The sequence below is a fragment of the Ruegeria sp. CF8 genome (assembly GCF_056537285.1).
In genome coordinates, this window is the sequence record NZ_JBQFRG010000001.1 from 454,172 (window position 1) to 510,036 (window position 55,865).

Sequence of the window (55,865 nt, forward strand, 5' to 3'; positions counted from 1 at the left end):
AAGAGGCGCTGGATCTGCCGCGTCAGAACCTGATGCTGATCGTGACGGGCAGTCAGGGCGAGCGTAGGGCCGCCAGCGCGCAACTCGCGCGCGGCAAGTACCGCGGTCTGGAATTGGCCGAGGGTGACCTGTTCCTGTTTTCCTCGAAAACCATTCCGGGCAATGAACGGGGCGTAATCTTCATCATGAACCAGCTTAGCGAAAAGGGTGTGGATGTCGTCGATGACAGCTCCGGTCTCTATCACGTGTCGGGCCATGCCAACCGGCCTGACCTTGAGAAGGTCCATGCGTTGATTGATCCGCAGGTCGTGATCCCCATGCACGGTGAACACCGCCACCTGCGCGAACACGTCAAACTGGCCGAGAATGGCGGTAGAACCGGTGTGCTGGCAGTGAACGGTACCATGCTGGATCTCAGCGGTAACGCCCCGGCTGTTGTCGACTATGTTGAAACCGGGCGCACATACTTGGACGGGTCGGTCAAGATCGGCGCGTTGGACGGCGTGGTGCGGGATCGTATTCGTATGGCGCTCAACGGGCATGTCACCGTTACCGTGGTTCTGGACGAAGAAGACGAACCGCTGGGCGAACCTTGGTGCGATACGATGGGCTTGCCCGAGATCGGAACTTCACGCGCTGCCTTGGTGGAGGTTTTGGAAGAGGATCTGAACCAGTTTCTGATGCGGGCCGCGGCCAAAACATTGCGCGATGATGACAAGCTGGAAGACGAGATGCGCCGGATCGTAAGGCAGACCGCCAAAGCGGAAATCGGTAAAAAGCCCGAAGTGACGGTGGTTGTCAGCCGGATGCGGTGAAAGCGATATGTCAGTCGTGATCGGGCATCGGATAGCCCCTGAGCCGCAAAAACAGATTGGCTTCTTCGTCATTCTTATAGAATGGCACTGACGCAGGCGGCTCGGGTTTTGTAACCCGGGCTGCTATTTCTGCCAGAACAACCTCGGTGATGAACGGCAGGTCAAGATCGCGCGCGCGGTCCAGTTGCACCCATTGCAGATGCGACAGCTCGTCTGAGGCGCGACTGAAGTCGTCCAGATCACCTTGCAGGGCTTCGGCGTCGACCAAAAAGAACCGTGCGTCAAACCGACGAGGGCGACCGGGCGGAGTTACAGCGCGGAATACGAACTGCAAGGCAGCTGCAGACGGTACGTATCCCATGGCGGAAAAACTCTGCCAGTCGTCGGGCGCGAGACCTGGCCACACGCCCGGTTGGCCCAGAACAAGCCCTGTCTCTTCCCATAGCTCTCGAATGGCAGCGGCAGCCAACGCATGTTGCAATCCGGACTCGGCCTGTTCTGCCAAACGGTCATGGCACAGATCGGGTAACTTAGTTGCCAAAGGAATCCCTGAGTCCGCTGGATCAACGGCCCCGCCCGGAAAAACGAACTTGTTTGGCATGAACGCAGCTTTAGACCCGCGTTGACCCATAAGGATCGACGGGTTGGTCCATCTGTCCCGCAACACGATGACAGTTGCGGCGTCCCGGATGGCGGTCTTGTCTGCTGTCATGTCTGCGCCACGCGGCCCGTCCGGTTCACTTGGATGTCCCGAAACCGTGAATACGGCGGGCCCACTGATACGCGACAACGGCGCCTTTCAAACGGGGGAGAAGGTACAGCGACAGAGCAACGCAACCGATTGAGAAACCGATGGCCATGGTCCAGGGGTCTGGCCGCCAATGGACGTAGGACACGTGCAAAGCAGGTGCCAGCAGGTGACCAACAAGAAGGATGGTCAAATAGGCCGGCCCGTCATCAGCGCGGTGATGAAACAGCTCCTGCCCGCAATTCGAGCAGTTGTCATTGACCTTGAGATAGCTGTGCAACAGCTTGCCTTCACCACAGTTGGGGCATTTACACCGGAACCCTTTAACAAGGGCGGGCCATGTTTCACGCTCTGTTTCGGTCGCGGTGTCGATCGTCTGATCTGTCATAATATAACTCGCGCATTAATCTTTGCGGGATAATGCGCCTGAACGGGCGGATTTGAAAGGGGGGTGCGTCGCTTTGCAACGCTTGGTCCGCAATACGCAGCAATCGTTTCTGAACTCATACTCAAAAAAGTCAACTTGTTGCGACGGAATTCCTGGTTGGCTGCGTTTGAATAGGTATGAGCAGCGGCACTGGGGCCGCGTCAACAAGGAAAAACCGAAATGAAAAACGCGACATTTATCACGGCTATCGTTTTGTCCGCAGTTGCCATCACCGGCACATCTGTTCTGGCTGCCGAAAAAGGAGGACGCGAGCCTGTATCCTTTCAAGAGCTCGACACCGACGGCGACGGTCAGGTGACGCAGCAAGAGATGGAGGCCCACCGCGCCGCACGCTTCACGCAAGCGGATACAGATGGGGATGGCCAACTGAGCCTTGATGAGATGCAAGCGGCTGCGCAGAAAAAGGCAAGTGATCGCGTCGCCAAGATGTTCGAAAAGAATGATGCGAACAAAGACGGGTTTCTAAGCCAGGATGAGTTGCCGAAACCCCGCCGGGCTGACAAGATGTTTGATCGTATGGACGCGGATAACAGTGGCGGAATCTCGGAACAGGAATTTGCCGATGCCAAAGAAAAGATGGGGCGGCACCACAAGAAAAAGCATCACAGCTCGGACGCTGACGATAGCTGATGCAGGATGGAGGATCTGACCTCCCACCCACAAGATGCCCGCGATGCGATGTGCAGCGCGGGCAGTCTCAGCGACGATGCGTTGCTGGGGCGCTTTGCCGATGGTGACGCCGAAGCCGCGCGGGTTCTTACTGACCGTCTTGGGCCTCGGTGTTACTCGGTCGCGATGCGCATGTTGGGCAACCGGGCTGAGGCCGAAGACGTGACCCAAGAGGCGATGATGCGGTTGTGGCAAATGGCACCGGATTGGGTGTCTGGCCAGGCCAAAGTCTCGACCTGGCTGTACCGGGTGACACTGAACCTGTGCGTGGATGTCCGGCGCAAGAAAACACCCGACAGATTGTCGGATATTCCCGAGCCTGAAGATGGTCAAGCCAGTGTGGTTGATCGTATGCAGGACGAGGCGCGTAAGGACGCTTTGCAGATTGCGTTGGCTGAGTTGCCCGAGCGACAGCGACAAGCGGTGGTGCTGCGCCATATTGAAGAATTGCCCAACCCCGAAATTGCCGGGATCATGGGTGTTTCCGTGGAAGCGGTTGAAAGTCTGACAGCGCGTGGCAAACGAAGCCTCGCCGCCATTCTGGCGGGACGGCGTGAAGAACTGGGGTATGACAATGGCGGATAACGATCTGGAACTGGATCATATGTTTGCTCAGGCGCGACAACAACGGCCGGCCTTGCCAGACGATTTGGCCGTGCGCATCCAAACGGATGCCGAGGCAGTGCGCTTGGGCCGCATGAAATCCGCGCCACAACCGGGGCCTGCGCTGTGGGACAGGCTGGTGCGCAATCTGGGTGGCTGGCAGGGATTGAGTGGCCTTGTTGCGGCCAGTGCGGCCGGTGTCTGGATCGGGTTTTCCGCGCCTGCCTTTTTGCCCGACCCTGCCAACCTGCTGACAACGCAAGAGACGACCTTTCTTGTGGCCGACCTTGGCTATGACACGAGTTTTCTGGAGACCACGGAATGAACGCTGATCCCAAACCCAAACGCCGGTGGATGCCCATTGTCCTGGTTGTGTCTCTGGCTCTGAATCTTTTGATCGTTGGCGTCGCTGTCGGAACTGTGTTGCGTCTGAAAGGCGGGGATCACGCCAAGGCACCTCCGGGATTTGGACCGGCCTTGTACCGGGCGTTGCCAAAAGATGACCGCAAAGCGATGCGGGGTGAGCTGTCGGGGCTGCACAAAAAAGGAACCCGAGGCCGCAAACAGGATTTTGAGGCGATGAGCCAGGCGTTGCGCACGGTTCCCTTTGATCCGGACGCCGTTGAAGTGCTGTTGCAACAGCAGGCACAGGCAACGGCTGCATTGCAGCAGGCTTTGCAAACGCAATGGTTGGCGCGGGTTGCCGCCATGGGCGACGAGGAGAGACAGGCGTATGCAGATCGATTGCAAGACATTGTCGAACGCGGCCCGCATAAACACAAGAAAAAGGACTGATCGGGTTTAAGCCGCGTTCTGCCGCACGCTCACCTGATTGCGACCGGCCTTTTTCGCCGCATAAAGTGCTGTGTCAGCGGACTTAATCAAGTTTTCGATATGTGGCGTGGGACAGTCTTGGTCGGGGAATGGGCCCTGGGACATTTTCATTCCGACACTGACTGTCACTTTAACATCTGATCCCTGATCCGAGAGTTGAAACGGCGCACTGCAAATGCTGTCGCAGAGAGATTCAGCGAGTTGCATCGCTTGTTTTGGTGTTACATCCGGCACGCCTATCATGAACTCTTCTCCACCGATGCGGGCGACAAATCCGTTGGGGCCAAGGGCACCAAGCATACGTTCTGCCGCCTGCTTCAGCACGAGATCACCACTCGCGTGACCGTGGTCATCGTTGATAGCTTTGAAATGGTCGAGGTCGGCCAGCATAACAGCAAAACTGCTTCCTGTTCGCGCAGACTCGCGTGCGATCTGGTCCAGCGCTCGCATGGCAAACCGGCGATTGTGCAGCCCGGTCAACGGGTCGATCCACGAGTCCGCAAGTCCCTTTTTCAGAGATATACGCATGTGATCCAGCCGGGCTTTGCGCGCGATCTGATTGTCCAGCCGAAGCAGGATCTCCTGCGCGCAGAATCCATCCAGGCAAATGGCGTCGGCACCCCGATCCAATGCCTCTGATGCTTGAACCGCATTGTCGTCTTTAAGTACACCGATCAACACAGTGTTTCGCGTAACGTTACGCGATCTGAGATCAGCCAGAATATTCAGATCTGACGGATGAGCGCCCAATTCGACAACGATGGCGTCCGGGACAGCGCCAGACAGGACGCTTTGAAGGTTCGATTGCAGGTGCCAGGACAAAGAATACTGACGCTGGTCGCTGAGCGCCTTATGCCACAGGATGCCGGTTTGTGCTGCATGCGTCAGAATATGGACATTCGCGACTTTTGGCGGGCGGATAACGCTTGGTGCCGGTTCCCCGAACCCGATCGGCTGCGAACCGTTGCTGACCTGAAGGTCTTGAGTGGCAGCATGCGCGCGCAACAAGCTTCGGATGCGAGCCAGCAGCAAGGAATCCTTGAAAGGATGCGTCAGCACATCATCCAGCCCATCCCGCAAGGCACGCAGCCGCGCGTTCCTGTCGTTTTGTGCGGCAAGTACAACAACTGGCACGTCTTCAAGCCCGGGAACGGTCTTGGTCACCCTTTTGACATCCGCAGCTGTTGCATCTGGCAAGGTCTGAGCCGTCAGAACAAGATCAGGCTGGGTGCGGCGCACAAGCGACAACAGCCCTTCAACCTTTTCGCCTTGGACTACGTGATACCAGGCCGCTGTCAGCTGAACTTTCAGCATGATGCGATTGGTTGCTACCCCGTCGAGGACAAGGATGGTTCCCTGCACAGACATTGTTGTTCACCGTTGATTGCATGCGTGAACAAAGTGTTTATGAGTCTGGTTAACAAACCCTTTCCAAAAGTGGATCTGAGCACAGTTTATGTCGATATCATCCGAATCCGCGGAAACACTGGCTCTGACAGCTTTGGGTTGGTTGGCCGGAAATGAAGAGCTTTTTCCCGTATTTTTGGGCTCGACGGGCGCGTCGGTGCAAGATGTCCGCGAGCGTGCAGCGGACCCGGAATTTCTAGCGTCGGTGCTGGATTTTCTGGTGCTTGACGACTCGTGGGTCATGGCGTTTTGTGATGCCAACGCGCTGGCCTATGATCTTCCTGCTCAGGCGCGGACGTTATTGTCCGGCGGCGCTGACGTACATTGGACCTGAAATCCTTTTCCGCTGGAGAACGTGATGCCGATAGATGCAATCGTCTTCGATAAAGACGGCACGCTGTTTGATTTTGCAAACACATGGGGTGGCTTTGGCCGCTCTTTGCTGCTGCGACTGACAAATGGTGACAAAACCCGGGCCGCCGAGCTTGGACAGATTATCGGCTATGATCTGGAACAAGAGCGATACACCGCAGACAGTATCGTTATCGCTGCGACAGTTGAGGAAATCGCCGACGTATTGGACGCGCATGTGGACAGCATGACCGTGGAAGAGATCGTGGACCTCATGAATGCCGAAGCAGCCGCGGCTCCTCAGTCGCCTGCTGTTCCTTTGGTCCCGTTTCTGGAAAGTTTGCAGAATGCGGGGATTAAGCTGGGTGTGGCAACCAATGACAGTGAGCATCCGGCCTTGCAGCATCTTGAGTCCGCAGGGATCCGAGAGCATTTCGACTTTATAGCTGGGTATGACAGTGGTCACGGGTTCAAACCAGGCCCTGGACAACTGCTGGCGTTTGCTGCGCATGTTGGGGTTGAACCTTCACGGGTCGCAATGGTCGGTGACAGTCTTCATGATCTCCAAGCCGGGCGCGCTGCCGGGATGACGACGATAGGTGTTTTGACGGGATTGGCCGAAGCAGAGGCGCTTGCGCCCATGGCCGACGTCGTCCTGCCCGATATCGGGCATATCCCAGCATGGTTGGCCAGCAAGTAATCGGTTAAATCCGGCAATCGACGGCCAAAATAGAAAACCGACATATTCTGTCGCAGACAGAGCGGCCATCAACGTGTCTTCCGGGCTTGCTTGATTTAAGCAGGAATGGAGGCGTTGATGGGCGATACAACAACACGCAAGCGTCGCGGCGGTGGCCGCGCTGGGGCTGCAGCGCGCAGAGGAACTGCAGCGATCGATCAGATGCCCTGGGATCCACCCATCAACATCGACCATCCCACGGAACCGTTGGATCAGGCTGGCATCGAAGCGATCCATGATGGTGCCATGCGTATCCTGGAAGAGATCGGGATCGAGTTTTACAACGAAGAGGCCATTGGCATCTTGCGTGAGGCAGGCTGCACCATCGAAGGTGAAAATGTGCGCATGGGGCGCGACTTTGTCATGGAGATGGTCGCAAAAGCCCCCAGTCATTTTTCCATCACACCACGCAATCCGGATCGCAAGATCGAGATCGGTGGAAAGAACATTCTGTTCGGCAATGTCTCGTCACCACCGAACTATTGGGACATGGAAATCGGAAAAAAGGTGCCCGGAAACCGCGAGATGTGCCGGAACCTTCTGAAGCTGACGCAGTACTTTAACTGCATCCATTTCGCGGGTGGATACCCGGTTGAGCCTGTCGATATCCACGCCAGCATACGGCATCTGGACGTGCTTTATGACAAACTTACGCTGACCGACAAAGCCATGCATGCGTATTCTCTGGGCAAGGAGCGTGTCGAGGACGTGATGGAAATGGTGCGTATCGCTGGCGGTCTGAGCCATGAAGAGTTCGAGGCCACCCCGCGTATGTACACCAACATCAACTCTACCTCTCCGCTAAAGCATGACCATCCAATGATCGACGGGTGTCTGCGGCTGGCGCGACGCGGACAAGCGGTTGTGGTGACGCCGTTTACATTGGCCGGGGCCATGGCGCCGGTGACAATGGCAGGGGCGGTGGCCCAGTCACTGGCAGAGGCGCTGTGCGCCATCGCCTTGTTCCAATATGTGCGCCCGGGAACTCCGTGCGTGATCGGCACATTTACGTCGAATGTCGATATGAAAACCGGAGCACCCGCTTTTGGGACGCCGGAATACATGCGCTCGACCCAGATGACCGGCCAGATGGCGCGGTTTTATGGGCTGCCGATGCGATCTTCTGGCGTTTGTGCTGCTAACGTGCCCGATGGTCAGTCTATTTGGGAAACATCGAACTCGCTTTGGGCATCCGTACAATCGGGCACCAACATGGTCTATCACGCGGCTGGATGGCTGGAAGGTGGCCTGATTGCAAGCCCGGAAAAGTTCATTATGGACTGCGAAATCCTTCAACAAATTCAACGTTATATGAACCCGGAATTGACCGCCACCGGTCCTGATGAGATCGCGCTTGATGCGATCCGCGCAGTTGGCAATGACGGTCATTTCTTCGGCATTCAGCACACACAGGACCGTTATACCACCGCGTTCTATCAACCCTTCCTGAGTGACTGGAAGAACTATGAAGGGTGGGAGGTTGCTGGTGGCATTTGGACAGCCGAGCGGGCCCACCACATGTTCAAAGAGATCATTTCGAGCTTTGACGCTCCACCAATGGACGAAGCCATTCGGGAAGAACTGGCAGAGTTTGTGGAACGTCGCAAAGCCGAGGGTGGCGCGCCGACAGATTTCTGACCAATCGAAAAATGTCGAAGTGATACCCGGTAGCATTCGCTGCAACTCAGGGTGGATTTTGGCTATTTGTTAAGATTTGTCAGCACAGAGTGCAGGAGACACCAAGTTGGGGTTTCCGATGCATGGTCTGATCAATCGGGCGATACAATCTTTCGTCTGCGCTACCTATGGGCAGGCCAGTTGGCTGCGTGTGACCGAAGGTGCGCGGTTAGGGTTTTGCGAATTTGAAGCCATGCTCATCTATGACGATGACATGACGACAAGGGTATTGGATGCGCTGAGCGGCGATCTGGACCGATCAAAGGCCGAGATTCTGGAGGATTTGGGGACATATCTTGTGTCCCACCCGAACATGGAAGGGCTGCGTCGTCTGCTCAGGTTTGGTGGCGTAAGCTATGTGGAGTTTCTGCATTCGCTGGACGATATGGCCGACCGGGTGCGGTTGGCAGTGTCAGATTTGACCCTGCCGACCCTCGAGCTGCGAGAGTTATCTGCGACGGAGTATCAGCTATGTTGCTTTCCGGGCTTGCCAGGCTATTCCAGTGTCATGGTTGGTGTTTTGCGCGCCATGGCAGATGACTATGGCGCGTTGGTCATACTGTCACATGAAGGGCAGCAGCAGGACAGTGACGTCATTTCCATCATGTTGGTAGAAAGCGCTTTCGCGGAAGGACGCCACTTTGATTTGGGGGCGCACAGCAGATGACCGATACCCTCGAACTTGCAGGCCTTCTGGAAACGCTTTGTCCAATGTTCCTGTTGGTCGAGCAAGACGGAAGAATACAACAAGTGGGGCCGACACTTCAAAAACTGCGACCCGAATTACCGCTGATCGGGCGTGGTTTTCTGGATGTGTTTGAACTGATCCGTCCCAGAACAGTTACAACCATTCCGGCGTTGTTATCGATGGCCGGGGCGAAACTGCACCTGAAGTTCAAGGATGAACCCCGTACGACCCTCAAGGGCTTGGTCGCCCCTTTGCCGCAGTCTGGTGGTGCGGTCATCAATTTGTCATTCGGGATTTCAATTCTGGATGCGGTGCGGGATTACGCGCTGACAAGCGCGGATTTCTCAGGCACCGACCTTGCCATTGAACTGCTTTATCTGGTCGAGGCCAAATCTGCCGCGATGGAGGCGTCGCGGTCGCTGAACCTGAGGCTTCAAGGCGCGATGTTGGCCGCCGAAGAGCAGGCTTACACCGACACGCTCACCGGACTAAAGAACCGCAGGGCCATGGATCACGTTCTGGCACATCTGATCTCGGGCAATTCGGCCTTTGCCTTGATGCATCTGGATCTGGATTTCTTCAAATCCGTGAATGACAGGCTGGGTCACGCTGCGGGTGATTTCGTCCTGCAACAGGCGGCCCGTATCATGATTGAAGAGACGCGCAGCGAAGATACGGTTGCGCGTGTTGGTGGGGACGAGTTTGTCATTGTTTTCAAAGACCTGACACGAGACGACAGATTGAAGGCAATTGCTGACCGACTCATCCAACGCTTGAACGAACCTATGCTGTTTCAAAACCAGCAATGTACGGTTTCAGCCAGCATCGGCACGGCTTTGTCCACTCAGTTTCAAGTGCCCAAAGCGGCTGATATCTTACATGCTGCAGACTTGGCATTGTATCAGGCCAAACGGGATGGTCGATCGTGCCATCGGCTTTATTCGACACTGAGCAAGGCGCAATCCTGAACATCCACCAAGGGTCACGCAGATGTGAACGCCTCAGTGACTTTTTGTGCGATTTGGTGCTGAATGGGCGAGAGCTCTCCGACTACGGGCATGACAACTCCTTTGAATTGGGCACGCTCCAGCTCTTCGGGTACGTCTTCCAGAACATGCCCTCCGGTACAGGCGAAGAACGGCAGGCAAATCGCTTGATTAGAAGCATCGCGCGCGGCGTCGGCAATCGAGGGCGGTTCTTCGACAAAGCCAACCCGGATCGATTGAAATGCAACCTGCCTGCCTAGCCTGTCTGCAAATTCATTGGTCACCGCCGATGGATTCCGGCTGCGGCCCGACCCGTGCGCAGCGATCACCAAATCCGTCGCATTGGCCGCCCAATGCTTTTCCCGCAACTTCGCTTCCAGCGCGTTCGCCGTCAGTGCGGGCAGATCGGGATCAATGCCCAAAGGATCCAAAATACGTGCAGTGTGATCTCCGACTCGCTTCGGCAGGGCACTTGTTACAAACCACCCCTTCGCCATGAAAAGCGGGTAGATCACAGAATTTTCGGGTAGGCAGTCCAATTTGGCCTCTAGCGCGCCGGGCTTGGCCAGCGTCGCAGAACTCACCGTTACATGTTCGGCCAACGCGTCGACCTTGGCTGCAAATGCAGCCAGCGCGGCCTCAGCGGGATCCGGGTCGGATGGTTGGCCGTGAGCAACGACTATGGCGTGTGGCATGCGGATCTCCTGCTGCGTTCTGCGATAGGTGTTACTGCGAAAACCGAAGTCAACACCTGTGTTAGCCCAGAAGGCTCAACCAAAGCCAGACGGTGATTATAGATGCCGCTGTTCCGATCAAAACGGATGAGGCCGCAACGCGTTTGGCGCGGCCATACATATTCGCAAAGATATAAGCGTTAAAGCCCGGTGCCATGGCGGCATTCAAAACGCCCGAGCGGAACAGATCTTGTGGTAGCCCGGTGGATGTGCCGAAGACCCAAACAAGGCTGGGGTGCAGCATCAGAGAGATGCAACATACAAAACCAATGGTGCGCAAGTCGCCTTCGGGTTTGTATTTGACCAGCACCCCGCCCAAGGCAAACAATGCACCCGGAAGGGCCGCGCGGGTAACAAGCTCAAGCGCTTCGTCCACGACTGCTGGGATGATCAGACCGGTTATGTTGACGACAAAACCAAGCGCGATACCAAGAATCAGTGCGTTTTTAAACATCGCAGAAAGCACAGACCGCGCCATACGCACGCCCCCATGGCCACGATTGCGTACAACTTCCATCACCGTGATCCCAACGCCGTAACAGAACGGAGAGTGGAAGGCGATAATCGCGTAATTGCCCGTCAGGTTCTCGGGGCCATAAGCCCGTTCGGTGATCGGTAGGCCAAGCAGTACGGAATTGGAAAATAGGCAACAGAACCCTATGGCCACGCAGTCTTCCCAATCACGGCCAAAGATGATCCGTGCCCCAAAGAGGCCCGCAGTGAAGCACAACGCGGCGGCGGAATAGAAGCTGGCCAGCAGCCGGGGGTCGAAACTGGCGCTAAGGTCCAGATGCGCGATGGCCAGAAACAGCAGGCAGGGAATCGCAAAACCTTGGGTGAATTTCATCAACCCATCGACATGCTCTTGTTTGAAGTATCCCGTGCGGGTCGCCGTGTATCCGGCGCCGATCACGAGGAAGACGGGAAGAATGACGTCGATCAGGCTTTGCAGCATATGGCCACCGTGCGGCAAGCGCGCTGTGATATCTTGGGCGCGCGGGGCAGGGGCCTATTGCGCCTGATGGATCACCATACCGTCAAAAGCGGGGGTGATATGGTCGGGTGTTTCTGCGTCAACCGTCGCATAATCCAGATCGATATGCATATTGGTTAGAACCGCGCGTTTCGGCTTTAGCTGTTCGATCCATCCCAGCGTCTTTTCCAGATGCGCGTGGGTCGGGTGCGGGGAGCGGCGCAAAGCGTCGATGATCAGGCAGTCCAGCCCTTCCATTTCGGGCCAGGCGTCGTCGTAAATCTCGGCAACGTCCGGCAGATAGGCAAGCTGACCGATGCGGAACCCAAGCGAGTCGATCGAGCCGTGGTTCACTTTGAACGGGCGCAGCAAAATGGGACCACCGGGACCGTCGATTTCGAAAGGGCCACTAATCGACTTGAGATCCAGTATCGGCGGGTAGGGAGAGCCTTCGGGCTGAATGAACGCGTATCCGAAACGGCCCAGCAAGGCGTTCTGCGTGTCACCGTCGGCCCAAACGGGTACGCGCGTTTTCATGTTGAACACGATCATGCGCAGGTCGTCGATCCCGTGGACATGATCCGCGTGGGAATGGGTATAGACCACACCGTCCAATCGCCCGGTGCCGGTGTCCAGCAACTGACTGCGCATATCCGGCGTGGTATCGACCAGAACCGATGTCGTCCCTTCGGGCCCGTCACGCTCAACCAGCAATGAACAGCGGCGGCGCACGTTTTTCGGATTCGTGGGGTCACAGTCCCCCCATTGACCGCCCAGCCTTGGTACGCCGCCCGAGGAACCGCAGCCCAGAATTGTAAAACGCATCCCGGTCATGCAGCGGCCTTGTACAGCGCGGCCTTGGTGAACAGGCGGTCAAAATTTGCCTGTGTCTGAGCTGCAAAGGCGGCGTAATCCATGCCGAAAACCTCAGCCCCTTTGCGGGTGGTGTGGGCGGTATAGGCGGGTTCGTTACGTTTGCCACGATAGGGTGGAGGGGCCAGATACGGCGCATCGGTTTCCACCAGAATGCGGTCCACCGGTGCGGTTGCGAAGATATCCCGCAACTCCTGGCTTTTGGGGAAGGCGGCGATGCCGGACATAGACAGGTAAAAGCCCAGATCCAGCGCGGCCTTGGCCAATTCGGCAGAAGAAGAGAAACAGTGCATGACACAGGAATAGGGCGCGTTGCGATACCCCTCGGCCAGAATTCGGGCCATGTCATCATCCGCCGCACGGGCATGAATAATCAGTGGTAACCCGGTACGCTGCGCGGCTTCGATGTGGACACGAAGCGACTGTTGTTGCACGTCCGCACTGTCGGCTGTGTAGTGATAGTCCAAACCGGATTCGCCGATGCCGACGAATTTAGGGTGCTGCGCCAGCGCGACCAATTCGTCGACCGAGGCCATAGGCTCGTCCGCTGCACTCATCGGGTGCGTGCCGGCGGCATAGAAGACGGGTGTATGGGCCTCGGCAATCGCTCGGACGCTGGGTTCGTTGCGCAGTTTGGTGCAAATCGTGACCATTCGGGTCACGCCAGCCTCGGCAGCGCGCGAGATGATCTCGTCCAACTGGCCGTCGAAATCCGGGAAGTCCAGATGGCAGTGGCTGTCGGTAATCTGGGGGGTGTCGCTCATCTGTTCTGACCGGCGGTTTCCTGTATCTTGAACACCGTATCTAGGACCAGAGCGGCAGGGTCAAGGTTCACCGCCTGACCATGGCGTGCACGTGCTGTGATTGTCGCGGCGACTTCTGCCCAGCGGCGGGCCTGATCGGGGGAAGCTGAAAGACGCATCAGCGTTTCACCTTCGTTTGGGGCCGCTTCGGGAACGGGGGGTGTACCGGTTGCGCCAGTCAAAGCCAGCCGTGACAAGGCGACATCAACAAGCGTTAGCAACAGTTCGAAACGCTCGGCAGCACCGCGCTGGGCTGCGGCTTCGGCCAACGCCAGTGCGCGTTGCCGGTCCATACGGGGCAGGGTGCCCAGAACGGCGATCAGTTCGGCATAAATGTCCAGACCGCCAAGATTGATTAACCGCACTGCATCGCCAACTGATCCTGCCGCTAGTGCGGCCAGGTGTTCGGTCTGGGCGGGAACTTCTGTTCCGGTTTGCGACAGGGCGGCTTGCATGTCCTGCGGGTTCAGCGGGCCAAGGCGCAGCGTGCGACAGCGCGACCGGATGGTCGGTAGCAGGCGTGAAGGTTGGTGCGATACGAGCAAAAGCGTGGTGCGCGCAGGCGGCTCTTCCAGCATTTTCAGAAGCGCGTTGGCGGCGCTTACATTCATTTCATCCGCCGAATCCACAATCACCACCCGGCGTCCGCCATCTGCGGAAGACAGACCAAAGAACTTTCCCAGTTTGCGGATATCGTCAACGACAATTTCGCCGCGCATCCGCCCCTGATCGTTTGGTGATCGGGTGACAACGGCCAATCCTGGTTCGGCTCCGGCCTGCATGCGATGCGCAACCGGATGATCAGGATCTATTTCGAGCGTTTCCGGCGGTGGCGGTGCTCCGAACAAGCCGCCATCATCTGTCGGAGGTGTGGCCAGCAGAAACCGGGCGATGCGCCAAGCCAAAGTCGCCTTGCCGACGCCACGTGGCCCGATCAGCAACCAACCGTGATGCAGCCTGTCGGAATTGTATGCTGTCAGAAAAGCCTGTTCCGCCGCGTCCTGACCAAAAAGCCGCGCGGTTTCGCGCGGATGCGGTGCACCCGGCACCTGATCCGGAGAAGGGGTATCGTCGCTCATCGTTTACCGCAAAGCTGCCTGAACGATGTCTGTCACATCCTGCGCAACGCTGTCCATGTCTCTATTGCCATCCACGACGCGAAACCGGCCCGAGAATTCATCGGCCAGCGCCAGAAAGCCGGCGCGCATTTTCTTTTGCAGATCGGGGCCGAAATCCTCGAACCGCTCTTCGGTGCCCTGCCTGCCTTTGGCGCGAGACAAGCCCGTTTCCGGATCCATATCGATCAACAGTGTCATATCCGGCTCGCGCCCGATCATCAGGTTGTGCAATTGATCTACCAGACTGCGCAGGTTGCCGCGTGACAAGCCCTGATACATACGTGTGCTGTCGGCGAAACGGTCGCAGATCACCACTTTCCCTGCGGCAAGAGCGGGTTCGATGGTGCGCTCAAGGTGGTCGCGGCGGGCTGCGGTGAACAGCAACAACTCTGTCTCGGCCGACCACCGATCCGGGTCGCCTTCCAAAACAAGTCGGCGAATTTCCTCAGCCCCCGGAGAGCCGCCGGGTTCGCGTGTCAACACGACTTCATGGCCTCGCGTGCGCAAGCGGTCCGCCAGCATACGCGCCTGGGTTGACTTGCCTGATCCGTCAATGCCTTCGAAGGTCAGAAATAACCCCGCTTTCGTCACATCGACTCCAGCGGGTTGTTGATCACGTCTTTTAGAACGATGCCGCCAACAGTCAGCATCCGCACGACAAATCCACCAATTGCTACATCTTCGGCAGCCACCAGCGGGCGCCGGATTTCGGGCAGTCCTTCGGGCTTGATCACCAGTTCCGCCAATTGCTGCCCTTTCTGGACCGGCGCGTTGATGGGCCCGTCATAGACCACTTCGGCCTCGACATTCTGGGTGCCCAAAACCGGGAAAAGCACGTTCAGTTCTCCTTCCGGGACAAGTCCTACGGTCTTTTTCTCGCCCATCCACAGTTTGGCTTCGGCTATCGGCGTTTCCGCGTCGGCAACTGTCCTCTCGACAAAATTTCGAAACGACCAGTTAACCACGGCCTCAGCCTCCTCTGCCCGCTGGCCCGTGGTGTCGAGGCCGGTCAGGACGAAGATGACACGCCGATCACCCTGCTTTGCAGACCCGACAAGTCCATAGCCGGCTTCTTGTGTGTGGCCGGTTTTCAACCCATCCGCGCCGATATCCAGCTTCAGTAGCGGGTTGCGGTTACGGGCATTCGACGGCGCGCGGCCATCGAATTCAAACACCTCTTCAGCGAAAAGAGGGTAGTATTCAGGAAAGTCTGTGATCAATCGATCTGCCAATACGGCCAGATCATGCACCGACATCAACTGCCCGGCAGCAGGCCAGCCATTTGAGTTCGAAAAGTTCGAATGGTTCATGCCCATCTGCTTGGCGCGCTGGGTCATGTAACGCGCGAATCCCGCTTCGGTCCCATCGGGGCTGAGCGCTTCGGCAATGACAACGCAGGCGTCATTGCCCGACAAGACGATGATGCCGCGCAGCAAATCCTCGACCGTAACCCGGTCCTGAGTGTTCAGAAACATGGTCGAACCGCCATAGCTCATGGCGTGTTCGGACACAGGCAGGGTTTCGTTCAGCGTCAAGCGCCCGTCCCGTAGGGCTTCGAACGCCACATATAGCGTCATTAGCTTGGACATGGACGCGGGCGGCAAGGGCTGGTCGGCGTCTTTCGACAGAAGAACAGTGCCGGTGGTCTGATCAATCACATAAGCCGCGCGGGCCGCAGTATCAAAAGCGTGTGCGGGTAGTCCCATGAGGGCAATCCCCATGGCCAGAACGGATGTGCGCATTGAAGCTACCATGCTGCGTCTCCCTGTTTCAGTCGGATACGGTGAACGCGTCTCTGAAGCCAAGGTCTTTTACGTCCTTCTGAATGGCTTTGCGTTCGGCTCGGGTTGCGGCGGGGCCAACCAGTACCCGCCAGACGGTGTTATTTGCTGTTTTCAGTTCCCGAACAACTGCGGACATGCCGTTCCTGCGTACCTTCTGAGCGGCAGAGTTGGCGTTATCCTCGACGCTGAAAGTTCCGATCTGAACAAACGGTTTGCTCAGTGGTGATGCCGTAGTCGCAGCAGTGGAAGCGGTTGCCGCAGCGGGCGTCGCCTCGGTTGCATCAATTGCAGCGGCGGCACCTTCGATAGGATCCAGCGGGGTTTCAGTGATCTCTGCCGGATCTTTCTTTTGCCACCATTTCCGCTTAGCGGGCTTCTCGGCCGGGGCTTCGACCGGCGCATCTGACAAAGCGGGAGAGGCTACGGCTGCTGCAGCTTCGGTTGCTACTTCGGCGCTTTCTGTGGCTGCATCTGTTGCAGCCGCCGCGGTTCCAGCGGCAGCAGCAGCGGGTGCTTTCTTCTGCCACCATTTCCGCTTGGCCGGTTTTTCAGCAGGTGCCTCCGCCTGCTCGTCTGCTGTTTCCTGATCAGAATCGCTGACCGTTTCCGTGTCTGTTGTTGCGTCCTCTTCGGATCCCGAGGCACTCGCTACAACTGCGGCTGTACCTGCTGCGGCAGCAACGGGTTCTTTTTTCTGCCACCATTTTCGTTTGGCGGGCTTTGCATCCTCACCTGTGGTCTGATCATCGGATGCTGTATCTGCAGACGCAGTGGCAGTTTCTTCTGCTGCGTCCTCAGCTTGTGGTGATTCCTCAGAGGGGGGTTCTTCGACTTTCTCGCGGCGCAGCGCTACAACGCTAAGCTTTGTAGGTGCCCCTGCCAGCAATCCAAGCTGTTCCGCGGCAGCGGACGAGACTTGAAGCGCCGGACCGGGCAAGTTGCGTTCGCGTCGGAACAGGGCGCCAGTCACGGATTTATTGTTGTCCGTGTTCTTGATCACAACGCGCTCGGGTTGCGTCACGTCTGGATGTGCAACCCAGATGCCACCCAACGAGGGTCGCCCATCCCAAAGCCCGGCTTCGGTTACGCCGAATACGTCCGGCGCCTCTACGTCACGCTGCGAACCACTGGTCACCTGGGGTACAAGTTCGATTTTCCCGTCGTTGTCCTGGGGTTTTTCGGCGGTTTCAGCTGTACCCAAGGCCTCTTCACATCCGGCCAAAATCGTCAAAGTCAACGCCAGATACGCCAGCCTCTTGGGCCCCGGGCGTGTCTCGATCGCTCGCTTCATCTGCTTATCCCTTGCCTGAAGGGGTTTCGTTTCACGAACCCCGCTGCCGGTCTGCTGGTTCTGTATGCCAGCCTATTACGGTCTTTCTACCCGATCATAACGTGGCTGAAGTGTCATGGAAAGACCGCTGAAAAGTCTTCGGCAAGATTTCCCGTTTTCGACTTGCCTCTGATCGAACTTGGCCTTAGACCCGGCTTTCGACGGGGAGGTGGCAGAGTGGTCGAATGCGGCGGTCTTGAAAACCGTTGGGCGTGAGAGCGTCCCCAGGGTTCGAATCCCTGTCTCCCCGCCACCAAAGCCCATAGCGTTTCCGACTGGCAACAAATGCCATCTTGTCCGTAAGGCAGAAACGTCCAGCCTTTGCCTGAACCCCGGCTGCCCCTTCGATGCAAATCAGATCACCGTATCTGGTAATAGAACGACAGTTTTCGACTGACGCCTCCCGGCGGGAGGGGGAATGGCGCGGCAGTTCGGACCTGTTCCTTTGCGGCACGTTCTATGTCGGGTGAACCAGAGCTTTCGACGATATCGACCCAAGCCAGTGAACCATCGGGATCAATCTGAAAGAACACGCGCGCATATCCGCGCGCAGCGACGTAGACGATTGGAGCCCGGTTCAAATGAACCAGAACCTCACCGGCATAGTTTGTTGTGTCCGAGTTTCCGGGGCCTCGTCCCCCAGACCGATTGCTACCTCTGCTTTGTCGGAAGACATCCACACCTTCTCGTATGAAGGCCGTGAGAGGCGATTCAATTGTCTGTTCGGGAAAGCGCAGATTGTCGAAGTTTCTGAAAACCTCCAATGATCTAGGTTGCTCTGTTTGCGCACGACGGTTCGGTGGTCGCGGTCGAAGCGATGATGTAGGGGCCTGATCCGTTTGCTCTGATTCCGCTTCGGGAAGAGGAACATCAGCGTCATCTTCCAGGGGAGTCAGGGCTGTATCCGGTGTCACAGGCTCGATGGTTTCAGCTTCTTCGGTGTCGACCGGGGATAGCTCGGGTGGCAAAGCGGCAATCTGTACGTCATTTACCGGGTCTTTGACAGAAGAGGGTTCAACTGGAGAAAGGATTTGATCGGGCGTTGCTTCCGGAGTTTCGGTCGCGGTATCGGACCCTGCAGCTTCCGCGCTTTCACCATTGTCATCAGCGCCTTGTTCCACAGGTTCGGTGACGGCCTCGTCGGGTGCTCTGGGTTGAATGATCGTCGAGTCGCCGGTATCGGGCGCATAGGTTTGCTTTGGGTCGGGCGACGCGACACGGGCATCGCTTGTGGGGCTCTCGGCCTCGCGCGGCTCAATTGGCGGTTCTTCTGGCGGGGGCGGCGCTTCGGTCAGTTCCGGCTGAACGGGTTCAAGCGTGGTATCGACAAAAGCTTCGAACGTGTTGCCTAGTTCGACAATGTCAGTGCGGCTTTTCTCTGTGGGTTGGTTTGACAAGGTTGGCACCGTTAAGCTTAGGCCGCCCAGATGCACCAGCACGGAAACCGAGATCGCAAGGATTGCGACGAATATAGACCGCCGGATCATTCGAGGGCCTGTTCTGTCACCAGAAAGACGGACGGTGCGCCTAACCGCCGCAGATTGCTGGTTATCTCCATCAACAATGGGGCAGGTGCATTTCTATCCGGCACGATCCGCACAGGTCCGCCATTTTGGCTTTCCATGAATGCTTCGGCGTTTATCGGTCGGCCACGAAAGGTCAACGTCCCATCCTGATGAAGGACAAGCGCATCTGGCGGCTCTCGGCCTTCAAGATCTGCGGTGTTCACCAAGTCCAGATCGGAATCCAAGGGGGGTGCTATCGTGCCCGCGATCAAAAAAAAGATCAGAATGAGGAAGACGACATTGATCAGCGGAATAGTTGAATCTCGGCGTCGGCTGGGTCGGATTTTGCGGATCATCGACTTACTCCAGCACGCTAACCGTCAGACCTTCGCGACCACGCAGCCGAACAAGAAGATCCACAAGACGTTGTGCGGACGTGTCGTTATCAAGGCTGACCAGAACCTGACCGGTCAGGGTTTGCTCGGCCAAGTCGTCAAGCGACATGGGTTGGCCATTCAACACCGCCCGTGTGGCGCCAAGTTGAACAAAAAAGCGCTTGGTTGGTTCCGCGTCGCTTGACCCGCCCGCAGCCGCACTGCTGAGTTCAATCTCGCTGAACCGTGAAAAGGTCGAGGACAGCATGAAAAACAGCAAAAGCAGAAAGATCACATCGATCAGGGGCGTCATCGACATACGCCGCCGGACAAATGGCGCGGTGTTACGCATGTTCCGGTGCAACTGAAACTGCTTCGGTTCCAACTGCGCTTGTTATCGAGGGTCCTGGCACCAGAACCGTGCGAAGAGCCTTGTCCGCAAAAACACGCTCGCGTGCGGTGCGACTTTCCAGCCAGGACAAAACCATCGAAGTCGGCATTGCGACGGCCAGACCTACGGCAGTTGTAATCAAGGCCACCCAAATCCCACCAGCCAGTACCGATGGATCAACTGATGACCCTGCGGCTTGCAGGCTTTGGAATGCGCTGATCATACCCAGAACCGTGCCAAAAAGACCCAACAAGGGTGCAAGCTGGGCCACTGTGTCCAGCAGGCGGAAGCCTCGCTCTAACCCTGCGAGTACAAGGCTCGCCTCGGCATCCAGCCTGTCATCGGCCCCGGGTACGCCAGATGCGTCCATTGCAGCGCCAACGATTGGGGCAAGATAGCTTTTGCTGTCAGCCAGCTTTGCGCGTGCTGCGCTCTGGTCGCCTGCGTCCCACGCTGCGAGTGCTTCGGACAGAACTTTGTGCCGACCGACACCACAGACAGCAAACTGCCAGAGTTTGTAAAGCGTGACGGCCAGTGTCAGAACCGACATCGCGATCAGGATCGCTACCACGGGTCCACCAAGGGCAAATATCTCACGAAGTGCGGTCAATGGACTCATCCCAAAAGCTCCATGTCTACCCGGCTGCTCAGCGACAGGGCATCTTCGCAAATTTTACTTTCGGACCCGTCCACCACGCAGGACTGTGCGCCATTGATCAGGGCTTTCCCAACCGAGGCGCAAGCCAGGTTTGGTAATTCGAATTGGCGAGCGCGCGCTTTGTCCGCCGGCAATTCACCGAACCTGAAAGTAGAAAGTTGCAAAATGCCACCTTCGGCATCAAACAAGACCGTTTCAAATACCGCGTTATCGATCGAATGCCCGGTTTCATTCTTGACCAGAAACGTAAACCTGCAGGATCCCTCGATATCCTCAACCGTGTTCAATTCCATAAGCAACTTGCCCGATTGGTCGGTGTCAGATTGCGCAAGCGCGCTTGACGACAGACCCCCGCACAACACTGCCGCTGCAAAAATGCGAACAAGAAACATAAGGTTACTCCATTTTTGTTGCGCTCAGTTTGCGGGCGATGACCACCGATTGGCCGTTTGTTTGTTGTCCCAGTTGTTCGTCATGTAAAGGATAACGAAGGGTCGAGGAGTAAAAGGATCGTCAGCGTGAATTGATGAGTGCGTCCATATCGTAAGAAATACGAAGCACGGAGAGAATTTCAACAGCGCGTGAGAACATCAAACCCGGCCGTCGCTGCGCCGTAAGCCAAGAGTAAGAGTACTTGTCCCGGGCAGACCTAACAGCTTGATCGCCTAAATGCTCGGTGACACCTAAACAGTGGCTTGGCCATGACTTGCATATAAAACTTGCTAATCCCGCATCAAATAATGCATATTTGTCTATATTTTTTCTTCATTAGAATAACAATAAGTATGCTTTTTAAAGGGTGGATATCGAGCACAGTGCAATTTGCACGTATCAGGACCCAAAGGGGGAAGGGGCTCGATTTTGTCGTGGTTAAAGATTGTGTTGGTTCTTTGCTTTGTTGTGATCATGCCGTTGCAAGCCATTGCCAGCATTGGAAAAGTTATCAGTGCCAAGCAAGGTGCCCAGCTTATTCGTGAGGGAAAAGCTCAGCCTGTGTATTCAGGGATGGATGTCGTGTCAGGGGATGCGATTTCCACGGATCGGACTGGGTTGATCCAAATTGTCTTTGTGGATGACACCAAGATCGCAATCGGACCAAACGCGCGCATGGTGTTGGATGTGACCCTTTTGCGTGGCAATCGCAAGGCTAAAAATTTTGCTGTTCAGGCGCTCGGCGGTAGCTTTCGGTTTATTTCCGGCAAAAGCCGAAAGAGGGTTTATTCGATAAAAACTCCTTCAGCGACGATGGCGGTTCGCGGCACAACCTTCGATATGTGGGTCGTGTCGGAACAGCAAAGCGCGATGCTTGTGCTGGAGGGGACAGTCCGAATGTGTGGCCTGAATGGATCTTGCAGGTCTTCTGGGCGTCAGTGCAGCATGTACGCGACAGGTGGGGGCGGAGCCGTCGGGCGCCCTGCCAGCCAGGCACAATACGAACAAGCGCTGCAAAGCGGGTTTCCCTTTATTCAATCCCAAGAAGGTCTATTGCCACCTCTGCAGGTAAGGGTCGAAGGCTGTGCAGGAGAAGCCGCGCCGATAAGACGTGTCAAACCGAATAGGGCAGAGCCGCGCGCAGCGCCTCCTGAACGGCAAGAGCCAACGACCACTGTGGAAGCGACGCCATCCGCAAGCCCGTCCCCTTCAGGGCAAAGTGAGCCCGAATACGTTGATCCCGATCCGCAAGAACCCGAGTACGAGGATCCTGATCCACAAGAGCCGGATTATGAGGATCCCGATCCGCAAGAACCTGAACGCGAGGAACCTGACCCCGAAGACCCCGACCCGCAGGAGCCTGAAAGGGAATTGTTTGGCGAGCGCTTTTGAGTAACAGCGTGTTTTTCCTCTTTCCCGGAGGATGATGTGAGCGAAAAGATACGTAAACCCAAGAACGGGCGATGGGCCTTTCGTCTGGTGGGGCTGATCCTGATCCTGCTGGGCTGCTCTGTCCGCGCATTGGATCCTTACCCTGTTCGCATGACGCGGCTGATCTATTTCGACGTTCTGCAAAGGTTGTCCCCTCGTGCCTTCAATCCCGATCTTCCCGTACGCGTGGTGGATATCGATGAAGATGCGTTGGCCAATTGGGGGCAGTGGCCCTGGCCACGCACTTTGGTTGCGCAGATGGTGCAGAACCTTGGGGAATACGGTGCGGCGGCCATCGCCTTCGATATGCTGTTTGCCGAGCCAGACAGGTATTCGCCCTCACGCCTTTTGAATGATCCTTCATTGGCTGGCATTCTTACAGTGGAACGCCACGCCAAGCGATTGGACAATGATGTGCTGCTGGGAATGGAAATTGCCTATTGGCCGGTGGTTCTGGGCGCCGCCGCGCGGTTGTCTGAGGAAGGCAAGAACATCGCGGCAAAAGCGGGTATTGTCGAGTTTGGAGAAAACCCGACTGCAGGTTTGATCTCGGTTCCACATTGGACGCCAATCGCGCCACCGCTGGATCGTACAGCCGCCGGTATAGGTGGGGTTAATGTCTCACCCATCGGCGGGACAGGTATCGTGCGCCGTGTGCCAGTGCTTTGGGATGGGCCGGATGGGCCTATGCCTGGTCTGGCGATAGAGTCTTTAAGGGTCGCGTTGGGAGAAACCAATATCTTTGCTGAAGGTGCGGTGGACGAAGAAGGGATCATGCTGGCGGTTGAAGTTGGTGGATACCAGGTTCCCACGACCGAGAATGGCGAGCTTTGGCTGAAGTATCGGCGAGACACACCCGACCTGTATATTTCGGCCAACGACGTTATGAAGGGTTCTTTGGACCCGTCTTTGCGGGCCGAAATCGAAGGGCGCATAATACTCGTTGGAACATCCGCCGCCGGATTATTCGACATTCATCAAACGGCGCTTGGGGAAAGCGTTCCCGGTGTTTCCATTCATGCACAGATGATCGAGCAGGTTCTGACTCACGACATGCTCAGTCGTTCTGACGTGACAGCTGCGCAAGAATTGCTTGCTTTTGTCTTTCTGGGGCTTGTGGTTATTGCCGTCATGTCCAGCTTCGGCGCTGTCGCGTCTTTCGTCGCCGGAGGTATCGCCGCAGCTGCAGTTCTGACGATCAGCTGGATAGTCTTTCAAAACCAATCGGTTTTGTTCGATGCTACGTTTCCTTTGATCGGCGGTATGGCAAACTTCGGTCTTTTGGCGGGTTACCTGTTCATATCGACCGAGCGCGAAAAGCGTGAGATCCGTAAGGTGTTCTCCCACTACGTCGCCCCGGAGATTCTTGATGAAATGGAGCACTCGGGCCACCAACTGCAACTGGGCGGAGAAACTCAGGAAATCACGGTGATGTTCTCAGATATCCGGGGGTTCACCTCTCTGTCCGAGTCTGCATCTGCCACTGAACTTGTTTCAGTGCTGAATGCGCTGTTCTCCAAAATCGGGGACCAGGTGTTGCAAGAGCGTGGAACGATCGACAAGTTCATCGGCGACGCGATAATGGCCTTTTGGAATGCGCCAATACCCGTTGCGGACCATCCGTGTCGAGCGGCATTCGCCGCGCTTAAAATGCGGGGCGCTTTGGCGGACTTCAACGCATCCGGCATTATGAAAAACCGTCAACCCATTGCATTGGCGACAGGAATCGCAACTGGGCAGGCGTGCGTTGGTAACATCGGGTCCGAAAAACGTTTCAATTATACTGTCATCGGCGATGTCGTGAACGTATCAGCACGGCTCGAACAAAGCTGCCGCGCAGTCGACTATGATATTGTTGTTTCAAACGGGGTTGCTCAAGCCGGGCAAGCGGATTTGGCCCTGCTGGAAGCTGGGCATGTTGATCTGAAAGGCAAATCCAACCCGGAACCTGTGTACGTGTTGGTAGGTGACAAACTTGTGCTGGAGACTGCGGCGTTCAAAGACCTCAAAGTTCTGCACAACGAATTGATTTCTGCGATCACTGGTCGATACCCGCAAAGCAGAATTGAAGATTTGTGTCGGTGCTGCGAGGGCTTGGCTGAAAATATCGAACCTGGGCTGCGCCGGTTCTATCGCGCGCTTATCGGGCGAACGGCCGATTTCAGATCAGACATACCTGCAGGTGAGCTTATCTTCACCAGATATAATCAAAGGCTTGGATCTGAGTAGGTGGCGTTCTCGTCTTTGAAAACGACCTGCGTTACGCAGTCTGTATTGAAATGGCCCGTGCCTATGTGCTTGGAAACTCGGCTCCGGGTGAACTTCTGCTTTGATGCGTGTGGCGCGTGGAATCCCGCATAAAAAAGATGTCGCATTCGTTGAATTTGGCGTAATACGTTAGCGCAAACTGTTTTGAAAAAAGCCAGCAGTAACCGGGTAGGGAATTGCGAAGGGCAAAAAAGGGGGGGAGAGCAGGTGTATCTGGGTCTGGATCTGGGGACATCCGGTCTCCGTGGAATTGTTGTGGACGACGGCGGGCGTGTGCTTGCGGATGCCGAAGCGGGTGTTGAAACCTCCACACCACGCTCTGGCTGGTCGGAACAAGCGCCATCGGACTGGATCGAGGCCTGCCAAAAGGTGGTTGTCCAATTGCGCCAGGCGAATTCTGCAGCGTTTTCTGCTGTGCGTGCCATTGGGCTAAGCGGGCACATGCATGGTGCCACGTTACTTGACCACGAAGGCTCGGTGTTGCGGCCATGTATCTTGTGGAATGACACGCGATCCGCGTCCGAAGCTGCCGAGTTAGACGGTTCCACCGGGATGCGCGAGGTTACAGGGAATATCGTTTTTCCAGGATTTACGGCGCCAAAGCTGGAATGGGTGCGCATACATGAACCCGAGATCTTCGAAAAAGTGTCTAAGGTTCTGCTTCCCAAGGATTACCTGCGTTTTTGGCTCACAGGCGAATATATCAGTGACGTGTCGGACAGTGCCGGGACAGCGTGGCTGGATGTTGGTCGCCGCGAATGGTCTGACACGGCGCTTGAGCTGGGGCATATGCGCCGAGATCAGATGCCTCAACTGGTAGAAGGCAGCGCAGTTGGAGGGCAGTTACGGACCGAGATCTTGCAGAGCTGGGGCCTGACCGGGCCTGTACTGATTGCAGGAGGAGCAGGAGATAACGCAGCAGCAGCCTGCGGTATCGGCAGCATCCAAGAAGGCACGGGTTTTCTGTCACTGGGAACTTCGGGGGTGCTGCTGGTGGCGAAAGAAAGCTATGCGCCCGCGCCGGAAACGGCGGTTCATTGCTTTTGCCACGCGGTACCCGACCGTTGGATTCAAATGGGTGTCATCCTGTCCGCCACAAACAGTCTGAACTGGCTTTCACGCAACGTGGGGCAGTCTGTTGCAGCGTTGGCGTCTGTCTTGCCGGACCGGATCGATGGGCCCTCGGATACGACTTTTCTGCCTTACCTGTCGGGGGAGCGGACACCCCATAACGACAGCGCCATCAGGGGGGCATTTCTGGGGTTGGATATAGCGGCGGATCCCAAGGCGCTGACACAGTCTGTAATGGAAGGTGTCGCCTTTGCCATGCGCGATTGTCTTGAGGCACTCAGGGGTACGGGAACAACGCCCCAAAGTCTTCTCGTCGTGGGGGGCGGGGCACGATCGCGGTTTTGGCTGGAAACGCTGGCGACTGCTCTGAACACTCCGATGGCATTGCCCGAGGGAAGTGAGTTTGGCGCAGCGACCGGCGCGGCGCGTCTGGCCGCCTGCGCATCTGAAGGGGCAGATCCAAAGGACATCATGACCCCTCCGGACATTTCTGAGGTCATTTTGCCAAGAACAGAACTGTGCGATGGATATGATGAAGCGTACCAACGCTATCGCCAGTATTACACGGCCCTGTCGCCGCTGTCGGTGCAACGATGACGGAGCGGTCTTCTGCGACCATTGAACGGGTTACGTTGCAAGACGGTGACATGTCTGTTGTCTTGCTGAACTATGGCGCGATCACACAAGGGTGGTGGATGGGGAAAACGCCTTTGATACTGGGCTATGACTCTCCGCAAGATTACCTCACAGATCCGTATTATCTGGGCGCAACTGTCGGACGCGTGGCCAACCGCATCAGCGGAGCCCGGTTCGACCTGCTGGGTGAAACCTGTCGCCTGACCGCGAATGAGGGGCAAAACACCTTGCATGGTGGCAGGAGCGGGTTGTCCAGAAGACACTGGGATTTTCGTGAAGTTTCCAGAAATCAAGCCGTTCTATCCGTGGTTTCACCTGACGGCGACGGCGGCTTCCCCGGCACAGTGCGGTTTGAGTTGGGCGTAGAGCTTAAGTTCCCGCGCCTGACCTACACGATCACCGCGCGTCCGGATCGACCCACGCCGATCAGCATCGCGCAGCATAATTATTACACTCTTGGCTGTTCGCAGGGCATTCTCGATTGTCGACTCAAAATAAATGCCGATCAGTTTCTGGAACTAAACGAAAACGCTGTTCCCACAGGCCGCACTCTGAACACCAAGGACGAAAACCTGGATTTCTCGTGCCGTCGAATTATTGGTCACGAAACAGGCTATCTTGACCATTATTTCGTGTTTGCGGACGGGAGAGATGTGAAAATGCCTGTGGCAGAAGTCGACGCACCAACGGGTTTAAGTATGAAAGTCTATTCCGATCAACCCGGTGCTCAGGTCTATGCGGCGGCGCATTTGTCGGATCCGTTCAGACCTGGGGCCGCGCTTTGTATTGAACCTGCCGGATACACGGACGCGGCCAACCATCCCGCGTTCCCGTCTGTGATCTCCACGCCGGAAAAGCCATATCATCAGAAACTTACGTTAGAGATAGACGGGGTGCGCACATGAGAGGTCAGATTTCGGCGGCCGTTGCCGGCCTGTGGCTATTCGTACCCGCAGTTCAGGCACAAGACCTTGGCCCGGTTCCGACGTTTGTTGAGCCGGATCTGGAACGTGTCGAGTTGGGGCAACTTCTGTTCTACGACCCCATCCTGTCGGGAAATAAAAACATCAGCTGCGCGACCTGCCATCATCCTGAACTGGGCACATCTGACGGGCTCTCGCTTGGAATTGGCGAAGGCGGCGTGGGGCTCGGGTCCGAGCGTAACATCAATCAGGACAACACGCCCGAACAACGGATTCCGCGAAACTCTCCGGGCTTGTGGAATTTAGGCGCGTCGGAGTTCACGATCTTTTTCCATGATGGGCGGTTAGAGGCTGATCCGACACAGCCAAATGGCATCCGAACACCGTTAGGAACGGATATGCGGCCCGGTTTTCAGTCGGCTCTGGCCGCGCAAGCGATGTTCCCGGTGCTTTCGCCCGACGAGATGGCGGGGCATTATTCCGAAAACGAGGTGAGCAAGGCCGTGCGGCTTGGTTTATTGACCCAGGAGGACGGCGCCTGGGACCTGATCGCGGCGAGGGTGGCGGCGATACCGGAGTATTCGCAACGGTTTGAGGACATCGCGCCCGGGGAAGAGATCTCCTTTACCGCGATCGCCAATGTCATCGCGGATTTCATCGCGTTTGAATGGCGAGCAGATAACAGCCTTTTTGACCGTGCGATGCGGGGTGAAGAAACTCTGCCTGCGTCAGCGCAATTAGGCATGACCTTGTTTTACGGCGAGGCCGGGTGCAGCAGCTGCCATTCCGGATGGTTCCAGACGGATCACAGTTTCCATTCCATCGCCATGCCCCAGATCGGCCCCGGAAAAGCGGCCAGGTTCGAAAACCACGTGCGCGATGACGGGCGGTTGCGCGTCACGGGCGATACAGAGGATGCGTTTGCCTTTCGTACACCTTCGCTGCGGAACGTGACACTGACCGCGCCCTATGGGCACAGCGGCGCATATGCGAAGCTAGAGGATGTGGTGCGCCACCATTTGGATCCGGTGGCAGCCTTACGCAGATATTCGATCGAGAAAGCCGAACTGCCCGAGTTTGATGGGGTGGAGGATACCCGAGCCTTGCAGGACCCGGCACATGTCGAAGCGATCGCCGCTTCTAACACACTGGCTCCTGTGAGCCTGAGCGACGATGACATCAGCGCCATCCTGAGTTTCCTAAGCACTCTGGAGGACCCGGCTTTGCGGTTGGGTGTACCCAAGACCGTTCCCAGTGGTTTGCCCATTGACCAATAGTCAGCGGCGAAGGCGTATCACCTGATTGGGGGTGACGGTCTGCCAATCGCTTGCCTTGCCATCGGGCCAGATCACCCTGATCTGCAAGCTGTCCGCATCGCCCAGACCAAAATGGTGAAATCCAGCAATGCCACTGGCATGACCGCCGCCAACTGTGACTTCCCGCGTCTGCACTTCGGCGTCTGTCTTGACCTCGATAAAGCTGCCAACAGCCAAGCGGTTGGGTTGTGCTTGACCCAGATCCACCATCAACCAGTTGCCATCCTGCGGCGTGTTCTGAAAAACCTCCAGCGGCGAGCCGCGATTGACCACCACCATGTCCAGCCAGCCATCCCCGTTCAGATCGGCTAAGGCTCCACCGCGGGACTTTGCCATAGAAGCGACGCCTGCGTCTGATGCTGTTTCGACAAATTGACTATTGTCGTTTTGCATCAGCAGGTTGTTTGGATCAGTTTGCGCAGCGTCGGGCATCTGCTCGACGTTACCTTTGGTGACAAAAATATCGTCCAGCCCGTCATTATTCACGTCACCAAACTGCGCGTGCCAACCGGTTGAAGGGCGACCATCGCCACCTGTATGCGGCCTGTGTGCTGTTGTCCCCCGATCATAGGTCGCGTCACGCCATGTCGGCCCGTCCGATGCGGGATCGAAAATCTGAAATTTCTGATCCCCCATCGAGGTCAGGTAGACGTCCGGAAACCCGTCTCCGGTCAAATCGCGCGACGCGATGCCCATGCCCCAGATCGAATAGGGCAGCCATCCGTCTGCCTGACCATAAAGGCGCGGGGTGTCTTCCATCGCCCACAATTGTTCTTGTCCGTCACGGACGTAGTAGTGTCGGTCGTTACTGACACGCAGGTCCGCGCGCCCCGACCGCGACCAGTCGGAAAACAGAAGCGAGAGGGAACAATGCCCAGGTTCCAGGTGGACAGGGGCCCCATAGGCACTCCCGACCGGTCGGTACAACACGGTTGGTCCGCAAGTCTCAAACGGTCCGTCCGGATCGCTGCGGTCAACATAAGTACCAAACGCAAGCGTAGGCAGCGCTTGCCCGCTTTCCCAAGTGGCCGAGAAACCGGTGGTCCAATGATCTGCGGAATTGTAGTTCAGCGTCGTGAAAGGCGCGAATGTGCAATCCGGCCCGCCACGCAGCAACAGATCGGGACCGACTCGCAGAATTGCGAGATCAAGAAGCCCGTCGCCATCCACATCCAGCGGGTACGCGCCGGTCACTCCCGTCAGGGATAGTGCGCTGGGCGTGTCTGCGCGAAATCGAACATCCGTCTCGGACAGGTTCAAAAACAGCTGGGCGGGGTTGGAACCTCCGGCGGCGTAAAGCTCGGGGCGGTTGTCGCCATTGCAGTCGAAAACCGCAACCCCGCCGCCGACAAAATGCTCCCAGCCGCCGTCGTACACGTGGGGCGGGACGTCAACGCCAATAAACAGCGGGGAAGGTACATCCGCAGAAACGGCTGTCGCCGTGGTCAGCAGGAAAGCCAGACTAGTTCGCATGTGCCGCCAATTCCCGGACTTTCAGGATCGAGACCTGTTCGATTCCATAAGCAGCCGCTCCTTTTGCCCACATTGAATCCCCCCAGTGGTTCACTTTGATTTCGGGTAGAGGTGCGTCAACGCTGACGACACCGCTTTTGACGCGCGCCATGACCTCCTCTGAATGCAGGTACTCAAAACTTCCTCTTGTTCCGGACAGAATAATGCACTCGGGGTCGAACAGGTTGATCAGGTTCGAAAGCCCCATTCCGAACATCTGCCCGGCACGCGCCAAAACCGAGATCGACCTTGCATCCCCGGCTTTTGCGGATGCGAGTATATCGGTAAGTGTTTGCGGGTCTGTGGCTTGGCTTGCGATCGTCGCTTCACGGATCAGGGCGTATTCTCCGACATAAGCCTCAAGGCAGCCGCGCTGCCCGCACTGGCATAGCGCGCCGTCCAGTTGAACCTTCAAGTGCCCGAACTCTGCCCCGCAACCGCGTTCGCCGCGATACAGCTTGCCTTCAAACACAATGCCCAGACCTATCCCGTGTTCAATGGTAACGACCAGAAAGGTCTTCAGCCCTTTGCCCAGCCCAAAAAGCTGCTCGGCTTTGGCCACCAGATTGGCATCGTTTTCAATAAAGGCGGGGCAGGGCAGGGCCTTGGACAAGAGCGGGCTCAGGTCCACATTGCGCTCGGTTAAAGATGAAGACCAATGAACAAAGTTCTGTTCAGCGTCGATCAGCCCTGCGATGCCGATGCACACTCCGGACAGATCAGCCAGCGCACGGTGCGCCACTTCGCAGGCGCGGGACAGGGCCGTGTGGATCATCTGTGTGAAAGCCTTGGGGGCCATGCGCGCCTCATCCAATGGATGGGTATAAGACGCGATTTCCGTACCCTCGAAATCCACCAAAATGACCGAGATATGATGCCGGGCAACTTTCACGCCAGCGATCATATGGCATCCGCCGTGCAGCTTGAGCAGCACACGCGGTCTACCGCGACGCGTGGACTTGGACGGCGACTCCCCTTCAATTTCCTGGATCAGACCGGCGGACAGCAGATCTGCCGTGGCCGAAGTGACTGTAGCCGGACTGGTCTCAAGCGCGGTGGCAATGTCGATTCGGGAAATGGCTTCGGTGGCGCGAATCTGTTCCAAAACCCGTAATCGGGTGATGTTTCTTTGGTCCGTGGCGTTTGAAGAAGCTCTGCTTTTCAGCATCTTGCCCTCGCGAATCTAATCCCTGTTTCAACCTAGGTGGTTTTTTCTGTTACCGATAGCATAAATATTTTACCGACTGAAATAAATATGCTACCCATAATAACGAGAGCCACGAATCATGAAGCGATGGCTCAATGAAACCGGGAGGAAATCATGAAAAGAATTCTCAGCGCTTCCGCTTTGGCGGTGTTGATGGGTACGGCTGCCTTTGCCGAACCTGTTGTGGGCGTTAGCTGGTCGAATTTCCAGGAAGAGCGTTGGAAGACCGATGAGGCCGCGATCAAAGCCGCGCTTGAGGCGGGTGGAGCCGAATACATTTCGTCCGATGCGCAATCGTCGTCGGCCAAGCAGTTGTCGGATATCGAAAGCCTGATTGCCCAGGGCGTTGATGCACTGATCATTCTTGCGCAAGACTCTCAGGCCATTGGCCCGGCGGTTCAAGCTGCTGCTGACGAGGGCATCCCAGTCATTGCCTATGACCGCCTGATCGAAGATGACCGGGCGTTTTATCTGACCTTTGACAACGTTGAAGTCGGTCGGATGCAAGCGCGCGCGGTATTCGACGCAATGCCCAAAGGCAACTACGTGATGATCAAGGGCTCGCCCACCGACCCGAACGCGGATTTCCTGCGTGGTGGTCAGCAAGAGATCATTCAGGGCGCTGTTGACAGTGGTGACATCGTGATTGTGGGCGAGGCTTATACTGACGGTTGGCTGCCTGCGAACGCACAACGCAACATGGAACAGATCCTGACTGCCAACGAAAACAACGTTGATGCCGTGGTCGCCTCGAATGACGGTACTGCTGGTGGCGTTGTTGCTGCACTGACCGCACAAGGCATGGACGGCATTCCGGTCTCGGGCCAGGATGGTGACCACGCGGCGCTGAACCGTGTTGCCAAGGGCACGCAGACCGTCTCGGTCTGGAAAGACGCGCGTGAGCTGGGCAAAGCTGCCGGTGAAATCGCGGTTGCGTTGAGCAGCGGAACCAGCCCTGCAGATGTCGAAGGCGCGATCAGCTGGACTTCGCCCGGCGGCACCGAGATGAACTCGGTTTTCCTGGCGCCTGTGCCGATCACAAAAGACAACCTGACCGTGGTAGTTGATGCGGGCTGGATCCCGCTGGAAGACCTGTGTCAGGGCGTCGAAAACGGCCCTGCGCCCTGTAACTAAACCAAGTTCCAAACCATAATATCTCTGGCCCGCAAGGGTGGGCCAGAGATCATAGCTGAACATGAAAGATCGGATATGACCGAAACTTCGTCTCAGCCGGTACCCCAAAAAGCAAAGGCCAACCTGTTCCAGCAGCTGGAACTGGATATGCGGCTATTGGGCATGATCGGCGCCTTCATCATCCTGTGCATCGGTTTCAATATCGTAACGGACGGCCGTTTTCTGACACCCAGAAACCTGTTCAACCTGTCGATCCAGACCGTTTCGGTCGCGATCATGGCCTGTGGCATGGTGTTCATCATCGTCATGCGCCACATTGACCTTTCGGTCGGCGCTCTTTTGGCGACCACGTCTGCCGTGATGGCGATGACTCAGACCGAGCTGTTGCCCAATGTATTGGGAATGGGTTTGAACCACCCGGCGACCTGGGCGATCACTTTGGTGGTGGGCCTTGTAGTGGGCACATTGATCGGCGCGTTCCACGGTTGGATGGTGGGGTACCTGACCATCCCGGCCTTTATCGTGACGCTTGGCGGTTTTCTGGTCTGGCGCAACGTGGCCTGGTACATGACCGATGGCCAGACGATCGGCCCGCTGGACAGCACCTTCCTGATGTTCGGTGGCACCAACGGCACATTGGGAACAACCGTCAGCCTTCTATTCGGCCTTGCAGCCACGGCTATAGCGATCTGGGCGTTGTGGAGCGGCCGCCGGTCCAAAGCCGCCCACGGCTTCCCTGTGAAACCTGTTTGGGCTGAGACAACTCTGGCTGGCATCATTGGCATCGCCATCATGGGCTATGTCCTGATCGTCAACAGCTATGCGATCCCGACCCGCCGTCTGGAACGGATGTTCGAAGCGCGTGGTGAGACCATGCCCGAGGGGCTGATCGTTGGCTACGGCATTCCGATCTCGGTCCTGATCCTGATCCTTGTGGCCGTGACATTGACCGTTGTGGCCCGCAAAACCCGCTTTGGCCGCTATATCTTTGCCACTGGCGGAAACCCGGACGCGGCAGAGTTGTCGGGTATCAACACCCGCATGATGACTGTCAAAATCTTTGCTCTGATGGGTTTCTTGTGTGCGCTCTCGGCGGTTGTTGCATCGGCCCGTCTGGCCAACCATTCCAACGATATTGGCACGCTGGATGAACTGCGCGTGATTGCTGCCGCCGTGATTGGTGGAACAGCGCTGTCGGGTGGTATCGGCACGATCTATGGCGCAATCCTTGGCGCTTTGATCATGCAGGCGCTGCAATCTGGTATGGCCATGGTCGGCGTGGACGCACCGTTCCAGAACATCGTCGTCGGCTCTGTTCTGGTCTTGGCCGTCTATATCGACATCGTCTATCGCAAACGTCTGGGGGCGAAATGATGCAAGCTCAAGAAACACAGAACCAAGCTTCGGGCCGTGGCTCCGGCCAGCCTCCTCTGGTGGAGATGCGCGATATCTCGATTTCCTTTGGCGGCATCAAGGCGGTAGATCACGTCTCGGTCGATCTGTACCCGGGCGAAGTTGTGGGCCTTCTGGGTCACAACGGGGCCGGTAAGTCCACTCTGATCAAGGTGCTTTCGGGCGCCTATCAGATGGACCATGGCGAAATCCTGATCGATGGCAAGAAGGTTGAGATCAACAACCCGCGTGACGCGCGGGCCAACAATATTGAGACGATCTATCAGACGCTGGCGCTGGCGGACAATCTGGATGCAAGCTCGAACCTTTTCCTGGGTCGGGAAATGGTCACGCCCTTCGGTCTGGTCAATGATGCTGCGATGGAGGCTGAGTGTCGCAAAATCATGGCGCAGCTGAACCCGAACTTTCAGAAGTTCAACGATCCGGTCTCGGCCCTGTCGGGCGGTCAGCGGCAATCGGTGGCCATTGCGCGCGCGGTGTATTTCAACGCACGCATCCTGATCATGGACGAGCCCACAGCCGCGTTGGGTCCGCATGAAACGCAGATGGTGGCGGACCTTATCCAACAGTTAAAGGCGCAAGGTATCGGGATTTTCCTGATCGACCACGATGTGCACGCTGTGATGGAGCTATGCGACCGGGCCTCGGTCATGAAGAACGGGCAATTGGTTGGCACAGTCGACATCCCTGATGTCACTGACGACGACCTGTTGTCGATGATCATTCTGGGCAAGAAACCCGGCGAAAAGACGGAATGAGGTGAGCAAGATGACGAGCGGATTCTTTCAGGGGATTGAGCAGGTCCAATTCGAGGGCGAGGACAGTAAGAACCCGCTCGCGTTCCGTCACTACAACCCGGACGAAATCGTCATGGGCAAGCGCATGGAGGACCACCTGCGTTTTGCCGTGGCGTGGTGGCATTCGTTCGCGTGGGAGGGCGGGGATCCGTTTGGCGGCCCCACTTTCGAACGCCCCTGGCATCCGCAGGATGACATGGGCCGGGCCAAGATGAAGGCCGATGTGGCCTTTGAGATGTTTCAGATACTGGGGCAGCCCTATTTCTGCTGGCACGATGCGGACATTCGCCCCGAACAGGGGAATTTCGCGGACAATCTGCGCACGTTGAACGAGATCACCGACTATATCGGCGAAAAGATGCAGGTGTCGGGCACCAAGCTGCTGTGGGGCACGGCCAATATGTTCAGCCATCGCCGCTGGATGGGCGGCGCCAGCACGAACCCTGACCCGGATGTCTATGCTTTTGCCGCAGCCACGGTGAAATCCTGCCTGGATGCCACCCACAAGCTGGGCGGTGAGAACTATGTGCTGTGGGGCGGGCGTGAAGGCTATGAGACGCTTCTCAACACTGACATGAAGACCGAGCTGGATCATATGGGCCGGTTCCTGAACATGGTGGTCGAGTACAAGCACAAGATCGGGTTCAAAGGTGCGATCCTTGTTGAGCCCAAGCCGCAGGAGCCTTCAAAGCACCAGTATGATTATGACGCGGCCACCTGCATCGGGTTCCTGCGCAAGTATGGTCTGGAGGATGAGGTCAAACTGAACCTCGAACAGGGGCATGCGATCCTTGCCGGCCATAGCTTTGAACATGAGATTGCCGTGGCAGCGGCCGAAGGGATGCTGGGGTCCATCGATATGAACCGGAACGATTATCAATCGGGCTGGGACACGGATCAGTTCCCCAACAACACGCCCGAAGTCGCGCTGGCCTATTACCACATTTTGAAAGCGGGCGGGTTCACCACCGGGGGCACCAACTTCGACGCCAAGCTGCGCAGACAATCCATCGACGCCGAAGATCTGATTGCCGCGCATGTGGGCGGGATGGATATCTGTGCCCGAGGTCTGAAAGCCGCGGCTGCGATGCTTGAAGACGGCGGTTTGGAAAAAGCGCTGGTGGACCGCTATGCGGGCTGGAAGACGCCCGAGGCGCAGGCGATGCTAGCTTCAGGCCTGGACGAGATTGCCGCACGGGTTTTGGCCGAGGGGATCAATCCTCAACCACGATCGGGGCGTCAGGAAATACTGGAAAACTACGTCAACAGGTTTGTCTGAGGAACGGAAGCCGGGGAGAGGGCGGTTGGTTCCGCCCTTTTCGGATCAGTCGTCCTGAACAACCTGCTGGTGGACTTCGATCACGTTGCCTTCGGGGTCGTGAAAAAACACCTGATGCCACTCTTTCGCAAATGTGGTGCCGTAGTCGGAATAAGGAATGCCGCGTTCGTCCAGCAGCTTCAGGAAGGCGGGCAGATCATCGGTGCGAAAGGCGATATGGCCGCGCTCGACAGGGTTGATCACCCGCCCGTTCTTGAAGGCTACATCAAAGGCGCGCTGGGCCAAATGCATCTGCATGTTGCCCTCGGTCGCAAAGCGGATTTTACCGTCATAGCCGCTGTCTTTGTCGGCTTCGGTGCGTGGAAAATTGTCCTGTGGGATATCATCCAGACCCAGCACGTTAGTGTAAAAATCATGCATACGATCAACATCATCAGCCACGAAGTTGATGTGGTGGAATTCCAGTTTCATGCTCTGCCTCGCCTCGGACAATAGGTGTTAGGGCAGTTCTAACACGTCATAATGGGGCTGTGGATGGCAAAACGGGATGGCGGGTTGCGTCGGGTGTTCAACCACGACCACCAAGATCGGAACGAAACCGTTGACGCGTGGCGGTGATCTGTGATTCTGGCTCAGTACGCCTCCGAGCACAACAGGTTAGAATGTCCAACCAATCTCAAACCGAAGCCGTATTCCTGAGCGGCAGTCTGATGCGGCATGTCACCCGAATGTCGTTGACGACAAGCATCGGGCTGATGGCAATTTTCGCCGTCGACTTTGTGGACATGGTCTTCATTTCGATGCTGGGCAACGACGCGCTGGCGGCGGCTGTAGGCTATGCGGGAACGCTGTTGTTTTTCACCAACGCAATCAATATCGGCCTGTCGATTTCTGCCGGGGCACTGGTTGCGCGGGAACTGGGGGCGGGGCGGGCCGAACAGGCAAGGCATTATGCGTCCAGTGTGGCGGTGCTGGGTCTGATCGTCGGTTTGGTCGTTCCGGTGCTGGTCTTGTTGAACCTCAGCCATCTGCTGTCATTGCTTGGCGCAGAAGGTGAGGTTCTGAGGCTGGCCACGCGCTATGTCTCGATCATCCTGCCGACAATGTGCGTCATGTCGATTGCTATGGCGGCCATGGCCGTGCTGCGTGCCCATGGCGATGCGCGGCGGTCAATGATGGCCACAATCTATGGCGGCGTGGTGAATGCGGTTCTGGACCCGATCCTGATCTTTGCTCTGGGACTGGGGCTGGATGGAGCGGCAATAGCCTCGGTTTTGGCGCGGTTGTGCATGCTGGGTGCAGCGCTATGGCCCGCGTTAAAGGTTCATAAGGGGTTTGCGCGCCCGTCTTTGAAACAGGTGGCTCAGGACTTACGCCCTGTCCGTGCCATCGCAATTCCTGCTGTTCTGACAAACGTGGCCACGCCCATCGGGAACGCGATCGTAGTGCGCGAGATTGCGCAATTCGGGACAGATGCGGTAGCGGGCATGGCCGTCATAGGACGGCTGCTGCCAGTAGCCTTTTCGGTCATTTTTGCCCTGTCAGGCGCAATAGGGCCAATCATCGGACAGAATTTTGGGGCCGAGAAGATTGACCGGGTACGCGCCGCTTTTCTGGCCGGGATCAAATTCACCGCACTTTACGTTCTTGGCATGGCTGCGATCTTGTTTTTGCTTCGCGCACCTATTGCAGACTTGTTTGCAGCCCAAGGGGAAACACGAGTTCTGATTTATCTGTTCTGCGGGCCTTTGGCGCTGGCCTCGTTTTTCAATGGTGTGATTTTCGTGTCGAATGCCAGTTTCAACAACCTTGGGCACCCGGTTTATTCCACTTGGATCAATTGGGGACGACACACGATTGGAACGTGGGTTTTCGCAACCATTGGGTCCAATCTTGCTGGGGCATCTGGTGTTCTGCTGGGCCAAGCCTTTGGCGGCGTCATTTTCGCCATCATCAGCTGGGTTATGGTCGAGCGTGTGGTGGCGCGGTTGGGCCGTTCACACGCGCCCGAGCCTTTTGTGGATCAGGGTCGTATCCATTCCCTGTTTGGGCGCCGCGGCTGGTAAGGCAGCGGCATTAGTTGCCCTGATTACGCGCCTGAAGACGTTCCAGATTGACGACCGTCGACAGCATCAGGCGATCATGACTCCAGTCCTGAGTTTGCTGGATCGAAGCCGCACCCAGCGCCAAAAGGATGGCGAAGGTCAGTGACATACCAAGGAACAGCGCGGGTAGGGGGGCTTCGGCGGGCTGTTCATCCGTCAACGCAATCACACGCTGACGCAAGACGCGCTTGGCTTTTCCACCGGTCACAAAGGCAACGTTTAAGACGCGCGGATTTCTTGTCGAAAGAGTACGCGCGCAATAGTCCAGAAGACAGGTAGTGTATTCGCGCGCATCGATCCTTTTGCGGGCGACAACAGATTGGTCACATGCCAGCTCACGCAAGCGGCCGAACTGATACTTGAGCATCAGGTATGCGGGGTTCCAGAACAGCAGAGGGCGCAGAAGTTCAAATCCGAGTTCCCATTCCACATCGCCTGCACGAATGTGCTGAAACTCGTGGGCCAGTGCAAAACGCAGCTCGCGCGGTGTGTCCAGAAGATGGCTGGGCAGTACGACATGACGGCGGCGCAGACCACGAACCGCGAACGGCACGGTGATGCGATCCGACAGGCGGATATCCACCTTTGCCGATTTCCGCCAAAGGAAGCTTGACCTGACCGTTTGTCGGATCATCACGGCGTCCCGAAAAGCTCGAACGGCATATACAATTGCGACGACAGCGAACAGGGCAGCGAGTGAGATGAAAACGGGCTGCTGTCCTGACAAAGCAAGATCAACCCATCTTTCACGTGTATTCAGCAGGGCCTCGAACTGCACGGCAGGCATAGCGATCTCGCCGCGCAGATAAGCGGCAACCGCGATGTCACCAAGGGCGACAGCGCTTCCCGGCCATGCATGAGCGGCCAAAGACGATACGCCCAATGCAAGAAAAGGGCTGATCAGAATACAAATGCACAGAACCTTGAGTGCGCGTAACTGTGCGACATAGCCGTGGCGCAAAGCCGTGCGGGTCAGGGCGGCGCGTGCCATCAACCAGATGGCCGCCGACAATGCCAGCACAATGTTAAGTTCGATATATGCGTCGAGAACCGGTCTAACCGCTGTCATTTTGCAGTCTCCTCTCTACCAGCGCTCGAATATCCTCCAGGTCGGCTTCGCTCAGCCCTGCATCATCGACGAGCCGGGCCACCAGCGTGGCAGGCGTGTCATCGAACAAGGTGCGGGACAGGTTTTGTAGCGAACGGGCCTGATATCTGTCCTTTTCCAGAAGCGGCGTATAGATCAGGGTCTTGCCTGACTTACGGCTTTCTACAAAACCCTTTTCATCCAGAATGCGCAGGATCGTGGCACCAGACGTATAGGCCAGATTGCGGTCTGAGGGCAGGCGGTCTAGGACATCGCGCACCGAGCCTTCCCCGAGGGCCCAGAGTTCGTTCATGAACTCCAGTTCGACCTCGGTCAGCAGATTTGTCGTCTTTTTCTTTCGCATCGATCTCGGTGTCGTCATGGTTCGTATGCCTGACAGACAAGCATCCTTTCGCGATTTCTCAAAGTCTAAACTTTCCAGAACACAAAAACGCCCCAGCCAATCGAGAGGAAAAGTGGTGTCCAGACTGGTTGTCCGACGATCCCAAGCCAGGCGAGAAAGATATAAGCTGAGCCTAGCAAGGTAATGAACAGCCGGTCGCCCAACGTGGTGGTAAGGCCCAGCACGCCACGCCGTTCGATCCCGTCTCGATACTTGAACCCTTCAAGAACCCCGATCAGGGCGATGGCTGAGAAGATTCCAACGAAGAGGGCGAGTGTCGCTGGTGTCCAGGCCATCCAGAATTCGGGCCAAAGGGGATCGGTCCAGGAAAATCCCTTTTCCTCTTGCTGTCCGACATTGCCCCAACCTGCTTGCTGAGCGACAGCCATGGTGGGCAGGAAGGGGAGGGTGATCAGAAGTTTACGCATATTGAACCTCACACACGTCCCATCGCGAAACCGCGCGCGATGTAGTTGCGAACAAACCAGATGACGATGGCACCGGGGATGATGGTCAGCGTCCCGGCGGCAGCCAGAAGACCCAGTTCATATCCCGCGCTTGATGCGGTGCGGGTCATTACGGCGGCGATGGGTTTGGCTTCGACTGCAGTCAGTGTTTTCGCCAGCAGCATTTCTACCCAAGAGAACATGAAGCAGAAGAAGGCTGCGACGCCGACACCCGCTTTGATGTTGGGCAGGAAGATCGTCACGAAAAAGCGCGGGAAGGAATAGCCATCGACATAGGCTGTTTCATCCAGTTCTTTCGGGATGCCACGCATAAAGCCTTCCAAAATCCACACTGCCAAAGGCACGTTGAACAGCGTATGCGCCAGAGCCACGGCCAGATAGGTGTCGAACAGGTGGATCGACGAATAGAGCTGGAAGAAGGGTAGCGCGAACACCGCCGCCGGAGCCATCCGGTTGGTCAGCAGCCAGAAGAACAATTGCTTGTCCCCAAGGAACCGGTAGCGCGAGAACGCATAGGCCGCAGGCAGGGCGACACAGACCGACAGCACCGTGTTGATCGTCACATAGATGATCGAGTTGATGTACCCCCAATACCACGTCGGATCGGTGAAGATGGTAATGTAATTCTCCAGCGTAAAGGTCTGGGGGAACAGGGAAAAGCCCGACAAGATCTCGTTCGTCGTCTTAAAGGACATCGCCACCAGCCAATAGATCGGCAGCATCAGGAACGCGATGTAGAGGATCGGGATAAGGGACCGCTTTTTCATTCCGCATCATCCTTTGTCATCAGTGTGTAGAAGACCCACGAAACCAGCAGCGTGATCGCGAAGTAGATCAGGCTCATCGCAGCTGCAGGGCCGAGGTCGAACTGTCCCAGCGCGATCTTCACAAGGTCGATCGAAAGCAAGGTGGTTGAGTTGCCGGGGCCGCCGCCTGTTAGAACGAAAGGCTCGGTATAGATGTTGAAACTGTCCATGAAACGCAGCAAAACGGCGATGGTCAGGACGGTCTTCATCTTGGGCAACTGGATATAGCGGAACACGGACCATGGGCTGGCACCGTCAATCTTGGCCGCCTGATAATATGCATCCGGGATCGAAACGAGGCCCGCATAGCACAGCAGCACAACCAGCGACGTCCAGTGCCACACATCCATCACGATGATGGTGATCCAGGCCGACAAAGGCTGTTGCGTCATGTCATAGTTTATGCCCAGCACATCATTCAGGAAATATCCCATCAAGCCGATTTTCGGCAGTGTGAAGATGTTCCACATTGAGCCGACTACGTTCCATGGGATCAACATGGGCAGCGCCATCAAGACCAGACAGACCGGTACCCAGAACCCTTTGCGCGGCATCGACAGGGCAACGATAATACCCAGCGGCACCTCGATCAGCAGGATCAGGAAGGTGAACAGGAATTGCCGACCCAAGGCGGCCTGGAACCGGTCAGAGCGCAGGATTTGTTCGAACCAGCCCAGACCTTCCCAGAAGAACTGGTTATTGCCGAAGGTTTCCTGCACCGAGTAGTTGACCACCGTCATCATCGGCACCAGCGCGTTGAACGCGACCAGCGCCAGAACCGGCAGGACAAAGAACCATGCTTTTTGGTTTTCTGTTCTCATTGCGCCCGCTCCTGAGTTGCGATCCAGCCGTCGCGGTAGACGCGGGATTGTTCTGGTTTGAATTGCAGGAAAACATGCGAACCTGGGTTGGGCGCGTTGTGTTCTGCCACCGCCTTTACTGGGGTGTCTCCGACCATGGCGCTGACCACATAGTGTCGACCGATATCCGCAACTTTGGTCACATGCGCGGGGACGCCTGTTTCGCCAAAGCTTATGTATTCCGGGCGAATACCCAGATCGGTGCGGCCACCTTCGCCTAGGGTGGGGCCTTCCAGCATGACCTCGTGTCCTTCGAAGACCGCGCGGTCACCTTTGGCCTCGCAGGGCAAAACATTCATGCCCGGCGATCCGATGAAATGGCCTACGAATGTGTGCTGGGGGCGTTCAAATAGTTCAACAGGCGTGCCAATCTGCACGACCTCGCCCTCTTGCATGACGACCACTTCGTCGGCGAAGGTCAACGCTTCGGTCTGGTCGTGGGTCACGTAAATCATGGTGGCTTTGACACGCTGGTGCAGCTCTTTCAGCTTGGACCGCAGTTTCCATTTCAGATGTGGATCAATCACTGTCAGAGGTTCGTCGAACATGACCGCGTTCACGTCGTCACGGACCAGACCGCGCCCCATCGAGATCTTTTGCTTGTTGTCCGGGCTGAGGCCACTGGCGCGAGTGTTCAGCATGTCCGTGACATCCAGCATCTCAGCAATCTCATCGACGCGACGTTTGATGGTCGCTGCATCGACGCCCCGGTTCTTGAGCGGGAACGCCAGGTTTTCGCCCACAGTCATCGTGTCGTAGATCACTGGGAACTGGAACACCTGTGCGATGTTGCGCTGATCGGGGGGCAGCGCCGTCACGTCCCGGTCATCAAATAGGATCCGACCTTCCGAGGGGGTAAGAAGGCCGGATATGATGTTCAGCAGCGTTGACTTGCCGCAACCCGACGGCCCGAGCAGAGCATATGCCCCACCATCGCGCCAGGTCACATCAATTTCTTTCAGCGCATAGTCCTCGGGGCCTTTCGGCGCGGGCATGTAGCTGTGTCGTAGGTTTGAAAGCTTGATCTGTGCCATGTCAGGCCACCCTTTTGCCGTCTTGGCTGAAATACCGGCAATGGGCCGGGTTCATGTAGAAACTGTGATCCTCGCCGACCTGATACGGATGCACGCCAGCAGCCAGCGAAACCCAGTCATCCGATCCGTGCCGGAAATGCGCGCTGGAGTCAGAGCCTGACAGCTCTGTCACGATCACACGGCCTGTCAGTTCCACATCTGCTTCAGATGTCCGATATGGTGTCACCCGGTGCGGGCGCACGGCGACCATGTATTCGCCATCAGCCATATCGTTAACCGTCCAGCCGCCACCTCCGGCCAGCTGCGCCTGAGCACCTGAGACGGTAATGCTCGCCACGTTGATTGGCGGGTCCGAGAAGACGCGCGCTGCGGCGATGTTTTCAGGGTTGCGGTAGATGTCTGCAGTTGGACCGAATTGGGTAACACGACCATCTTCCATCAAGGCAGTGTAACCGCCCAGCAAAAGGGCCTCTTCGGGTTCCGAGGTGGCGTAAACCACGACTGCACCGCGTCCTGCGAACAGGTCGGGCAGTTGTTCGCGCAGTTCTTCGCGCAGCTTGTAGTCAAGGTTGGCCAGCGGCTCATCCAGGAACACGGCACGGCTTTCTTTTGCGATTGCGCGGGCCAGCGCGGTGCGTTGTTGTTGCCCCCCCGAAAGCTCATGCGGGCGGCGTTGCAGCATGGGGCGCAGTTGCAGCAGGTCAGCGGCTTCTTCCACGCGGCCTTCGATCTCGGATTTCGCCATGCCAGCCACGCGCAGGGGCGAAGCGATGTTGTCGAAAACGGTCATATGCGGGTAGTTCACGAAGAATTGGTGCACCAGGCTGATCTGACGTTTTTGCGTGTTCAGCCGGGTCACGTCTTGCCCATCCATAAAGACCTTGCCCGAGGCGATCGGGTCCAGCCCGGCCATCATCTTGATCAGAGAGGTCTTGCCTGATCCCGTCGCACCGAGCAGCACGTTGAAATGGCCGGTCTGCAGCGTCAGGTTCGTAGGTTTGATATGGATAACATTGCCAACCCGTTTGGTGGCGTCTTGAAGTTCAATCATGTCCGTGAGTTCCGGTCCTTCAGTGCATTGCACTGGCATTGGGGTGGGGGTGCCTGACGCGGCACCCCCGGTTGCTTTTGGCTTACTGAGACTGCCAGCGCTGAACCAGTTCGTCATAGTTGACGGTCTGGCCTTGCGGCTTTTCGTTCTCAAGCTTGGCCTTGGGCGAACCGGCTTTTTCCAACCAGAAGGACGGATCCTGCGGCTCGTTCAGGCGCGGACCACAGCCGCCATAGACACCGGCGCTTTCATCCGCGGCCTGCATACGGGCCATGGTGATGTCCATCTCTTCTGCCAGACGGTCCATCGCCTCTTGCGGGGTGAAGGCGCCCGAGTTCACGTCACCGATCTGCTGCCACCAGATCTGGGCCAGCTTCGGATAGTCCGGCACGTTGATGCCGGTCGGCGACCACGCCACACGGTCAGGCGAGCGATAGAACTCGACCAGACCACCCAGCTTGGGTGCGCGCTCAGTGAACGACTCGTGATTGACCGAGCTGTCGCGGATGAAGGTCAGACCCACATGGGACTTCTTCACGTCAACAGTCTTGGACGTTACGAACTGAGCATAAAGCCACGCGGCCTGAGCACGATCCTCGGGGGTCGATTTCAGGAAAGTCCACGAACCCACGTCCTGGTAACCAACCTTCTGGCCTTCTTCCCAATAGGGGCCATGCGGGCTGGGCGCCATCCGCCAAAGCGGTGTGCCTTCGTCATCCACGGTGTTGTTGCCTTCGGACTTCGGCTTCACCATGTCGGCGGTAAAGGCGGTGTACCAGAAGATCTGCTGCGCCACGTTGCCTTGGCTGAGCGCAGGCAGCGACTGATAGAAGTCATAAGACGCCGCACCCGGAGGTGCATAGGCCCGCAACCACTCATCCCACTTGCGGATCGCATAGACCGCTGCTGGGCCGTTTGCTGCGCCACCGCGCGAAACGGATGCGCCAACAGGGTTACAGGTGCCCGCTTCCATGCGGATGCCCCATTCGTCGACCGGAACACCGTTCGGCTCGCCCACGTCACCGGCACCGGCCATCGACAGCCAGGCGTCGGTCATGCGCCAGCCAAGGTCAGGCGCGCGTTTGCCATAGTCCATGTGGCCGTAGATCGTCACGCCGTCGACTTCTTTCACGTCATTGGTGAAGAATTCGGCGATGTCCTCATAGGCAGACCAGTTGACCGGAACACCCAGGTCATAGCCGTATTTTTCTTTGAATGCGGCCTTGTTGGTCTCATCATCAAACCAGTCCTTGCGGAACCAATAGAGGTTCGCAAACTGCTGGTCGGGTAGCTGATACAGCTTGCCATCCGGGCCGGTTGTGAACTGAATGCCCATGAAGTCATCCAGATCCAAAGTCGGCGAAGTTGTTGCCGCCCAGTCGCCGCCCATCATGTCGGTCAGCGGATAGGCGAGTTGCAGGCGCGAGTGCGTGCCGATCAGGTCACTGTCATTGACATAGCCGTCATACAGGTTCCGACCCGTTTGCATCTGGGTCTGAACAGCCTGAACCACTTCGCCTTCACCAAGGATCTGGTGGTTGACCTTGATGCCGGTGATTTCCTCGAACGCCTTGGTCAGAACCTCGGACTCATAAGAATGGGTCGGGATGCCCTCGGACAGGACATTGATTTCCATGCCAGCATAGGGTTGTGCAGCTTCGATGAACCACTGCATCTCGGCCATCTGTTCGTCTTTCGACAGGGTTGATGGCTGGAATTCGTCGTCGATCCAACGTTGTGCTGCGGCTTCGTCGGCCCAAGCAGAACCGTGCCCCGCAATGACGGCAGCCGCCGCCACTGCGGAAAGTAGATGTCTCCGCATCTGTCTCCTCCCAAAGATTATGGTTTCCGGCGGTAACCGGATGCCAGACAGCATCAGCGATTTGTCGCGCATGTGTCAAACTAAATTTTTAGTAATTGATGCTCGGGCATCCGAGAGCGGGTGGAATCGAACTCATTTGCCAAATTGTGAATTCGTTGTAAGCTGGGATTGTTATTACAAAAATTGCCGGTGAACGATGCGGCGCTGATTGCAAAAAGCAACTTGGACCAGCGAGGATGCGTAATGTCCCGAAGCCTGTTGAAGTACACACGTGTTCTGGAAATTGTGGGGGATACGATCAAGGTTCGGGTGCCGGTCGAGGGCGATCGAAACCCAGCGGTTCGGTTCAACGACCTTGCGGTGATAGAGACCGTAGATGGCCGTAAAACATTGGCGCAGGCGATCTTCATCGACCGGGATGTTGTGACGCTTCAGGTGTTTTCAGGCACTAAAGGAATCTCGACCGAAGCGACGGCGACCTTTCTGGGACACCCGATGCAAACGCCGTATTCGGCGAACATTCTGGGGCGTGTTTTTGATGGCGCGGGTGTGCCGATAGACGGTGGACCAGATCTGTCTTCTGAACCCCGAATCGACATTGGCGGACCGACCGTGAACCCGGCAGAACGTGCGGTTCCCAACAAGATGATCCGCACCGATGTGCCGATGATCGATGTGTTCAACACGCTGGTCGAAAGCCAGAAAATCCCGATCTTCTCGGTCTCAGGTGAGCCATTCAACGCCTTCCTCAGCCGAATCGGTATCCAGGCGGATGCAGATATTGTCGTCTTTGGCGGGTTGGGTCTGATTTTTGACGACTACCATACATTCCGTACGTCGTTCGAGGATGCGGGTGTGTTCTCGCGCACTGTGATGTTCGTCAATCAGGCGATGGATCCTCTGGTCGAGCGGCTGTTGGTCCCTGACATGGCCTTGGCGGTGGCCGAGAAATTCGCGGTGGAAGAGGGCAAGCGCGTGCTCGTTCTGCTGACCGACATGACAGCTTTTGCCGATGCAATGAAAGAGGTTGGTATCAGTCAGGAACGCGTGCCCTCGCAGCGTGGTTATATGGGCGATCTCTATTCGCAGCTGGCACGCAGGTACGAGAAAGCCTGCGATTATGCCAAGGGTGGATCGGTCACTGTTCTGACCGTCACAACGATGCCCGGCAACGACGTGACCCATCCGGTGCCGGACAACACAGGTTACATTACCGAAGGCCAGTTCTATCTGCACTCTGGCGTGATTGATCCGTTCGGCAGCCTGTCGCGCCTCAAGCAGAACGTGATCGGTAAAACGACGCGCGAAGATCACGGGCAGATCATGAATACGATGATCCGTTTCTATTCGGAAAGCCGCGATGCCGCGCAAAAGCAGGCGATGGCATTTGATCTGTCTGATTACGACCATCAGTTGCTGAAGTTTGGCGCCCTGTTTCGGTCGCGGTTCATGGACATCAACGTCTCGATCCCACTTGAAGACGCGTTGGATTTGGGCTGGAAAACACTGGCCGAGTGTTTTGCTCAGGAACAGTTGCTGATGAAGCAGGCATTGATCGACAAGTATTTCCCAAAGGATGCTAATGGCGCGGTTGCAGCTGAATAAATCGTCGCTGGCCCGCCAGCAGACGCAGCTGAAAAGCTATGAGCGGTTCCTGCCGTCGCTGGACCTGAAGCGTCAGCAGTTGATGGCCGAACGGGTGAAGGCGCGCGAGGACGTCAAACGCCTTGAGCATGAGGTGAAGGCCCTAGCGCAGCAGGTGGGCGAAAAGCTTCCTATGTTGGCCCAGCAGGGTATCGATCTGGACGGGTTGGTTGAGCTTAAGGATTACAAGGTCAAAGAGGTCAACGTGGTTGGCGTCAAGATGCCTGAGCTTGACCGGATTGAAGTTGTCGTGCGCCCCTATTCGGTACTGGCCAAACCTCATTGGGTTGATGCCGCTGCACAGTTGTTGCACGACATGATCGAAGCGCGCCTGCGGGTCAAAATCGCCGAGGAACGCGTGCGGATTTTCGACAAGGCGGTGGCCACGATTACCCAGCGGGTCAACTTGTTCGAAAAAGTTCTGATCCCCCGTGCCAAGGCCAATATCAAGAAGATCCGCATCTATCTGAGTGACGAACAGATGCAGGCGGTCGTGCGGTCAAAAATCTCCAAACGCAAACACGCGCGAGAGGTTTTGACATGAGCGTCGCGCGATTGAAGAAGATGTCTCTGGTCGGGCCTGCAGCGCACAAGGCGGATACGCTTGAGGCGCTGCAAGACCTAGGCTGTATGCATGTTCTGCCTCTTGTTCCGCCACCAAATGAACCTGAAAAGATCAGCGAGCGTAGTGCAAGAGAAGCGTATAAAACGTTGCGTTTCCTCGCAGAAGTTCCCGAGCCTCGACGCCAGATTCAGCGAGACCCCGAATTTGACATGGACCGTTTTGTGCATGAGGTGACTGACCTCATGCAACACACTCGGGAAACGATGGACCGGCGGGATTTTCTGGCGCATCGTATCGCCCAAGTGCGACCGTGGGGTGATCTGGACTTCCCGCCAACGGATGTTTTGGCGGGCAACAGGTTGTGGTTTTATCAAGTGCCTCTGAAACATCGTGAAGCTCTGTCCGATGTCAAACTGCCTTGGGCGATTTTGGAAGAGGATCACCGGTTTCTTTACGCGGTCCTGATCGCGCCAGACGAACCCGATGATGACATTCTGCCGATCCCGCGCACGCATGTAGGCTCGTTGCCCATTCACGAGCTTGAGGCGCAACTGGAGGAAGCCGAAATCGCGCTTGAGGCGCTCGACGCTGAACGCGTGGCACAAACCCGCTATCTGACCCTGATGCGTCAGAACCTGTCCGTAGCCGAAAGCGCCGCCGAACTGGCCCATGCCACGCAAAAGGTACGCGACGAAGAGGCGATGTTTGCATTGCAGGGGTGGGTCCCTGAGGATCGGATAGACGCAGTTCTAGATATGGCGCACACCAAAGGATGTGCCGTTTTGGTCGAAGAGCCAGGGCCGGGCGACGCGCCTCCAACATTACTGGAGCAACCTGAAAACCGTAGCGCTGCTGTTGATCTGGCGCTGTTCTATCAGGTGCCCGGATATCAGGATTGGGATCCGAGTGTCATCGTCTCGGCCTCTTTCGCGATCTTTTTTGCGATGATTGTCGCGGATGCCGGATACGGCGCTGTCATCCTGCTGGGGCTGCTGGCGTTTTGGAAACGGATGGATGGCACAGCCGGTCAAAGGTCCTGGCGTCAGTTCGGGCTGATTGTCTCAGGCGCTACAATTCTCTACGGCATTTTGGTCGGCAGCTACTTTGGTGTTTCTCCATCTGCCGGCTCAATCTGGGCAAAGCTCAAGGTGCTGGATTTGAACAATTTCGGGGCCATGATGATGGTGTCGATTGTGGTTGGTGTGTTGCATCTGGTTCTGGCCAACGCATTGGCGGCCCGCGCGGCCTGGGGGCAACGCAAGGCGATTGCCAATCTGGGATGGATTGCTGCCCTGATCGGCGGATTTGTACTGTGGCTCAGCTATATGAACGGAAAATCACCTGTGCCGGGGTCGGCGATCCTGATCGCTGGTGTTCTGGCGATTTTCTTGTTTTCCAGCGAGCGGATTATCCAAAAGCCGACAGACTGGATCTGGCGTCTGATTGAGGGATTGCAAAGTCTTGCCGGAGCAATGGGTGCGTTTGGCGATGTCCTTAGCTATATGCGCCTGTTCGCGCTGGGCCTTGCTTCGGCATCGTTGGCCATCACGTTCAACGATCTGGCCGTGTCTGTCATGCAGGCGCTGAAAGGACCGGGCATACTGTTTGGACTGCTGATCCTGATCATCGGTCACGTTTTAAATTTCGCCCTCGCTATGATGAGCGGCGTCGTCCACGGCTTACGTCTGAATTACATCGAATTCTTTAAATGGGGTCTGCCGGATGAAGGCATCGTCTTTCGTCCGTTTGCCCGCAAGGAGGTTCAGGAATGAATGAGCTTGTTCTTACACTGGGTTGGCTGGGCATATACGCGCCTATGGCGTTGGGGGCTGCGGCAAGCGCCATTGGCTGTTCGATTGCGGGGATGGCCAGTATCGGGGCCATGACAGAAACCGAAGGCGGCTATGGGCGGTTCGTCGGCGTTTCGGCCTTTCCGTCCACGATGGTGATCTATGGGATTGTCATCATGTTTACCCTGAACCGCGCCGTGACGCCGGAAAACGCAGGCGGATTATTCGGCATTGGCATACTGTCCGGCATTGCGCTGATGTATTGCGGCATCTGGCAGGGCCGGGCTTGCGCCGCAGCGATCAACGCCACCAAGGAAAAGCCCGAGATTTTTGGCCTTGCGCTTGCACCGGCTGCGATCATCGAAGGCTTTGGTGTTTTTGCCTTTGTATTCGCCTTGGTCATTAGTGCGGGGATCAGCTGATGGCACAGACCGGAGCAATTTCACATGGCGTTGATGCCCTGATCGACAAGCTGCGCAACGATGGGGTTGCCGCAGGTCAGGCCGAAGCCGAGAAGCTGCGCGAAGACGCCAAAGCCGAGGCCGCGCGCATTCTGTCAGATGCCAAACGCGAAGCCGATGAGTTCAAAAAGAAAGCCCGCACAGAATCCGACAATTACCGTGCAGCGGGTGAGGAGGCGTTGAACACCGCGATGCGGGATGCCGTGTTGACCATGAAGGCCGGTTTGACAGATCGCTTCAAAGAAGACGTTGAACGCCTTGTGACCAAAGAGATGTCTGATCCTGAGCTTCTTAGGCAAATGATCCTTGAGGTTGTCGGTCGGGCTAGTGAGGGAGCCAATCTGGATGGCAAGGTTCAGGTCATTTTGCCCGCGAAGGTCGCCACGCAGGAAGACATCAAGCAAAACGCGGATGACATTCAATCCGGTAAGCTGACGAAATACGTTCTTGGACTGACCGCAAAGATGTTGCGCGAGAATGTCGAACTGCACGCGACCGATGACAGTCAGGAAGGGATCCGCGTGCGGGCGGAAGATCAGGGGGTGGTTCTGGACCTGACCGACAAGGCGGTGGCTTCGTTGTTGATGGAACATCTGCAACCCCGGTTCCGCGCCGTACTGGAAGGGGTCATCCGCTGAGATGTCAAAGCAGGACGCCTATATTGCGTTGATGTGCAGTCTTCCGGGATCGGAACGCTTGTTTGTTGCCAAACAGCCTCCGCTCTCGCGGATCAGGCTCGAGCGTCGGTTGACGGCTCTGACAGCAGAAGATGCCAAGGTCCTGAATGTGCTGGAACACACGCTAAGCTGGAGCGCGTACGACATGGATGTCACAGAGGTTCAGGCGATCCAGCGCTGTAAACAGGCGTTGAAGGACATCTCACAGCCAACCCTGCGCAAACTCCTCATGCAACGTATGGAACTCCGCTCGGTGGTTGCTGCACTGCGCCTGAGAAAACGCGGAGAACCAGCGCCTTCAGGCTCGTTCGGCGTCGGACGATGGAGCCGCCACATTCCAGCCCACTGGACTGATCCTACTTTTGGGCTGGATACCCCCATGCCGTGGCTGAAAGAGGCGCACCAATTGCTTGAAGACGAAGACCCACTTGGGCTGGAACGTCTGCTTTTGTCGATCAGCCAAAAGCAACTCAAGCGACACGCAGCTCGCCACATGTTCGATTTCGAAGCGGTCGCGATCTACGTTCTGATGTGGAACATTTTCGACCGCTGGGCGCAAAGCAGCGCCACCGAAGCGGCCAAGAGATTTGAAAAACTGGCGCAGCAGGCCATGGCCGATGTCGCCGATATTGATTTTGAGGGAGCAAGCGCATGACAGCCCCAACCTCAGCTAAGCAAACCTCGACCGCACGGGTCGTCTCGGTTCAGGAAGGGCTTGTGCAAATACAAGCCAACCCAGACGCGACCGGTCAGCCCGGCCAGTTGGTCAAAAACGAAGTGGTGTTCATCCTGCCATCGCGCCCCGGTCCCGGAGGGCGTCAGGAACGTTTGAAAGCCGAGGTGCTGCGTGTGCGGGGCGATACCGCAGACGTACAGGTCTATGAAAGCACCGACGGTGTGGCCGTTGGCGATCCGGTTGAGCAATCGGGTCAGTTGCTGTCGGTCGAGCTGGGGCCGGGACTTCTGGGGCAGGTGTTTGACGGGTTGCAATCGCCTCTGCCCAAAGTGGCCGCCGAATTTGGTACCTTCCTGCCGCGCGGTGCAGATGTGGCACCCTTGGATGAGCTGGCGAAATGGTCCTTTACACCCTCGGTCAAGGTTGGCGATACCGTAACCGCAGGGGACAGTATCGGGACAGTGCCCGAAGGCCACTTCAGCCACAAGATCATGCTGCCGTTCAATTGGTCCGGCACGTACAAGGTGGTCTGGGTGCAAAAGGGCGCGGCCACGATCCATGACATTGTTGCACGCTTGGAAGACGAGAACGGGGGCGAGCATACTCTGACCCTGTCACAGAAATGGCCGGTTCGGCGGCCATTGCCGGAAAACATCCTGAAACGCACCTTGTCCGAGCGCCTGTATCCGACCGAGCCTGTTCTGACTTCGCAACGTCTGATCGACACCTTCTTCCCGATTGCCCGCGGCGGAACCGCATGTATTCCCGGACCGTTCGGGGCAGGCAAGACCGTATTGCAGAACCTAATCGCGCGGAACGCAAAGGTCGATATCGTGATCGTTGTGGCCTGCGGTGAACGGGCAGGGGAGGTGGTGGAAACCATCGAAGAGTTCCCGAAGATGACCGATCCAACCACGGGCGGCAGCCTGATGGACCGGACAATAATCATCTGTAACACTTCATCCATGCCGGTTGCAGCGCGCGAGGCATCTATTTTCACCGGCATTACTTTGGGCGAATACTACCGCCAGATGGGCTATGACGTGTTGCTGATCGCCGACAGCACCAGCCGATGGGCGCAAGCCATGCGGGAAACTTCGGGCAAGCTGGAGGAAATCCCCGGCGAGGAAGGGTTCCCCGCCTACCTGGAAAGCTCAATCAAAGGGTTGTACGAACGCGCAGGGGCCCTGAAAACCAATGACGGTGATCTGGGCAGCCTGACGCTGATCGGAACGGTTTCACCTGCGGGCGGCAATTTTGACGAGCCCGTCACGCAATCCACCCTGTCGACGGTCAAATGCTTCCTTGGTCTATCGTCCGAGCGTGCCTACAAACGCTTTTATCCAGCGGTTGATCCGATGCTCAGTTGGTCTCGGTACACCGACCAGTTGTCGGATTGGTACGACAAGAACGCCGAACCGGGCTGGACGGGTAAAGTGCGCGACCTGATCGCGCTGATCGAAAAGGGTGAACAGGTTGACCAGATGATGCAGGTCACGGGGGAAGAGGGCGTCACAATCGACGACTTTGTAACGCAGCAAAAAGCGCTGTTTGTTGACATGGTTTACTTGCAGCAAGACGCTTTCGACAAGGTTGATGCGACCGTTCCACTGGAGCGGCAGAAAATGACGTTCAAACTTGTCTACGATGTCACGCAATCCTCGGCGGCTTTCTCGGACAAAGCCGAAGTGCGGCAGGTGTTCACGCAGCTGACAGGGTTGATGAAGAACTTCCATTATGCAGCGGAAAACACGCCAGAATACAAATCGATCTGGACTCAGATCGAAGACCTGTGTCGCGAAAAGTTCGGAGCGTAGAGAAGGAAATGGCAGCCCGTAGGGGAATCGAACCCCTCTTTCCAGGTTGAAAACCTGGCGTCCTAACCGATAGACGAACGGGCCATTTGGTAGTGGCACAAGCACAAGTGGCAGCCCGTAGGGGAATCGAACCCCTCTTTCCAGGTTGAAAACCTGGCGTCCTAACCGATAGACGAACGGGCCACGCTGGCTTGTGGAGGGCCTTTTACGGTTTCACCGTGACCCCCGCAAGCGGAAAAATGCAGGGATGTGAAAGTTTTTTGGGCCTCTGACGCAGAGTGTCAATTGGCCTCTGCCGCATCCTCCAGCCGAAGTTGAACGGATTGTCGCCCACCCCATGTGTTCACCTCAAGCCGACCCGCAAAATGAAAGCGTGCGCCGCCGTGATTTGACAATTTCTCGCCCATTGGGCCGTCAAAGGCACCAAAGGCAATCGCGTCCAGGCCACCACCCATTCCATCGACCAGTGAAAGCTTCAGATGTGTTTCCCCCACTCGTTTGGCAAAGCGCACCTGCAGGTCCGGCAAAGCATAGCGTGGGGCAGGGGCGCTGGCCCCAAATGGCCCCGCCTGTTCAACCTGTTCGATCAGATCAACCGTTGCAGCACCGGGCATAAGCGCGCCGTCCAGTTTCAGATCGGCAGGGCCGCCCTGACCGGCACCTTGCTTGGCCAACAACTCGCTCAAGCGCTCCATCGCAGGTTCAAGCTTGTCGCGCATCACGGTAAGACCCGCTGCCATCTTGTGACCGCCCCCTTTGACCAACAGCCCTTCGGCGGCAAGGCGCTGGATCGAAGCCCCCAGATCAACACCCGAAACCGACCGGCCCGAGCCTTTGCCTTCATCCCCATCAAAGCCAATCACGATGGCCGGGCGGTTGGCGGTTTCCTTCAGGCGAGAGGCCACGATCCCGACCACACCGGGGTGCCAGCCTTCGCCTGCCGCCCACACCAATGGCGCGTCCAGGCCGCGGTCTTCTGCCTGTTCCATGGCAGCGGCGCGCACTGCGTTTTCAATGTCCCGACGTTCGGTATTCAAGGCATCCAGACGCTCGGACAAAGCTTGCGCTTCGTGCAGGGACTCTGTGCTTAGCAACCGCGCGCCCAGATCGGCCTGACCGATCCGCCCGCCCGCATTCACACGGGGACCCAGCAGAAATCCAAGATGATAGCTGTTCGGCGCGGTATCCATGCGCGAAACATCGGACAGGGCCACAAGACCGGGGCGCTGCCGCTGCGCCATGACTTTCAAGCCCTGCCGAACCAAAGCGCGATTGGCGTCGATCAGAGGTGCAACGTCAGCCACAGTGGCCAGCGCCACCAGATCCAGCATCGACATCAGATCCGGCCCCTTTACGCCGTCTTGGCGCAATCGACGCCCGGCTTCGACCAGCATCAGAAACACAACGCCCGCCGCACATAGGTATCCCAGATCGCCGCTTTCGTCCTGACGGTTGGGGTTCACGACAGCGACGCAATCTGGCAGCGTCTCACCTCCAAGGTGATGATCCAAAACGATCACGTCTGCACCCTTGGCCGCCGCAATCGGCTCGTGGCTGAGTGTTCCGCAATCGACGCATAGGATCAGGTCGTGACTGGCCGCCAGTTCCTGCATGGCAGGCACGTTGGGGCCGTACCCTTCATCGATCCGGTCCGGCACATACAGCGTCGCCTGCAAACCCATCTGGCGCAACCAGACCAGCAGCAGCGCGGCGGAGCTGCCGCCGTCGACGTCATAATCCGCAAACACTGCAATCTTCTGGCGATGCCGAACGGCATCCAAAAAGCGTGCCGCTGCAATCTCCATGTCCTTCATCGCACGCGGGTCGGGCAGCAATTCCTTGAGCTTGGGATCCAGAAAGCCGCGTGCCTCAATCGCGGGCACGCCGCGTCTGGCCAGAACCTGGCACACCGCGCGTGGCAGGTCGGTCTGTTGCGCCATCATCTCGGCGGCGCGCTCTGCCTCGGCGCTGGGGCCAACCCAACGCCGCCCTGTCAATGATTGCTCTACCCCAAGAAAACTCATCTCTCGCCTCTTATGCGCCAAGGCCGGACCCTTGCGGACCCGGCCTTTTCATCTTTTCAAAAATACTCTCGCCGAAGGCAACGGCGCAAGCCGTTACGCCTTGTCGTGCGGCCAGGTGGGCGTGCGGTAAGACATGCGGCGCACCGACCCGGTTTTCGACCGCATCAACAGCGTGGTGGTTTCAACCCAGCCCGGCTCTCGCTTGATACGCGGCAGCAGCGAACCGCCTGTGACACCGGTTGCGGCAAAGATCACATCTGCGGTCACCATCTCATCCCGCGCATAAACGCGATCCAGATCAGTGATGCCAGCCTTGGCGGCGCGGCCACGTTCGTCATCGTTGCGGAACAACAGGCGACCAAAGATCTGACCACCCATACATTTCAAGGCCGCTGCGGCCAGAACACCCTCGGGTGCACCACCTTGACCCATGTACATGTCAATGCCGGTTACTTCGCTTTCGGCACAATGCATGACACCTGCCACATCACCATCGGTAATAAGTCGGATCGATGCACCGGTTTCGCGTACTTCTGCGATCATCGCTTCATGGCGGGGGCGTTCCAGAATGCAAACCGTGATATCTGCCGGTTTGCAGTCCTTGGCCTTTGCCAAGGCTTCGACACGTTCGCGCGGGGACATGTCCAGA

Annotated in this window: 56 protein-coding genes and 3 tRNA genes (2 of these 59 running past the window's edge); 28 read left to right on the forward strand and 31 right to left on the reverse strand. The window is 57.0% G+C overall.

What is annotated here, in order from left to right:
• A protein-coding gene (locus ACR0EV_RS02205) for a ribonuclease J (RefSeq protein ID WP_480798600.1) crosses the window boundary here: on the forward strand, positions 1-815 show its 3' end. The gene continues 853 nt to the left of window position 1, outside the view; the window shows 815 of its 1,668 coding nt (coding positions 854-1,668); the start codon falls outside the window, past its left edge; its stop codon occupies positions 813-815.
• Between the two features lie 10 nt (positions 816-825).
• Here ACR0EV_RS02205 and ACR0EV_RS02210 read toward each other — a convergent pair whose 3' ends face one another.
• Together ACR0EV_RS02210 and ACR0EV_RS02215 are read right to left on the reverse strand one after the other, a co-directional pair.
• A complete protein-coding gene (locus tag ACR0EV_RS02210) occupies positions 826-1,527 on the reverse strand; it encodes an NUDIX hydrolase (protein WP_480798601.1) in 702 nt (233 codons plus the stop codon).
• Between the two features lie 25 nt (positions 1,528-1,552).
• Positions 1,553-1,951 carry a DUF983 domain-containing protein gene (locus ACR0EV_RS02215; RefSeq protein WP_480798602.1) on the reverse strand — a complete coding sequence of 133 codons (399 nt, stop codon included), beginning with the start codon at positions 1,949-1,951 and terminating at the stop codon, positions 1,553-1,555.
• 219 nt (positions 1,952-2,170) lie between these two features.
• Here ACR0EV_RS02215 and ACR0EV_RS02220 point away from each other — a divergent pair, with 219 nt between their 5' ends.
• Genes ACR0EV_RS02220 through ACR0EV_RS02235 form a run of 4 tightly spaced genes read left to right on the forward strand, consistent with a single transcriptional unit; the run spans position 2,171 to position 4,078 of the window.
• Positions 2,171-2,641 (forward strand): EF-hand domain-containing protein, encoded by a 471-nt coding sequence (locus tag ACR0EV_RS02220; RefSeq protein WP_480798603.1) that lies wholly within the window; start codon positions 2,171-2,173, stop codon positions 2,639-2,641.
• Between the two features lie 6 nt (positions 2,642-2,647).
• Positions 2,648-3,265, forward strand: coding sequence for an RNA polymerase sigma factor (locus tag ACR0EV_RS02225; protein ID WP_480798604.1), 618 nt, complete (start codon positions 2,648-2,650; stop codon positions 3,263-3,265).
• Entirely contained in the window at positions 3,255-3,608 is a 354-nt protein-coding gene (locus tag ACR0EV_RS02230) for a hypothetical protein (protein WP_480798605.1), read from the forward strand. The genes ACR0EV_RS02225 and ACR0EV_RS02230 overlap by 11 nt, the downstream gene beginning before the upstream one ends.
• Positions 3,605-4,078 (forward strand): periplasmic heavy metal sensor, encoded by a 474-nt coding sequence (locus ACR0EV_RS02235; protein WP_480798606.1) that lies wholly within the window; start codon positions 3,605-3,607, stop codon positions 4,076-4,078. Before ACR0EV_RS02230 ends, ACR0EV_RS02235 begins: the two co-directional genes overlap by 4 nt.
• A gap of 6 nt (positions 4,079-4,084) precedes the next feature.
• Here the strand turns inward: ACR0EV_RS02235 and ACR0EV_RS02240 are convergent, their stop codons facing one another.
• Positions 4,085-5,485: a diguanylate cyclase gene (locus ACR0EV_RS02240; protein ID WP_480798607.1), complete on the reverse strand. Its 1,401-nt coding sequence runs from the start codon at positions 5,483-5,485 to the stop codon at positions 4,085-4,087.
• 88 nt (positions 5,486-5,573) lie between these two features.
• Here ACR0EV_RS02240 and ACR0EV_RS02245 point away from each other — a divergent pair, with 88 nt between their 5' ends.
• From ACR0EV_RS02245 to ACR0EV_RS02265, 5 genes are all read left to right on the forward strand, one after another.
• Positions 5,574-5,858 carry a DUF3572 domain-containing protein gene (locus ACR0EV_RS02245; protein ID WP_480798608.1) on the forward strand — a complete coding sequence of 95 codons (285 nt, stop codon included), beginning with the start codon at positions 5,574-5,576 and terminating at the stop codon, positions 5,856-5,858.
• Between the two features lie 24 nt (positions 5,859-5,882).
• Entirely contained in the window at positions 5,883-6,575 is a 693-nt protein-coding gene (locus tag ACR0EV_RS02250) for an HAD family hydrolase (RefSeq protein ID WP_480798609.1), read from the forward strand.
• Positions 6,576-6,692: 117 nt separating this feature from the next.
• On the forward strand, positions 6,693-8,252 hold the full coding sequence (locus tag ACR0EV_RS02255) for a trimethylamine methyltransferase family protein (protein ID WP_480798610.1): 1,560 nt from the start codon (positions 6,693-6,695) through the stop codon (positions 8,250-8,252).
• Between the two features lie 118 nt (positions 8,253-8,370).
• Entirely contained in the window at positions 8,371-8,958 is a 588-nt protein-coding gene (locus tag ACR0EV_RS02260) for a heme NO-binding domain-containing protein (protein ID WP_480798611.1), read from the forward strand.
• Complete coding sequence (locus ACR0EV_RS02265) at positions 8,955-9,947, forward strand: diguanylate cyclase domain-containing protein (protein WP_480798612.1); 993 nt, start codon at positions 8,955-8,957, stop codon at positions 9,945-9,947. Before ACR0EV_RS02260 ends, ACR0EV_RS02265 begins: the two co-directional genes overlap by 4 nt.
• 14 nt (positions 9,948-9,961) lie before the next feature.
• Here ACR0EV_RS02265 and ACR0EV_RS02270 read toward each other — a convergent pair whose 3' ends face one another.
• The 8 genes from ACR0EV_RS02270 to ACR0EV_RS02305 all read right to left on the reverse strand — a co-directional run bounded on the left by ACR0EV_RS02270 (position 9,962) and on the right by ACR0EV_RS02305 (position 17,541).
• Entirely contained in the window at positions 9,962-10,660 is a 699-nt protein-coding gene (locus ACR0EV_RS02270; RefSeq protein WP_480798613.1) for a CbiX/SirB N-terminal domain-containing protein, read from the reverse strand.
• A gap of 61 nt (positions 10,661-10,721) precedes the next feature.
• Positions 10,722-11,654: an AEC family transporter gene (locus ACR0EV_RS02275; RefSeq protein ID WP_480798614.1), complete on the reverse strand. Its 933-nt coding sequence runs from the start codon at positions 11,652-11,654 to the stop codon at positions 10,722-10,724.
• A 54-nt stretch (positions 11,655-11,708) separates the two neighbouring features.
• Positions 11,709-12,506 (reverse strand): MBL fold metallo-hydrolase, encoded by a 798-nt coding sequence (locus tag ACR0EV_RS02280; protein WP_480798615.1) that lies wholly within the window; start codon positions 12,504-12,506, stop codon positions 11,709-11,711.
• A complete protein-coding gene (locus ACR0EV_RS02285) occupies positions 12,503-13,309 on the reverse strand; it encodes a TatD family hydrolase (RefSeq protein ID WP_480798616.1) in 807 nt (268 codons plus the stop codon). The genes ACR0EV_RS02280 and ACR0EV_RS02285 overlap by 4 nt, the downstream gene beginning before the upstream one ends.
• Positions 13,306-14,427, reverse strand: a complete 1,122-nt coding sequence (locus ACR0EV_RS02290; RefSeq protein ID WP_480798617.1) for a DNA polymerase III subunit delta' — start codon at positions 14,425-14,427, stop codon at positions 13,306-13,308. Before ACR0EV_RS02290 ends, ACR0EV_RS02285 begins: the two co-directional genes overlap by 4 nt.
• Before the next feature lie 3 nt (positions 14,428-14,430).
• Complete coding sequence (tmk, locus tag ACR0EV_RS02295) at positions 14,431-15,057, reverse strand: dTMP kinase (protein ID WP_480798618.1); 627 nt, start codon at positions 15,055-15,057, stop codon at positions 14,431-14,433.
• Positions 15,054-16,220 carry a D-alanyl-D-alanine carboxypeptidase family protein gene (locus ACR0EV_RS02300; protein WP_480798619.1) on the reverse strand — a complete coding sequence of 389 codons (1,167 nt, stop codon included), beginning with the start codon at positions 16,218-16,220 and terminating at the stop codon, positions 15,054-15,056. The genes tmk and ACR0EV_RS02300 overlap by 4 nt, the downstream gene beginning before the upstream one ends.
• A gap of 16 nt (positions 16,221-16,236) precedes the next feature.
• The gene (locus ACR0EV_RS02305) at positions 16,237-17,541 is read right to left on the reverse strand and encodes an SPOR domain-containing protein (protein WP_480798620.1); all 1,305 of its coding nucleotides are present in this window, start codon (positions 17,539-17,541) and stop codon (positions 16,237-16,239) included.
• A 202-nt stretch (positions 17,542-17,743) separates the two neighbouring features.
• Between ACR0EV_RS02305 and ACR0EV_RS02310 the strand changes: the two genes are divergently transcribed.
• Positions 17,744-17,833 (forward strand) — tRNA-Ser (locus ACR0EV_RS02310).
• 106 nt (positions 17,834-17,939) lie between these two features.
• Here ACR0EV_RS02310 and tolA read toward each other — a convergent pair.
• From tolA to ACR0EV_RS02335, 5 genes are read right to left on the reverse strand one after another with little or no spacing between them, the layout of a single operon-like run.
• On the reverse strand, positions 17,940-19,067 hold the full coding sequence (tolA, locus tag ACR0EV_RS02315; RefSeq protein ID WP_480798621.1) for a cell envelope integrity protein TolA: 1,128 nt from the start codon (positions 19,065-19,067) through the stop codon (positions 17,940-17,942).
• On the reverse strand, positions 19,064-19,441 hold the full coding sequence (locus ACR0EV_RS02320) for an ExbD/TolR family protein (protein ID WP_480798622.1): 378 nt from the start codon (positions 19,439-19,441) through the stop codon (positions 19,064-19,066). The genes tolA and ACR0EV_RS02320 overlap by 4 nt, the downstream gene beginning before the upstream one ends.
• Before the next feature lie 4 nt (positions 19,442-19,445).
• Positions 19,446-19,772 carry an ExbD/TolR family protein gene (locus ACR0EV_RS02325; protein ID WP_480798623.1) on the reverse strand — a complete coding sequence of 109 codons (327 nt, stop codon included), beginning with the start codon at positions 19,770-19,772 and terminating at the stop codon, positions 19,446-19,448.
• Positions 19,773-19,803: 31 nt separating this feature from the next.
• A complete protein-coding gene (locus ACR0EV_RS02330) occupies positions 19,804-20,469 on the reverse strand; it encodes a MotA/TolQ/ExbB proton channel family protein (protein ID WP_480798624.1) in 666 nt (221 codons plus the stop codon).
• Positions 20,466-20,900 (reverse strand): hypothetical protein, encoded by a 435-nt coding sequence (locus ACR0EV_RS02335; RefSeq protein ID WP_480798625.1) that lies wholly within the window; start codon positions 20,898-20,900, stop codon positions 20,466-20,468. Before ACR0EV_RS02335 ends, ACR0EV_RS02330 begins: the two co-directional genes overlap by 4 nt.
• 469 nt (positions 20,901-21,369) lie before the next feature.
• On the opposite strand from ACR0EV_RS02335, the gene ACR0EV_RS02340 reads away from it, so the two are divergent.
• The 5 genes from ACR0EV_RS02340 to ACR0EV_RS02360 all read left to right on the forward strand — a co-directional run bounded on the left by ACR0EV_RS02340 (position 21,370) and on the right by ACR0EV_RS02360 (position 28,546).
• The gene (locus ACR0EV_RS02340) at positions 21,370-22,332 is read left to right on the forward strand and encodes a FecR family protein (protein ID WP_480798626.1); all 963 of its coding nucleotides are present in this window, start codon (positions 21,370-21,372) and stop codon (positions 22,330-22,332) included.
• 36 nt (positions 22,333-22,368) lie between these two features.
• The gene (locus ACR0EV_RS02345) at positions 22,369-24,600 is read left to right on the forward strand and encodes a CHASE2 domain-containing protein (protein ID WP_480798627.1); all 2,232 of its coding nucleotides are present in this window, start codon (positions 22,369-22,371) and stop codon (positions 24,598-24,600) included.
• Between the two features lie 246 nt (positions 24,601-24,846).
• Complete coding sequence (gene xylB / locus ACR0EV_RS02350) at positions 24,847-26,307, forward strand: xylulokinase (RefSeq protein WP_480798628.1); 1,461 nt, start codon at positions 24,847-24,849, stop codon at positions 26,305-26,307.
• Positions 26,304-27,251 (forward strand): aldose epimerase family protein, encoded by a 948-nt coding sequence (locus ACR0EV_RS02355; RefSeq protein WP_480798629.1) that lies wholly within the window; start codon positions 26,304-26,306, stop codon positions 27,249-27,251. Before xylB ends, ACR0EV_RS02355 begins: the two co-directional genes overlap by 4 nt.
• Entirely contained in the window at positions 27,248-28,546 is a 1,299-nt protein-coding gene (locus ACR0EV_RS02360) for a cytochrome-c peroxidase (protein WP_480798630.1), read from the forward strand. The genes ACR0EV_RS02355 and ACR0EV_RS02360 overlap by 4 nt, the downstream gene beginning before the upstream one ends.
• Here ACR0EV_RS02360 and ACR0EV_RS02365 read toward each other — a convergent pair whose 3' ends face one another.
• Together ACR0EV_RS02365 and ACR0EV_RS02370 are read right to left on the reverse strand one after the other, a co-directional pair.
• Entirely contained in the window at positions 28,547-30,058 is a 1,512-nt protein-coding gene (locus ACR0EV_RS02365; protein ID WP_480798631.1) for a CRTAC1 family protein, read from the reverse strand.
• Entirely contained in the window at positions 30,048-31,265 is a 1,218-nt protein-coding gene (locus ACR0EV_RS02370) for an ROK family transcriptional regulator (protein WP_480798632.1), read from the reverse strand. Before ACR0EV_RS02370 ends, ACR0EV_RS02365 begins: the two co-directional genes overlap by 11 nt.
• A gap of 192 nt (positions 31,266-31,457) precedes the next feature.
• Here ACR0EV_RS02370 and xylF point away from each other — a divergent pair, with 192 nt between their 5' ends.
• The 4 genes from xylF (at position 31,458) to xylA (ending at position 35,927) form a co-directional block, all read left to right on the forward strand.
• Positions 31,458-32,438, forward strand: a complete 981-nt coding sequence (gene xylF, locus ACR0EV_RS02375; protein ID WP_371732105.1) for a D-xylose ABC transporter substrate-binding protein — start codon at positions 31,458-31,460, stop codon at positions 32,436-32,438.
• Between the two features lie 75 nt (positions 32,439-32,513).
• Positions 32,514-33,812 (forward strand): sugar ABC transporter permease, encoded by a 1,299-nt coding sequence (locus ACR0EV_RS02380; RefSeq protein ID WP_171182571.1) that lies wholly within the window; start codon positions 32,514-32,516, stop codon positions 33,810-33,812.
• On the forward strand, positions 33,812-34,609 hold the full coding sequence (locus ACR0EV_RS02385) for an ATP-binding cassette domain-containing protein (protein WP_171174927.1): 798 nt from the start codon (positions 33,812-33,814) through the stop codon (positions 34,607-34,609). Before ACR0EV_RS02380 ends, ACR0EV_RS02385 begins: the two co-directional genes overlap by 1 nt.
• Positions 34,610-34,619: 10 nt before the next feature.
• On the forward strand, positions 34,620-35,927 hold the full coding sequence (xylA, locus tag ACR0EV_RS02390; protein ID WP_480798633.1) for a xylose isomerase: 1,308 nt from the start codon (positions 34,620-34,622) through the stop codon (positions 35,925-35,927).
• Positions 35,928-35,972: 45 nt separating this feature from the next.
• Here the strand turns inward: xylA and ACR0EV_RS02395 are convergent, their stop codons facing one another.
• Positions 35,973-36,398: a VOC family protein gene (locus tag ACR0EV_RS02395; RefSeq protein WP_171174923.1), complete on the reverse strand. Its 426-nt coding sequence runs from the start codon at positions 36,396-36,398 to the stop codon at positions 35,973-35,975.
• A gap of 191 nt (positions 36,399-36,589) precedes the next feature.
• On the opposite strand from ACR0EV_RS02395, the gene ACR0EV_RS02400 reads away from it, so the two are divergent.
• Complete coding sequence (locus ACR0EV_RS02400) at positions 36,590-37,993, forward strand: MATE family efflux transporter (protein WP_480798634.1); 1,404 nt, start codon at positions 36,590-36,592, stop codon at positions 37,991-37,993.
• Between the two features lie 10 nt (positions 37,994-38,003).
• Here ACR0EV_RS02400 and ACR0EV_RS02405 read toward each other — a convergent pair whose 3' ends face one another.
• From ACR0EV_RS02405 to ACR0EV_RS02440, 8 genes are all read right to left on the reverse strand, one after another.
• Positions 38,004-39,101: a M56 family metallopeptidase gene (locus ACR0EV_RS02405; RefSeq protein ID WP_480798635.1), complete on the reverse strand. Its 1,098-nt coding sequence runs from the start codon at positions 39,099-39,101 to the stop codon at positions 38,004-38,006.
• Positions 39,088-39,483, reverse strand: coding sequence for a BlaI/MecI/CopY family transcriptional regulator (locus ACR0EV_RS02410; protein WP_171089177.1), 396 nt, complete (start codon positions 39,481-39,483; stop codon positions 39,088-39,090). The genes ACR0EV_RS02405 and ACR0EV_RS02410 overlap by 14 nt, the downstream gene beginning before the upstream one ends.
• Before the next feature lie 65 nt (positions 39,484-39,548).
• On the reverse strand, positions 39,549-39,950 hold the full coding sequence (locus tag ACR0EV_RS02415; RefSeq protein ID WP_480798636.1) for a DUF2160 domain-containing protein: 402 nt from the start codon (positions 39,948-39,950) through the stop codon (positions 39,549-39,551).
• An 8-nt stretch (positions 39,951-39,958) separates the two neighbouring features.
• Positions 39,959-40,756, reverse strand: a complete 798-nt coding sequence (locus tag ACR0EV_RS02420; RefSeq protein ID WP_058280831.1) for a carbohydrate ABC transporter permease — start codon at positions 40,754-40,756, stop codon at positions 39,959-39,961.
• Positions 40,753-41,616, reverse strand: coding sequence for a carbohydrate ABC transporter permease (locus ACR0EV_RS02425; protein WP_480798637.1), 864 nt, complete (start codon positions 41,614-41,616; stop codon positions 40,753-40,755). The genes ACR0EV_RS02420 and ACR0EV_RS02425 overlap by 4 nt, the downstream gene beginning before the upstream one ends.
• A complete protein-coding gene (locus tag ACR0EV_RS02430; protein WP_171089185.1) occupies positions 41,613-42,689 on the reverse strand; it encodes an ABC transporter ATP-binding protein in 1,077 nt (358 codons plus the stop codon). The genes ACR0EV_RS02425 and ACR0EV_RS02430 overlap by 4 nt, the downstream gene beginning before the upstream one ends.
• A 1-nt stretch (position 42,690) precedes the next feature.
• Positions 42,691-43,740 carry an ABC transporter ATP-binding protein gene (locus ACR0EV_RS02435; RefSeq protein WP_480798638.1) on the reverse strand — a complete coding sequence of 350 codons (1,050 nt, stop codon included), beginning with the start codon at positions 43,738-43,740 and terminating at the stop codon, positions 42,691-42,693.
• An 82-nt stretch (positions 43,741-43,822) separates the two neighbouring features.
• On the reverse strand, positions 43,823-45,562 hold the full coding sequence (locus tag ACR0EV_RS02440) for an ABC transporter substrate-binding protein (protein WP_480798639.1): 1,740 nt from the start codon (positions 45,560-45,562) through the stop codon (positions 43,823-43,825).
• 243 nt (positions 45,563-45,805) lie between these two features.
• On the opposite strand from ACR0EV_RS02440, the gene ACR0EV_RS02445 reads away from it, so the two are divergent.
• Genes ACR0EV_RS02445 through ACR0EV_RS02475 form a run of 7 tightly spaced genes read left to right on the forward strand, consistent with a single transcriptional unit; the run spans position 45,806 to position 53,192 of the window.
• The gene (locus ACR0EV_RS02445) at positions 45,806-47,167 is read left to right on the forward strand and encodes a V-type ATP synthase subunit B (protein WP_480798640.1); all 1,362 of its coding nucleotides are present in this window, start codon (positions 45,806-45,808) and stop codon (positions 47,165-47,167) included.
• Positions 47,145-47,750 (forward strand): V-type ATP synthase subunit D, encoded by a 606-nt coding sequence (locus ACR0EV_RS02450; RefSeq protein WP_480798641.1) that lies wholly within the window; start codon positions 47,145-47,147, stop codon positions 47,748-47,750. The genes ACR0EV_RS02445 and ACR0EV_RS02450 overlap by 23 nt, the downstream gene beginning before the upstream one ends.
• Positions 47,747-49,543: a V-type ATP synthase subunit I gene (locus tag ACR0EV_RS02455; RefSeq protein WP_480798642.1), complete on the forward strand. Its 1,797-nt coding sequence runs from the start codon at positions 47,747-47,749 to the stop codon at positions 49,541-49,543. Before ACR0EV_RS02450 ends, ACR0EV_RS02455 begins: the two co-directional genes overlap by 4 nt.
• A complete protein-coding gene (locus tag ACR0EV_RS02460) occupies positions 49,540-49,983 on the forward strand; it encodes an ATP synthase subunit C (RefSeq protein WP_171089197.1) in 444 nt (147 codons plus the stop codon). Before ACR0EV_RS02455 ends, ACR0EV_RS02460 begins: the two co-directional genes overlap by 4 nt.
• Entirely contained in the window at positions 49,983-50,660 is a 678-nt protein-coding gene (locus ACR0EV_RS02465) for a hypothetical protein (RefSeq protein ID WP_480798643.1), read from the forward strand. Before ACR0EV_RS02460 ends, ACR0EV_RS02465 begins: the two co-directional genes overlap by 1 nt.
• Position 50,661: 1 nt before the next feature.
• Entirely contained in the window at positions 50,662-51,354 is a 693-nt protein-coding gene (locus ACR0EV_RS02470) for a hypothetical protein (RefSeq protein ID WP_480798644.1), read from the forward strand.
• A complete protein-coding gene (locus ACR0EV_RS02475) occupies positions 51,351-53,192 on the forward strand; it encodes a V-type ATP synthase subunit A (protein ID WP_480798645.1) in 1,842 nt (613 codons plus the stop codon). Before ACR0EV_RS02470 ends, ACR0EV_RS02475 begins: the two co-directional genes overlap by 4 nt.
• Before the next feature lie 9 nt (positions 53,193-53,201).
• Here ACR0EV_RS02475 and ACR0EV_RS02480 read toward each other — a convergent pair.
• From ACR0EV_RS02480 to glpX, 4 genes are all read right to left on the reverse strand, one after another.
• A tRNA-Glu gene (locus tag ACR0EV_RS02480) sits at positions 53,202-53,276 on the reverse strand.
• A gap of 24 nt (positions 53,277-53,300) precedes the next feature.
• Positions 53,301-53,375: transfer RNA gene (locus ACR0EV_RS02485), tRNA-Glu, on the reverse strand.
• A 98-nt stretch (positions 53,376-53,473) separates the two neighbouring features.
• Positions 53,474-55,216, reverse strand: a complete 1,743-nt coding sequence (gene recJ / locus ACR0EV_RS02490; RefSeq protein ID WP_480798646.1) for a single-stranded-DNA-specific exonuclease RecJ — start codon at positions 55,214-55,216, stop codon at positions 53,474-53,476.
• 93 nt (positions 55,217-55,309) lie between these two features.
• Positions 55,310-55,865 carry the 3' portion of a class II fructose-bisphosphatase gene (glpX, locus tag ACR0EV_RS02495; protein ID WP_171089207.1) on the reverse strand. The gene runs 428 nt beyond the window's last position, so the window shows 556 of its 984 coding nt (coding positions 429-984); its start codon lies beyond the right edge, outside the window; the stop codon is at positions 55,310-55,312.

Bases quoted from the DNA above. Each gene is read 5' to 3' on its own strand.
- ACR0EV_RS02210 (WP_480798601.1), bottom strand. From the start codon at position 1,527: ATGACAGCAGACAAGACCGCCATCCGGGACGCCGCAACTGTCATCGTG.
- ACR0EV_RS02215 (WP_480798602.1), bottom strand. From the start codon at position 1,951: ATGACAGATCAGACGATCGACACCGCGACCGAAACAGAGCGTGAAACA.
- ACR0EV_RS02220 (WP_480798603.1), top strand. From the start codon at position 2,171: ATGAAAAACGCGACATTTATCACGGCTATCGTTTTGTCCGCAGTTGCC.
- ACR0EV_RS02225 (WP_480798604.1), top strand. From the start codon at position 2,648: ATGGAGGATCTGACCTCCCACCCACAAGATGCCCGCGATGCGATGTGC.
- ACR0EV_RS02230 (WP_480798605.1), top strand. From the start codon at position 3,255: ATGGCGGATAACGATCTGGAACTGGATCATATGTTTGCTCAGGCGCGA.
- ACR0EV_RS02235 (WP_480798606.1), top strand. From the start codon at position 3,605: ATGAACGCTGATCCCAAACCCAAACGCCGGTGGATGCCCATTGTCCTG.
- ACR0EV_RS02240 (WP_480798607.1), bottom strand. From the start codon at position 5,485: ATGTCTGTGCAGGGAACCATCCTTGTCCTCGACGGGGTAGCAACCAAT.
- ACR0EV_RS02245 (WP_480798608.1), top strand. From the start codon at position 5,574: ATGTCGATATCATCCGAATCCGCGGAAACACTGGCTCTGACAGCTTTG.
- ACR0EV_RS02250 (WP_480798609.1), top strand. From the start codon at position 5,883: ATGCCGATAGATGCAATCGTCTTCGATAAAGACGGCACGCTGTTTGAT.
- ACR0EV_RS02255 (WP_480798610.1), top strand. From the start codon at position 6,693: ATGGGCGATACAACAACACGCAAGCGTCGCGGCGGTGGCCGCGCTGGG.
- ACR0EV_RS02260 (WP_480798611.1), top strand. From the start codon at position 8,371: ATGCATGGTCTGATCAATCGGGCGATACAATCTTTCGTCTGCGCTACC.
- ACR0EV_RS02265 (WP_480798612.1), top strand. From the start codon at position 8,955: ATGACCGATACCCTCGAACTTGCAGGCCTTCTGGAAACGCTTTGTCCA.
- ACR0EV_RS02270 (WP_480798613.1), bottom strand. From the start codon at position 10,660: ATGCCACACGCCATAGTCGTTGCTCACGGCCAACCATCCGACCCGGAT.
- ACR0EV_RS02275 (WP_480798614.1), bottom strand. From the start codon at position 11,654: ATGCTGCAAAGCCTGATCGACGTCATTCTTCCCGTCTTCCTCGTGATC.
- ACR0EV_RS02280 (WP_480798615.1), bottom strand. From the start codon at position 12,506: ATGACCGGGATGCGTTTTACAATTCTGGGCTGCGGTTCCTCGGGCGGC.
- ACR0EV_RS02285 (WP_480798616.1), bottom strand. From the start codon at position 13,309: ATGAGCGACACCCCCCAGATTACCGACAGCCACTGCCATCTGGACTTC.
- ACR0EV_RS02290 (WP_480798617.1), bottom strand. From the start codon at position 14,427: ATGAGCGACGATACCCCTTCTCCGGATCAGGTGCCGGGTGCACCGCAT.
- ACR0EV_RS02300 (WP_480798619.1), bottom strand. From the start codon at position 16,220: ATGGTAGCTTCAATGCGCACATCCGTTCTGGCCATGGGGATTGCCCTC.
- ACR0EV_RS02305 (WP_480798620.1), bottom strand. From the start codon at position 17,541: ATGAAGCGAGCGATCGAGACACGCCCGGGGCCCAAGAGGCTGGCGTAT.
- tolA (WP_480798621.1), bottom strand. From the start codon at position 19,067: ATGATCCGGCGGTCTATATTCGTCGCAATCCTTGCGATCTCGGTTTCC.
- ACR0EV_RS02320 (WP_480798622.1), bottom strand. From the start codon at position 19,441: ATGATCCGCAAAATCCGACCCAGCCGACGCCGAGATTCAACTATTCCG.
- ACR0EV_RS02325 (WP_480798623.1), bottom strand. From the start codon at position 19,772: ATGACGCCCCTGATCGATGTGATCTTTCTGCTTTTGCTGTTTTTCATG.
- ACR0EV_RS02330 (WP_480798624.1), bottom strand. From the start codon at position 20,469: ATGAGTCCATTGACCGCACTTCGTGAGATATTTGCCCTTGGTGGACCC.
- ACR0EV_RS02335 (WP_480798625.1), bottom strand. From the start codon at position 20,900: ATGTTTCTTGTTCGCATTTTTGCAGCGGCAGTGTTGTGCGGGGGTCTG.
- ACR0EV_RS02355 (WP_480798629.1), top strand. From the start codon at position 26,304: ATGACGGAGCGGTCTTCTGCGACCATTGAACGGGTTACGTTGCAAGAC.
- ACR0EV_RS02360 (WP_480798630.1), top strand. From the start codon at position 27,248: ATGAGAGGTCAGATTTCGGCGGCCGTTGCCGGCCTGTGGCTATTCGTA.
- ACR0EV_RS02365 (WP_480798631.1), bottom strand. From the start codon at position 30,058: ATGCGAACTAGTCTGGCTTTCCTGCTGACCACGGCGACAGCCGTTTCT.
- ACR0EV_RS02370 (WP_480798632.1), bottom strand. From the start codon at position 31,265: ATGCTGAAAAGCAGAGCTTCTTCAAACGCCACGGACCAAAGAAACATC.
- xylF (WP_371732105.1), top strand. From the start codon at position 31,458: ATGGGTACGGCTGCCTTTGCCGAACCTGTTGTGGGCGTTAGCTGGTCG.
- ACR0EV_RS02380 (WP_171182571.1), top strand. From the start codon at position 32,514: ATGACCGAAACTTCGTCTCAGCCGGTACCCCAAAAAGCAAAGGCCAAC.
- ACR0EV_RS02385 (WP_171174927.1), top strand. From the start codon at position 33,812: ATGCAAGCTCAAGAAACACAGAACCAAGCTTCGGGCCGTGGCTCCGGC.
- xylA (WP_480798633.1), top strand. From the start codon at position 34,620: ATGACGAGCGGATTCTTTCAGGGGATTGAGCAGGTCCAATTCGAGGGC.
- ACR0EV_RS02395 (WP_171174923.1), bottom strand. From the start codon at position 36,398: ATGAAACTGGAATTCCACCACATCAACTTCGTGGCTGATGATGTTGAT.
- ACR0EV_RS02400 (WP_480798634.1), top strand. From the start codon at position 36,590: ATGTCCAACCAATCTCAAACCGAAGCCGTATTCCTGAGCGGCAGTCTG.
- ACR0EV_RS02405 (WP_480798635.1), bottom strand. From the start codon at position 39,101: ATGACAGCGGTTAGACCGGTTCTCGACGCATATATCGAACTTAACATT.
- ACR0EV_RS02410 (WP_171089177.1), bottom strand. From the start codon at position 39,483: ATGCGAAAGAAAAAGACGACAAATCTGCTGACCGAGGTCGAACTGGAG.
- ACR0EV_RS02415 (WP_480798636.1), bottom strand. From the start codon at position 39,950: ATGCGTAAACTTCTGATCACCCTCCCCTTCCTGCCCACCATGGCTGTC.
- ACR0EV_RS02420 (WP_058280831.1), bottom strand. From the start codon at position 40,756: ATGAAAAAGCGGTCCCTTATCCCGATCCTCTACATCGCGTTCCTGATG.
- ACR0EV_RS02425 (WP_480798637.1), bottom strand. From the start codon at position 41,616: ATGAGAACAGAAAACCAAAAAGCATGGTTCTTTGTCCTGCCGGTTCTG.
- ACR0EV_RS02430 (WP_171089185.1), bottom strand. From the start codon at position 42,689: ATGGCACAGATCAAGCTTTCAAACCTACGACACAGCTACATGCCCGCG.
- ACR0EV_RS02435 (WP_480798638.1), bottom strand. From the start codon at position 43,740: ATGATTGAACTTCAAGACGCCACCAAACGGGTTGGCAATGTTATCCAT.
- ACR0EV_RS02440 (WP_480798639.1), bottom strand. From the start codon at position 45,562: ATGCGGAGACATCTACTTTCCGCAGTGGCGGCGGCTGCCGTCATTGCG.
- ACR0EV_RS02445 (WP_480798640.1), top strand. From the start codon at position 45,806: ATGTCCCGAAGCCTGTTGAAGTACACACGTGTTCTGGAAATTGTGGGG.
- ACR0EV_RS02450 (WP_480798641.1), top strand. From the start codon at position 47,145: ATGGCGCGGTTGCAGCTGAATAAATCGTCGCTGGCCCGCCAGCAGACG.
- ACR0EV_RS02455 (WP_480798642.1), top strand. From the start codon at position 47,747: ATGAGCGTCGCGCGATTGAAGAAGATGTCTCTGGTCGGGCCTGCAGCG.
- ACR0EV_RS02460 (WP_171089197.1), top strand. From the start codon at position 49,540: ATGAATGAGCTTGTTCTTACACTGGGTTGGCTGGGCATATACGCGCCT.
- ACR0EV_RS02465 (WP_480798643.1), top strand. From the start codon at position 49,983: ATGGCACAGACCGGAGCAATTTCACATGGCGTTGATGCCCTGATCGAC.
- ACR0EV_RS02470 (WP_480798644.1), top strand. From the start codon at position 50,662: ATGTCAAAGCAGGACGCCTATATTGCGTTGATGTGCAGTCTTCCGGGA.
- ACR0EV_RS02475 (WP_480798645.1), top strand. From the start codon at position 51,351: ATGACAGCCCCAACCTCAGCTAAGCAAACCTCGACCGCACGGGTCGTC.
- recJ (WP_480798646.1), bottom strand. From the start codon at position 55,216: ATGAGTTTTCTTGGGGTAGAGCAATCATTGACAGGGCGGCGTTGGGTT.